We start from the raw sequence: 56,835 nt of genomic DNA, 5'->3' as shown, positions 1-56,835 counted from the left end.
GGGGTCGGCCATTTGGTTTTCCAGCTCGGCTTTTTGTTTCTCCAGCCGGGCGATGTCCTTTTCGGCCTGTTTGATGGCCTGGCGCAGGGGCGCGGTCTTGGCGCGGGCCTCGGCGGCGGCCCGGCGGGCGTCCTTGCGGGTGGTGCCCTGGGCCGGCTCGGCGGCGTCGGGCTTGTCGGCCTTGTCCTTGTCGCCGTCGAGCAGCAATTGGCGGTAGTCGGCCAGATCGCCGTCGAAGGGGGTGACGCATCCGCCGCCGACCAGCCACAGGCGGTCGGCCATCAGGCCGAGCAGGTGGAAATCGTGGCTGACCAGGACCACGGCGCCGCCATAGACATTGAGGGCGCGCACCAGTTCGGCCCGGGTGTCCATGTCGAGGTGGTTGGTCGGCTCGTCGAGGACCAGCAGGTGCGGCGCATCGAGGCTCATCAGGGCGATGGCGAGGCGCGCCTTCTCGCCGCCCGACAGGTTGGCGGCGATGACGTCGGCCCGCGCCTGGGCGAAGCCGAAGCGGCCCAGATGGGCCCGCACCTTGGGCGGGGTCAGGTTGGGCCGGGCCCGGGCGAGGTGCTGGAAGGCGGTTTCGCCGGCCCTCAGGTCGTCCAACTGGTGCTGGGCGAAATAGCCCACCCTCAGCCGGTTGCTGCGCCGCACCTCGCCGGCCATCGGCTGCAACGCCCCGACCAGCAGCTTGGCCAGGGTCGACTTGCCGTTGCCGTTGGCGCCCAGCAGGGCGATCCGGTCATCCTGGTCGATGCGCAGGTTGAGCCCGTCGAGGATCACCGTGTCGCCATAGCCCACCCGGCCGTTCTCGATGGCGATCAGCGGCGGGGCCAGCTCGTCCGGCTCGGGGAAGGCGAGGTCGGGCACCTGCTCTTCCACGATGGCCGCCGGCGGTGGCAGCTTTTCCAGCATCTTGAGGCGGCTCTGCGCCTGACGGGCCTTGGTTGCCTTGGCCCGGAAGCGGTCGACGAAGGCCTGCATGTGGGCCCGCCGCTCCTCCAGTTTGCGCTGGGTCTTGGCCTCGGCCTCCAGGCGCAGGCGGCGGGTTTCCTCGAAGCGGTCGAAGTTGCCGCCATAGAGGGTCAGCCGGCCGCCCTCCAGGTGTAGGATGTGGTTGCAGGCGCCGTTCAGAAGGTCGCGGTCGTGGCTGACGATGAGCAGGGTGCCGGGATAGCTGGCCAGATGGCGGGTCAGCCACAGGGTGGCTTCCAGGTCCAGATGGTTGGTCGGCTCGTCGAGCAACAGCAGGTCGGGCCGGGTGAACAGCGCCCCGGCCAGGGCGACGCGCATCCGCCAGCCGCCGGAGAAGTCGCCCACCGCGCGGCCGTGCTGGTCCGGCGCGAAGCCCAGCCCGACCAGGATGCGGGCGGCGCGGGCCGGGGCGGTGTGGGCGTCGATGGCCAGCAGGCGTTCGTGGATCTCGCCGACCGCCGGGCCGTCCGGCTCGGCGTCCAGGCGGGCCAGCAGGTCGGCCCGCTCGCGGTCGGCGGCGAGCACCGTGTCGAGCAGGCTGTCGGCGCCGTCCGGGGCTTCCTGGGCGACCCAGCCCAGACGGGCCCGGGGCGGCACCTCGACGGCGCCGCTCTCCGGGGCCAGATCGCCGCGAATCAGCGCCAGCAGGGTCGACTTGCCGGCCCCGTTGCGGCCCACCAGGCCGACCCGGTGGCCGGCCGGCAGGCGGGCCCGGGCGCCGTCGAGCAGCAGCCGGCCACCGATTCTGTAGGTCAAATCGCGGATGTCGAGCATGGCGCCTCAATACCCGCCCTTGCTCGTGCGATGCAACATGCCGACGGTTGCCAGGGCGATGGCGAGAAGTTATAAGGCGGCCCGCTTTTCCGCTTCCCCTTTTTTCGCTGCCCCTTTTTCGACCCTGGCCCCGGCCGGGGTTTTCCCGATCACGAAGGACACCCAACCGTCATGGCCATCGAACGCACCCTGTCGATCATCAAGCCGGATGCCACCCGGCGCAACCTGACCGGCAAAATCAACGCCCGCTTCGAGGACGCCGGCCTCAAGATCGTCGGCCAGCGCCGCATCCAGATGACCCGCGCCATGGCCGAGGCGTTCTATGACGTCCACCGCGAGCGCTCGTTCTTCGGCAGCCTGTGCGATTTCATGACCTCCGGTCCGGTGGTCGTCCAGGTGCTGGAAGGCGAGGACGCGGTGGCCAAGAACCGCCAGGTGATGGGCGCCACCAACCCGGCCAACGCCGACGAGGGCACCATCCGCCGCGACTTCGCCGAGTCGATCGAGGCCAACTCGGTGCACGGCTCGGACAGCCCGGAGAACGCGGCCCGCGAGATCGCCTTCTTCTTCGCCGAGATCGATCTGGTCGGCTGATCAAGCCGTCCAGGCTCCCGGGAGACTCTCCCGGGAAAAAACAATCCAGGTCCCGGGAGACTCTCCCGGGAAAAAAACGATCCAGGTCCCGGGAGAATCTCCCGGGACCAAGGGCTTGTGCCGGCCAACGGTTCGGGAAATGATGGAGCCTCGTTTCCGTTTCCCGCCCGCCGGACCGGCCCATGCCCCATACCCACTACCTGATTGACGTCCTCGTCCTGCTGGGCGCCGCGCTGGTCGCGGTGCCGCTGTTCCAGCGCCTGCGCCTGGGCGGGGTGCTGGGCTATCTGGTCGCCGGGCTGGTCGTCGGGCCGCACGCCCTGGCCCTGATCGAGGAAGTGGACGCGGCCCGCGCCCTGGCCGAACTGGGCGTCGTCTTCCTGCTCTTCGCCATCGGTCTTGAGCTGACCTGGGACCGCCTGAAGGCCATCGGTCTGCGCACCTACGGCCTGGGGCTGGCCCAGATCGGGGTCAGCGCGGTGGCCATCTTCGCCCTGGCCCGGCTGTTCGGGCTGTCCAACCCGGCGGCGCTGATCGTCGGCGGCGGGCTGGCCCTGAGCTCGACCGCCATCGTGATCCAGGTGCTGGGCGAGCGGGCCCAGACCAAGACCATCTTCGGCCGCACGGTGATCGCCATCCTGCTGTTGCAGGACCTCGCCGTCGGCCCCCTGCTGATCCTGCTCGAGGTGCTTGGCCGCGATGGCGGGGCCGGCCTGTGGACCGCCCTCGGACTGGCCGCCCTGAAGGCGGCCGCGGCGGTGACGGTGATCCTTTTGATCGGCAAGTACCTGCTGACCCCGGCCCTGCGCGTGGTCGCCGGGGCGCGCAGCCCCGAGCTGTTCGCCGCCGCCGCCCTGTTCATCGCGCTGGGCACCTCGTGGGTGACCGAACAGGCCGGGCTGTCGATGGCCTTCGGCGCCTTCCTGGCCGGCATGGTGCTCGGCGAGACCGAGTTCCACCCGCAGATCGAAGCCGACATCGCGCCCTTCCGGGGCATCCTCCTCGGCCTCTTCTTCATGACCGTGGGGATGACCATCGACCTTGGCGCGGCGGCCGACAACATCCTGCTGGTGCTCGGCCTGACCGTCGGCCTGCTGGCCCTCAAGGGGGTCATCCTGTTCGCCCTGGGACGGCTGTTCCGGCAAAGCCTGTGGCGCTCGCTGCGCCTCGCCGGGATGCTCAGCCAGGGCGGCGAGTTCGCCTTCGTGCTGTTCGGCATCGCCATGGCGGTCGGCGTGCTGCCCGACGCCAGCGGCCAGCCGCTGCTGGTCGCGGTCGCCCTGACCATGGCCGTGACGCCGCTTTACGTCACCTTCGGGCTGCGCTTCATCACCTTCCTGGAAAGCCGCGAGGCGGCCAGCCAAAGCGACCTGGAACGAGTCGCCGGGGCGCTGTCCGGGCACGCCATCATCATCGGCTTCGGCGAGGTGGGGCGCATCGTCGCCCGCCTGCAACGGGCCCACGGCCAGCCCTACGTGGTGCTCGACATGAGCCCGCGCCGGGTCATGGAAGGCCGCGCCGCCGGCGAACCCGCCTTCTATGGCGACGCCACCATGGCCTCGGTCCTGCACGCCGCCGGGGCCGAGCAGGCGCGCGCCCTGCTCATCGCCACCGCCCACCCGCCGACCGCCCGGCGCATCGTGGAAACCGCCCGCCAGCACTACCCGCACCTGATCCTGCTGGCCCGCGGCGGCGACGAAATCACCACCCGCGAGTTGCGCCAGGAAGGGGTGCGCGAGGTGGTCTGCGAAACCACCGAAAGCGCCCTGCGCCTGTCCGGCGCCCTGACCGAGGTGGTGAACGAACCTCAGCCGGAACCCTCCAGGTCCATCTCGTAACGCACCCACCCGGTGCGCCGCGCCAGCTTGTTGTAGAGCACCTGGGCCACCGCGTTGTCCCGGTCGGTCTGCCAGTACAGACCCGCGCAGCCAAGCGCCCGGGCCCGCGCCGCCACGGCGTCGATCAGGGCCCGACCCACCCCACCCAGACGCGCCTCCGGGTCGACATACAAATCCTCCAGATAACAGACCGGCGCCAACGACCAGGTGCCGGGATGGGTCACCCCGTGCGCCAACCCCACCAACTCTCCGCCCGAGTCCTCGGCCACCAGACCGAACATCGGCCAAGCCCCATCAAGCAGACGCCGAAACGTCCCAGAACTCACCTCGGACGCAATCTCCACCCCGTAAAACCCACAATACCCAGCCCACAACCGAGACCACGCCGCCCAGTCTCCATCCCCCAAATCCCGCACCAAAACCCCCATGCCGCACCTCCCGTCATCCGATGTCACATGCTTCGCAGCAAAGGGGCGCTGCCCCTTTGAACCCCGCCGGGGGGACCAGGGGCCCCCCCGGACCCCCGCCGTCACTTATCCCCGGCCAGAGGGGGGTGGTCAGGAGCGCGCGCGCTCCTGACCACCCCCCTCTGGCCGGGGACGAGTCATGGTGGGGTCTGGGGAGGCCTCCCGGCCTCCCCAGCGGGGGTCAAGGGGGCAGCGCCCCCTTGTTGCGAGGCATCTTACATCAGATGGCGGGAAGCACGGCATCGAGGGTTTCGGTGGGGACGGGGGTGATGTGGGGTCCGGCGGTCCACAGGATGGTGCAGGTCAGGGTGTGGGCTGGGTAGAGTTGTTTCAAAAGGCCGTGGTAGGCGGCCATTTGTTGCAGGTGGGCTTGGGGGATGTGTCGGGGGTCGGTGGGGGGTGGTCGGTTGGTTTTGAATTCGATCAGGTGGAGGGAGGTGGGGGTGATCAGCAGGCGGTCGATCTGGCCGCTGACCAGGCGGGTGGTGTCGCCGCTGCCCAGGCGGCCGCTGATCGGCACCTCGGTCAGGGCGCCGGGGCCGAACAGCGGGGCGAGGTCCGGGTGGTCGAGCACGGCCAGGGTTTCGGCGGCCAGGGCCTCGGCCTGATCGGGGGCCAGGTTGTGGGCCGGGCGGGTCAGGAAGCGGCGGGCGGCGGCGGGGCGTTGGGCGGCGGGCAGCTCGGGCAGCAGTTCGAGCAGGCGGTGGACCAGCCGGCCGCGCTGGCGGGCCGACTCGCCGCCCTTGGGGACCAGCGGCGAGGGGGCGGCCGGTTCGGGCAGCTCGGGGCGCGAGGGCATCAGCGGGCGGCCCGGGCGGGGTTCGGCCGGGGGTGGGGTGCCCAGCCAGTCGGGGGCCGGTGGGGGGGCGGCCGGTGGGGGTGTGGCCTGGGCGTGGACGGGGTCTTGCTGGGGGCAGGTCAGGGTCAGGATGTCGCCGTCCAGCCGGCCGTCGAGGCCGACTTCGGCGGGGTCGGTCAGCTCGGCCAGCGGGGCCAGGGCGTCGGCGATCAGGTCGTGCCAGTTGCCGTCCGGGGCGCGGTTCCTGGTTTCCCAGCCGGCGACGATCAGGTGGTCCTCGGCCCGGGTCAGGGCGACGTAGAGCAGGCGGCGGTACTCGGCCAGTTGGGCGGCGTGGGCGGCCTCGTGGGCGCGGCGGCTGACCGGGTCGCGCAGCTCGGCCCGGGGGGCCCACAGGGGCAGGTCGCCGTCCCACAGCAGGCCTTGCGGCGGCTGGGGGAGTTGGCGGGTATCGGGCAGGATGACCAGCGGCGCCTGCAGGCCCTTGGCGCCGTGGACGGTCATCACCCGGACGGCGTCGGCCCCCTGGTCGAGGTCGCGTTTCACCTCCACGTCGCCGCGCTCCAGCCAGTGCAGGAAGCTTTCCAGGGCCGGCGGGTGGCGGTGCTGGTGGGTCAGGGCGAGGCCGAGGAACTCGTCGAGGGCGTCTTCGGCGTCCGGCCCCAGGCGGGCGAGCAGCCGGCGCCGCCCGCCGAGATCGCCCAGCACATGGCAGAACAGCTCGAAGGGGGGCATCAGGTCGGCCCGGCCGCGCAACTCGGCGAGCCACTGGTGGGCGTCGGCGAAGGGGGCCTCGCCGGCCTCGGCCTGCTCGGCCAGGGCCTGCCACAGCGTGCAGCGGCCGCGTGGGTGGGCGAGGTCGAACAGCGCGTCCTCGGACAGCCCGAGCAGGGGGCCTTTGAGCACCGTGGCCAGGGTCAGGTCGTCCTCGGGCAGCAGCAGCACGCGGCCCAGGGCGATCAGGTCCATGACCGCCAGATGCTGGCCCAGCTTCAGGCGGTCGGCCCCGGCGACCGGCACCCCGCGCCGCTTCAGGGCCTTGACCAGATCATCGACGAAGGCGCCGCGCCGGCGGACCAGCACCATCACGTCGCCGGGGCGCAGGGGGCGGCCCCGGCTTTCCAGGATCTCGCCGCCGGCCAGCCGGTCGGCGATATGGTCGGCCAGCAGGTTGGCCAGCCGGGCCCGCGCGTTGTCGATGGACAGGCGCTCGACGGGCGGCTTCCAGGGCGGCGACTCGGGAGCCGGGGCGGGGGCCAGCGGCGGCCACACGCGCACCGAGCCGGCCGCCCCGGCGCGGAAGGCCAGATGGCCGGGCGGATCGTCGGGGTCGAGCACGCCGGCCCCGGCGTCCGGGGTGGCCAGGATGGCGTCCACCGCCTCCAGCACGGCGCGGCCGGAGCGGAAGGAGACGGCCAGCGGCACGGTGGCGAAGTCGCCGCCGGCCGCCTCGATGCGCGCCTTGAAGCGGGCCCGCATGGCCGAGAAGCCTTCCGGGTCGGCGCCCTGGAAGCTGTAGATGCTCTGCTTCCTGTCGCCGACCACGAACAGGCTGCGCCGGCCGGCGGCGTGCTGTCCCTCGCCGGCGAAGAACTCCTCGGCCAGGGTTTCGACGATGGCCCACTGGTCGGGGCTGGTGTCCTGGGCCTCGTCGATCAACAGGTGGTCGAGGCCGCCGTCCAGCTTGAACAGCACCCAGGCGGCGCGGCCGGGGGTTTCCAGCAGGCCCCGGGTGGCGGCGATGAGGTCCTCGAAGTCGAGCCGCCCGCGGGCCCGCTTGTGGGCCCGGTAGGCGTCGAGGATGGCGGCGCCGACGACCAGCAGGTCGGCGCTGGCCTGGGCGACCTGGACGGCCCGCCAGTGGTCGAGCACGGCCAGCAGGCGGTCGCGTTCGCGCTCCAGGGTGGCCACCACGTCGGGCCGGGCCTGCTGGATGGCCTTGGTGGCGGGCTTGGCGTAGGGCTCCTTCTTGGCGGTCAGGAAGCCCTTCAGATAGTCCTCGAACAGGGCCGGGCGGGCCGCCTCCCCGGTGGCCAGGAAGGTGGCGATGGCCTGGGCCTTGTCCTGGTCGCCCTTGGCCGTGCTGTCGGCCAGCGCCTGGGCCGCCTGGCGCAGGGCGGGGCCGTCCAGGGCGAGGTCCTGGCTGGCCCGGGCCAGCACCGCCTCAGGGGTTTCCCCCTCGGCCACGCCGAGACGGGCGGCGACGGCGCGGGCGGCCCCGGTTGGCCCGCCGTGGGTGGCGAACAGGCGGTCCAGCCGGCCGCGCCCGGCGATCACCTGATCGAGCAGCCCGGCCAGCCGGCTTTCGTGCAGGCGCCCGGCGAGGCGGGCCAGGGCGGCCGACCAGGGGGCGGTGTCCGGGCCGCCGGCCAGCACGGCGTCGCGGGCGCTGGCCAGGGCCTCGGCGCTGTCCGCCGCGTCGAGGACCTGGAAATGGGGCGGCACCCCGGCTTCCAGGGGAAAGCGGGCGAGCACCGACTGGCAGAAGGCGTGCAGGGTCTGGATGCGCAGGCCGCCGTCGAGGTCGAGCACGCCGGCGAACAGGCGCCGCGCGGTGGTGGTTTCCCCGGCCTCGGGCGCACGGTCGAGCAGGCGGGTCAGGTCGCCGGCCAACTCGGTCTCGGGCAGCACCGCCCAGCGGCCGAGCAGGGCGGCGACGCGGTTGGCCATCTCGGCGGCGGCGGCGGTGGTGTAGGTCAGGCACAGCAGGCGGCGCGGCTCGGCCCCGGCCAGCAGCAGGCGCAGCACGCGGTCGGTCAGCACCTTGGTCTTGCCGGTGCCGGCCGAGGCGGCGACCCAGCGCGAGCCGTGCGGCTCGGCGGCCCGGTGCTGGGCCCGGTTGGCGGTGTCGGCCAGGGTGGTTGGGTCGGGTGTGGTCGGGTCGGGGGGGCTCATTCGGCCTCTCCGTCGGCGTCGGCCCACTCGGCCACCCGGGCCAGATGCAGGTAGTCGGAATAGCGCGGCACGTGGCCCGGGTGGGGCCGGGCCTCGTAGGGGGTCTTGGGGTCGGCGAAGGCGGCGACCAGCCCCTTCAGGCCCGCGACGGCGGCCTCGGCCAGGCTGTCGGGGGTGGTGTCCTTGGCCGTCGCCGGGCGGATGGTGCCGCCGTCGGGGCCGCCGGAGAGCTTCCAGAAGGCCAACTCGGCGACCGGCCCGGCGGGCACGCCCGAAAAGCCGCCGGCCCGCGCGATGGCCGCCTCCAGCGGCAGTTGCGGGGCGAAGCCGGCGGCCACCTCCTTGGCGCTGGGCGGGGTGCCGGTCTTGTAGTCGATGACGGCGAGCCGCCCGTCGGCCAGCCGCTCCACCCGGTCGGCGGTGGCGCGGACCACGAAGCCGCCGACGTCCAGCTCGCCCTCGACCTCGCAGAAGGCGCGGGCCAGGGCCGGGCGGCGCTCGGTCTCGCGGGCGATCAGCCAGTCGATCAGGCCGAGGAAGCGCGGCCACCACAGGGCGTGCACGCCGGGCCGGGCGGTTTTCAGCGGGGCGAAGGCGCTGGCGCCCAGATCGTGCAGGCGCCGCGCCGCGTCGGCCGGCAGCGGGCCCGAGGGGTGGGCGGTAACGAAGGCTTCCAGGATGGCGTGGATCAAGGTGCCCTGCTCGGCTGGCCCGGGCTCGGCGTCCAGCGGGTCGAGCGCCTTCAGGCGCAGGACGTGGCGGGCGTAGCAGGCGTAGGGGTCGCGCATCCACTCCTCGATGCGGGTCACCGAGAGGCGTGTGGGGCGGGCCGCCAGCGGCGGAGCGGGGCGCGGCGGGGTGGCGGGCCGGAAGGCGTCGGGGCGATCCAGGGCGGCCGCCCAGGCCAGCCAGGTGGCCCGCGCCGAGGCCCGCTTGCGCTGCCACGGTTCGGCCAGACCGCCGGCGGCCAGTGCCGCGTCCAGACGCAGAAGCCAGCGCGAGGGCACGCTGGGGGTGCCGTCGACCCGTTCGGCCCGGGTCAGCCAGACCTCGCCGGCGGCCAGGCCCTGGGCCACGTCGTGGGCGGCCAGACCGACCCGGCGCTCGGCCGGGGGCAGCCCGAAGCGGGTTCGCATGGGGGCGCTCATCCACGGGTCGGGGGGGCTGTCGGCGGGCCAGGTGCCGGCGTTGAGGCCGCCCAGGATGAGCACGTCGACCTGTTGCAGGCGGGCCTCCAGGGGGCCCCAGATGAACAGCCGGGGGTGGTCGCCCCAGGCCGGGCGGACCACCCGCCCGGCGAGCAGCGCGTCGAGCAGGCCGGGCAGGTGACGCGGCGCCAGCGGGTCGAGCAGGCGGGCCGCCTCGCTGGCCTCGGCGGCGAAGGCCGCCGCCGCCTCGCCGTCGTCGCCCCGCCACAGGCGGGCCGGGCCGGGCAGCGCCGAGTCGGCGGCCAGCGCCTCGGCGCTGGCGAACAGGGCGTTGAGCAGCGCGTCCGGGGCGACCCGGGGGGTGGCCATCAACCCGGTGAGGGGGGCGAGGCGCGCCTGCAGGGCGTCCAGCCAGCCGGCCAGCCCCCGCGCCGCCCGCGCCTCGGCGCCGTCGAGCAGGGCCAATGCCGCCTGAAGGCCCCGGATGCCGGGGCCCGGACGGGGGCCGCGCAGCACCGCCCGTTCCAGCCGCCGGACCCGGGCCCGGAAGCGGCCCACCGGCTGCCCGCCGGCGGCCAGCGGGTGTTTCAGCAGGGCCAGCAGGGGCAGCGGGGCGAGGTCCTCGGCCGCCGCCTCGGCGAGCAGGCGCAGGAAGGCGCCGACCGGGGTGGCGGCCAACGGCCGGCCGGCCGAGTCGGCCACCTGCACGCCCCAGCGCCCCATCTCCGCCGCCACCCGGCGGGCCAGCCCGCGATCCGGGGTGACCAGGGCGCAGGTGGTGGCCTGGTCCACCTCTTCCAGGGCACGGCGCAGCAACAGGGCGATGGCCGCCGCCTCCTCGCGCGGGGTCGGGCAGTCGAGACGGGTCAGGCCGTCGAGCACCTGGGGGGCGAGCGGCGCCATGGCGTCCCAGCGGTCGGTGGTGGCGGCCGGGCGGAAGGTCTCGGCGATCAGGCGGGCGCGGTCGGGGGGCGGGCGGCGGCCTTGCGGCCCGCCGCCGGGCAGGGGGCTGGGGGCCGGCCAGTCGGCGACCGCCTCGCGCGGTGTTTCCAGCCGCTCGAGCAGGCGCTTCAGGCCGTATTGCGGGTGGCTGGGGGGCAGTTTCTCCCAGCTTTCCGGGTCCAGCGCGCGGTCCAGGCCGGGCAGCACCACGGCGCCTTCGGGCAGGCTGGCGATGGTGGCCAGAAGCTCGGCGGTGGCCGGTACCGAGCCGGTCGAGCCGGCGGCGACCACCGGGCCGGGCGGCGTTTCGGCCCAGCGGGCGGCCCGGGCCAGGGTGCGCTGGCGCGCCGCCTGGGCGGCGTCGATGGCGCCGAGGTCGGCCAGCAGGGCCGGCCAGCCCTTGGTCAGGATGGTCAGGAAATCCAGCGTCACCTGCCAGTGGGCGGCCAACTCGCCGGCCGGCACCAGTTCGGGCAGGCGGTCCCAGGACAGCCCCTCGGTGGCCACCTGATCGAGCAGGCGGCCCAACTCGGCGGCCAGCCCGAGGGCCTGTTCGAGCGGCAGATCGGCCCCCCCCGGGGCGGCGGCGATGAGGCGGGCGAGGCGTACCTGGCGCTCCAGCGGAGCCAGGGGCACCAACTCGTCGGCCGGGGCGTCCAGTTGGTCGAGGTCCTCGGCGTCGGCGCTGTCGCCCAGGGTGAGCAGGCGCGGCAGCAGCACCGGACGGCCGCCGCTCTGGCGCAGGAAGGCTTCCTTCAGGGCGCGGCCGGCGCGCCGCGTCGGCAGCAGCACGGTGGTCGCCGACAGCGCCGCCGGGTCCTCGGCCGGGGCCCGGGCGAGCAGTCCGGCGGCCAGATGATCGACGAACGACACTCCCGCCGCGATGGTGTAGACAGACGCCACGCGCCCTCCCGCTCTTACGCCTTTGCATCTCCACGGCCCATCAAGCGCCACCCGGCGGGCCGGATCAAGAGGGCAAGGACGTCCCGTGACGGGCGCGTCAGCCGGTTGACGGCGCCCCGGCGGGCCGTTATACACCGGCTCTTCTGTTTCATCGAAGGTGGCCCGGACAGGCGCCGGGGCCGGCGAAAGGCCCGGCCGGTGGCGCCGCCGCCCCTCTTTATCTGTCGGAGTTGGACCCGTGAAGCGCACCTATCAGCCGAGCAAGCTCATCCGCAAGCGCCGCCACGGCTTCCGCGCCCGCAAGGCGACGGTTGGCGGGCGTCGGGTGCTGGCCGCCCGTCGGGCCCGTGGCCGGGCCCGCCTGTCGGCCTGACGGCCCGGGCGGCCGGTTCGGCGCGGGGCCTGGGATGACCGACCCGGTGTCCGACCCGGTGTCCGACCCGTTGTCCGACATGGCGCCCAACATGCCGCCCCCCAGGCGGCCATCGCAGTCGGGAGACCCGACTCTGGAGCGCCCGGAGTCGGGCTGTCTGCGTCTGGAGCGTCTGAAGCTGCGCCGCCAGTTCCTGCGCGTCGCCAGCCGGGGCGAGAAGTGGGTGACGCCGGGCGTCATCATGCAGGCGGCGCCGCGCCCCACCCCCCAACCTGCCCAGGAAGCCGGCGTCGCGCCAGTTGACGGGCCAGTTGACGGGCCAGTCGAGGGACCGGTCGCCGGGCTGGGCTTCACCTGCTCGAAAAAGGTCGGCAACGCGGTGGCCCGCAACCGGGCCCGCCGGCGGCTGCGCGAGGCGGCCCGTCGGGTGCTGCCCGAGGCCGCCCTGCCGGGGCGCGACTATGTGCTGATCGGGCGCCCGGAAACCCTCGAGCGGCCCTTCGCCAAGCTGGTCTCGGACCTGCACATCGCGCTGGCCCGCCTGGGCGCCCACCGCGACCCGCCCGACCTGCCGCCGGCCCGGCATCGCCCCGCCAAGGCCGCCCCCCGGCGTGACGGTGGGCGTGCCGATGGGCGCGACGGTGGGCGCGGCGCGGGCGGGCGCATCAGGGGTGGACGCTGATGGGTCTTGCGAGTAGGGTCCTGCGCGGTCTGGTCCGTGGCTATCAGCTCTTCATCTCACCGCTGACTCCGCCCCACTGCCGCCATGTGCCCACCTGCTCGGTCTATGCCGATCAGGCGCTTCGGCGTTACGGGGCGTTGGGTGGGGTGTGGCTGGCCACGATCCGGGTCCTGCGCTGCCATCCCTTCGGCACCGCCGGCTATGACCCCGTGCCCGACGACTGGCGCCCGCCCTGGCGCCGCCGCCGGCGGCCGGGCGACCCGGCCGGGCCGTCCCGACCCTGACCTGAAGGGGCCCCTCGCGGCCCCGCCTCGCCTTCTCCCTCGCCTCGCGGACACCCCCCACGCCATGCTCGATCAGAAGAACCTGCTGCTGGCCGTCGTCATCTCGCTGATCATCCTGTTCGGCTACGAGTATTTCTTCGCGCCGCCGCCGCCGGCTCCCGGGCAGGGCGCCCAACAGACCGCCGGGCAGACCGCCGGGCAGACCGCCGGGCAACTGGCGCCGGGTCAGGCGCCGGCCGTGCCCGGCGCCGCGCCGGGGGCCACCGCCGCCGGCGCGCCGCCGGCCCCGACCAGCGCCGGCCAGCCGCCGGCCGCGGCGCAGACCGGGGCCGCCATCCTGCCCCGCGACGAGGTGCTGAAACTGGCCCCCCGGGTGCCCATCAACTCGCCCCGCCTGCATGGCTCGGTGTCACTCAAGGGGGGGCGCATCGACGATCTGACGCTGGCCGACTACCGGGTCAACCTTGAGCCCGATTCGCGCGAGATCGTGCTCGCCCTGCCGCCCGAGGGGGCCCAGCCTTGGCTCGCCGAATTCGGCTGGGTGCCGGCCGCCGCCGGCATCGCGGTGCCCGACGGCGACACCGTCTGGCAGGCCGAACAGACCACCCTCACCCCCGGGCAGCCGCTGACCCTGACCTGGGACAACGGCCAGGGCCTCAAGTTCGTGCGCACCATCGCGCTCGACGACCAGTACATGTTCCAGGTCAGCCAGCGGGTGGAAAACACCACCGACAGCCCGGTCACCCTGTACCCCTATGGCCTGATCCTGCGCACCGACCCGCCGCCGGGCTCGGGGCTCTACATCCTGCACGAGGGGCCGCTCGGGGTGTTCGACGAGACCCTGAAGGAGGTCGACTACGACGACCTGCGCGAGGACGGCCCGGTGACCAACACCACCACCGGCGGCTGGCTCGGCATCACCGACAAGTACTGGCTGATGGCGCTCGCCCCCGATCCGGCCCAGCAGGTGCAGACCTCGATGAAGGCCACCGCGATGGCCCCGCGCCCCGGCATGCCGGCCGAGTTCCTGGCCGAGGGCAAGGACGAGATGCTGAAAAGCTGGCGCTATCAGGTGGACTTCCTGGGCCAGCCGCAACAGATCGCCCCCGGCCAGAGCGTGGAGGTGAAAAGCCACCTGTTCGCCGGCGTCAAGAAGGCGAAGATGCTCGATGACTACGCCGAGAAGTACAACATCGACCGCTTCGACCTGGCCATCGACTTCGGCTGGTTCTATTTCCTGACCAAGCCCTTCTTCTATATCCTGACTTGGCTCAATGGCCTGATCGGCAACTTCGGGCTGGCCATCATCGCCTTCACCGTGTGTCTCAAGATCCTGCTCTTCCCGCTGGCCAACAAGTCCTACCGGGCGATGAGCAAGATGAAAAAGCTCGGCCCCGAGGTGAAGGCCATGCAGGAACGGTTCAAGGACGACAAGATGCGCCTGAACCAGGAGATGATGAACCTCTACAAGCGCGAGAAGGTCAGCCCGCTCTCCGGCTGCCTGCCCATCCTGGTGCAGATCCCCATCTTCTTCGCCCTCTACAAGGTGCTGTTCGTCTCCGTGGAAATGCGCCACGCGCCCTTCTTCGGCTGGATCAAGGACCTCTCGGCGCCCGATCCCACCTCGGTGTTCAACCTGTTCGGGCTGATCCCCTGGGACCCGCCGCAGCTCCTGACCATCGGCATCTGGCCGCTGATCATGGGCGCCTCGATGTTCCTGCAGCAGAAGATGAACCCCACCCCGCCCGATCCCACCCAGGCCAAGGTGATGATGATGCTGCCGGTCATCTTCACCTTCATGCTGGCCCACTTCCCGGCCGGGCTGGTCATCTACTGGACCTGCAACAACAGCCTGTCGATCGCCCAGCAGTGGGTCATCATGCGGCGCATGGGCGTGAAGATCGGCAACTAGGGTGAACGAGGCCGAGCCAAGCCCCGACGAAGACGCCGCCGCCCGACTGGAAGTCGGGCGGCGGCTGTTCGCCGCCCCCTGCACCTTCGTGCGCGGCGCCACCAAAAACGCCGACCTGCCCCCCGCCGGGCCGCCGGAAGTCGCCTTCATCGGGCGCTCCAACGTCGGCAAGTCGTCGCTCATCAACGCCCTCACCGGACACAACGGACTGGCCCGCACCTCGGTCACCCCGGGGCGCACCCAGCAGATCAACTTCTTCGACCTCGCCGGCCGGCTGACCCTGGTCGACCTGCCCGGCTACGGCTACGCCAAGGCCCCCAAGAAACTGGTCGAAAGCTGGAACGGCCTGATCCGAAACTACCTCAAGGGGCGCGCCCCCCTGCGCCGCACCCTGGTCCTGATCGACGCCCGCCACGGCCTGAAAGACTCCGATCACGCCATGATGGACCTGCTCGACAAGGCCGCCGTCAACTATCAGGCGGTGCTCACCAAGGCCGACAAGATCGGCCCGACCAGTCTCGCCACGCGCCTCAAGGATACCGCCCAGCAACTGGCCCGCCACCCCGCCGCCCACCCCGAGATCGCCGCCACCAGCGCCGAAAAAGGCACCGGCATCGCCGAGTTGCGGGCCACGCTCGCGACCCTCGCCAGCGAAGCGTGAGGCAAGGAAAAAAAAGGGGCGCTGCCCCTTTGACCCCGCCGGGGAGGTGGTCATTGGTCTTGCGCAAACCGTCGTCGGGAAGCTGCGCTTCCCTCGGGGTTTGCGCGGGCCTCCCCGGACCCCGCCAATTCGTTGGCGTGAAACGTTGGCGCCGAGCCGGGTTCGATTGGGGTTGGTTGCGGGCCAGCTTTGCTGGCCCGCGATAACAACAACCCTCACCGAGGGGCGCCGGCGTACGTCGCGCCAACTGCGCCCCCCTTGGTTCTGGTTGTTTCGCAGGCCAGCGAAGCTGGCCTGCAACCAAGAACCTTGATGCCCCACTCCGCGTCCCGAGCCTTTCACGCCAACGACATGGCGGGGTCCGGGGGGACCCGGTCCCCCCGGTGGGGGTTCAAGGGGGCGAAGCCCCCTTTTTTGCCATGCAAAGTTATGCTCGCGCCCCGGGGCCGGCGTTGACTTGACTGGGGTGACGGGGTAAACCCCGAGGGTCTTGTTGCACTGCCGCAACCCCAAATTAATTGGGGGTAAAGGGTATCGATCCTGGGTTTCCCGGGGGTCTCGTTGCCCTGTGTGGTGGTCTTTTCCTTGTCCGGTCAGGGATGCGAAGCCCGATGAGCGAGCCCAGGTTTTCCCCCCATCTTGCGCCGTACGACAACCAGCTTCGGCGGGGTCGGCCGCTGTCGCCGCATTTGCAGGTCTACAGGTTCGCGCTGACCATGTTCCTGTCGATCACCCACCGGGTGACCGGGGTGGGTGTGGTTCTGGGCACGGTGATGGTCATGGTGTGGCTGGGCACGGCCGCCGCCGGGCCGGAGACCTACGCCGCCGCGCAGGGCTTTTTCGGCTCCTGGGTCGGGGTGTTCCTGATCCTCGCCTGGTCGGCGGCGACGCTGTATCACCTGGCCAGCGGCATCCGTTTCCTGATGTGGGACATCGGCAAGGGCTTCGGTGTCGAGGGGGCGCGGCGCTCCGGGATCGTGCTGGCCGTTGTCTGGGCGGTGCTGACCGCCGTCGTCTGGGCGATCGGCTTCGCCGCCTGGTAGGCGTTTGGCCGACGTGTCATTTCAACAGCAAGAGTGCCTGACGTCATGGCTTTGAAGATGCAGTCCCCGCTCGGCCGGGCGCGCGGCCGGGGTGCCGCGAAGAGCGGCATCGCCCACCACTGGTTCATGGAGCGGCTGACGGCGGTCGCCCTGGTGCCGCTGATGCTGTGGTTCGTCGCCGCGGTGATCGCCAACTTCGGCGCCTCGCATGCCGAGATCAGCGCCTTCTTCGGCCAGCCGTGGAATGCGGCGCTGATGATCATGACCATCCTGTTCGGCCTCTATCACGGCATTTCCGGGCTGATGATCGTGCTCGGCGACTACATCCATGGTCCGGCCAAGCATCTGACGCTGGCCCTGGCGGTGCCGGCGCTGGCCGTGCTGGCCGGCATCTACCTCATCGTCTGCGTTCTTATCCTGGCCCTGGGAGGCTGATCGGGCATGCCCTCTGCTTACGAGATCATCGACCACGACTTTGACGTGGTGGTCGTCGGCGCCGGCGGGGCCGGCTTGCGCGCCACCTTCGGGATGGTCGCCGAGGGGCTGTCCACCGCCTGCGTGACCAAGGTCTTCCCGACCCGCAGCCACACCGTGGCGGCCCAGGGCGGCATCGGCGCGGCGCTCGGCAACATGGCCGAGGACAGTTGGCAGTGGCACATGTACGACACCGTCAAGGGGTCGGACTGGCTGGGCGACCAGGACGCCATTGAGTACATGTGCCGCGAGGCCATTCCCGCCGTCTACGAGCTGGAGCACTACGGCGTGCCCTTCTCGCGCACCGAGGACGGCAAGATCTATCAGCGCCCCTTCGGCGGCCACATGCGCAACTTCGGCGAGGCCCCGGTGCAGCGCGCCTGCGCGGCGGCCGACCGCACCGGCCATGCCATCCTGCACACGCTCTATCAGCAGAGCCTGAAGCACAACGCCCAGTTCTTCGTCGAGTATTTCGCGCTCGACCTGATCATGGACGCCGACGGCACCTGCCGGGGCGTGGTCGCCTGGAACCTGGACGACGGCACCATCCACCGCTTCAACGCCAAACTGACGGTGCTCGCCACCGGCGGCTACGGGCGGGCCTATTTCAGCTGCACCTCGGCCCACACCTGCACCGGCGACGGCAACGCCATGGCGGCGCGCGCCGGCCTGCCCCTGCAGGACATGGAGTTCGTGCAGTTCCACCCGACCGGCGTCTACGGCTCGGGCTGCCTGATCACCGAGGGGGCGCGCGGCGAGGGTGGCTATCTGACCAATTCCCAGGGCGAGCGCTTCATGGAGCGTTACGCGCCGACGGCCAAGGATCTGGCCAGCCGCGACGTGGTCAGCCGGGCCATGACCATGGAAATCCGCGAGGGCCGGGGTGTGGGCAAGGATGGCGACCACATCAACCTGCACCTGGAGCACCTGGGCGGCGAGGTGCTGCACCAGCGTCTGCCCGGCATCACCGAGACGGCGCGCGTCTTCGCCGGGGTCGATGCCAGCAAGGAGCCGATCCCGGTGCTGCCCACTGTGCACTACAACATGGGCGGCGTGCCGACCAACTACATGGGCGAGGTGCTGCGCCCCACCGCCGACGATCCCGATGCCGTCTGCCCCGGCCTGATGGCGATCGGCGAGGCGGCCTGCGTCTCGGTCCACGGGGCCAACCGGCTGGGCACCAACTCGCTGCTCGATCTGGTGGTCTTCGGCCGCGCCGCGGCCCACCGCGCCACCCAGATCATCAAGACCCCGGGGGCGGCCAACCCGCCGCTGCCGGCCGACGCCGCCGAGCCGGCGCTGAACCGTCTCGACCGCCTGCGCCACGCCGACGGCAGCCGGCTGACGGCCGAGGTCAGGCTCGACCTGCAGAAGGCCATGCAGAAGGACGCCGCCGTCTTCCGCACCGCCCAGACCCTGAAGGAAGGGGTGGAGAACGTGGCCGCCATCGCCGGCCAGATGGGCGACCTCAAGCTGGCCGACCGCTCGATGATCTTCAACACCGATCTGGTCGAGGCGCTGGAGCTGGACAACCTGATGCCCTGCGCGCTGACCACCATCGTCTCGGCCGAGGCGCGCCAGGAAAGCCGCGGCGCCCACGCCCACGAGGACTTCCAGGAGCGCGACGACGCCAACTGGATGAAGCACAGCCTCGCCTGGATGGAAGGCGAGACCAAGGTGCGCCTGGGCTACCGCCCGGTGCACACCTACACGCTCAGCGACGATGTCGCCTACATCGAGCCGCAGAAGCGGGTCTACTAGGCTTATCCAGGGAAAGAGCAGGCAGCCATGGTTCAGTTCACCCTCCCCGCCCATTCCCGGATCGCCAAGGGCCGCGACTGGCCGGCGCCGGCCGGGGCCAAGCGGCCCAAGACCTTCAGCATCTACCGCTTCGATCCGGACAGCGGCGACAATCCCCGGATGGATCGTTTCACGCTGGATCTGGACGACTGCGGGCCGATGGTCCTCGACGCCCTGATCAAGATCAAGAACGAGATCGACCCGACGCTGACCTTCCGCCGCTCCTGCCGCGAGGGCATCTGCGGGTCGTGCTCGATGAACATCGACGGGCTCAACACCCTGGCCTGCCTGAAGCCGATCGAGGAGGTGAAGGGCGAGGTGAAGATCCACCCGCTGCCCCACCTGCCGGTGGTCAAGGACCTGGTGCCCGACCTGACCCACCTCTATGCCCAGTATCAGTCGGTCGAGCCGTGGATGAAGACCGACACCCCGGCCCCGCCGGGCAAGGAACGCCCGCAGAGCCCCGAGGAGCGCGAGCGCCTGGACGGCCTGTGGGAGTGCGTGCTGTGCTTCTCCTGCTCGGCCAGTTGCCCCAGCTACTGGTGGAGCGGCTCGCGCTACCTGGGCCCGGCCATCCTGTTGCAGGCGGCGCGCTGGGTGTTCGACAGCCGCGACGAGGCCAAGCCGGAGCGGCTGGACGCCCTGGACGATCCGTTCAAGCTGTTCCGCTGCCACACCATCTTCAACTGCACCAACACCTGCCCCAAGGGCCTCGACCCGGCCAAGGCCATCGCCGATCTCAAGCGCGAGGTCTTCAAGCGGGCCGAGTAGGCCGGCTCAGGCCGGCGGGGGGCGCTCGCCCAGGGCCAACTGGATCGGCCCGTAGCGCCACAGGTAAAGCAGGAAGGCGGCGATCCAGGCGCCGCCCGAAACCAGCAGCAGCGGCAGGTAGAAGTCGCTGGTGAAGCCGGCCCATACCCGGCTGATGGCGGCCACCACCAGCAGGGCGAAGACCACCGCCGTGTCGGTCCCGGCGACCAGGGGCCGGCCGCTGTGGCCCAGGGTGGCCCGGGACATCACGGCGACCACGGTCAGGCCCACGGCGCCGGCGGTCAGGCCGTGCAGGGCGGGCACCTCGGGCACCACGTCGGGGCGGCCGGCGGCGCCGGCCAGCAGCAGCAGCCCCACCCCCAGCCACAGATAGCCCAGGTGCAGGCTCCACAGCAGCGGCTCGGAGAGGGTGGCGAGGCCGCGCCAGCGGGCCAGCCGCAGCAGGTTGAGAAGACCGGCCCCGGCCAGCAGCAGGGCGACCACCGGGCCGACGGCGAGCCCCGTCCAGGCGGCCAGGGCCAGCGTGGTCAGCCCCAGGGTGGCGGCGTCCAGGCGGTCCGGCGGGGCGGGCAGCCGGGTCGCCTGCCGGCGGTTCAGCCAGTTGCGGGTGAAGGCGGGCACCATGCGCCCGCCGATCAGGCAGGTCAGGCCGACCAGCGCCGCCACGCCGAGGCGCGACCCCAGGTCATCGTCGGCCAGCGGACCGGCCGCCTCCAGCCAGTCGATGGCGCTGGCCAGCCCGAGCAGCCCGATGCCCACCACCACCGGCAGATTGCGCCAGTTGCCGGCGGCCGCCACCTCGCGGCCGACCAGTCCGGCCAGGGCCAGCGGCAGCACCACGTCGACCGCCGCCGCCAGCTCCCACGGCACGGGGATGGCGCCGCCCAAGCGTCCCGCCGCCCAGGCCAGGACCAGCAGCAACAGCGGTTTTCCGCTCAGCGGCGGGCGGCCGGTCCAGTTGGCCACCGCGGTCAGCGCGAAGCCGGCCACCGCCGCCCCGGCGAAGCCGAACAGCATCTCGTGGGCGTGCCAGGAGATGGGATCCATGGGTCCGGGCAACGCCAGATGGCCGCGCAGAAACAGCAGCCACGCCGCCATCGCCACCACCGCATGGACGCCGGCCAGCAGGAAGAAGGGGCGGAAGCCCCGGTCGAGGAAGCGGGAGAAGGGCATGGGAACCTCACATGGTGTCGGCGGCCACTTCACCACGTCCCGCCGGCCTCTGGCAAACCGGTTATCACTGGAAGGTGACTGGCCTTGGGGCGCCCGCCGTGCCACCCTTCGATGGCCATGAACGAGCCCGACGCCGTCGCCCTGTCTCCTGCCCAGTCGCCGCGCCGCCGGCGCTGGCGCTGGCTGGTGGCCCTCGGGCTGGCGGCCGGGCTGCTGCTCGCCCTGATGGTGGGCCCGCCGGCGGCCCCCCTGCTCGACGGGCTGCGCCATGGGATCGGCCAGGCCGAGGCCCTGGCCAGCGCCCGGCCGGCCCTGGCCGTGGTTCTCTACCTCGCCGTCTACGTGCTGGCCATCGGCCTGTCGCTGCCCGTCGCCGCCTGGCTCAGCCTGGCCGGCGGCAGCCTGTTCGGACCGCTGCTCGGGGCCGGGCTGGCCAGCCTGGGCGGCGCCCTGGGGGCGATGCTGCTCTACCTGCTGGTCCGCCGGCTGGTCGGCGCCGGCCGGGGCGTCGAGGGGGCGCTGCGACGCCAGCCGACCCTGGCCCGGGCGGCCGAGGGCTTCGCCGCCGAGGGGTTCAGCTATCTGTTGGCCATCCGGCTGGTTCCCGTTTTCCCCTTCTGGGCGGTCAATCTGGCGGCGGCGCTGATCGGCGTGCGCTGGCGCGACTATGCCCTGGCCACCGGGCTGGGGGTGATTCCGGCGGCGGCGGTGTTCGCCGGGCTGGGCAGCGGCCTGGAAGGCCTGCTCGCCGAGGGTGGCCCCGGGCCCGGCGCCATCTATCGGCCGCAGTTGCTGCTGCCCCTGCTCGGGCTGGCGGTGCTGGTCCTGCTGCCCGCCCTGTGGCGCCGCCGGAGGCGCCGGACGACGCCCCATGCGCGGCCCTGAAGCGCGCCCCCGCTTCGGCCTGTCGCTGCGCCTGCTGGCGCTGACCCTGGTCTTCGTCCTGCTCGCCGAGGCGCTGGTCTTCCTGCCCGCCATCGGCCGGGCCCGCGTCGTCTACCTGGAACAGCGGCTGGCCGAGGCCCACCTCGCCCTGCTCGCCCTGGAAGCCACCGAGGACGGCATGGTCGACGGCGACCTGCAACGCCGCCTGCTCGGCCACGCCGGGGCGGTGGCCATGACCGCCTACCAGTCCGGCTTCTTCCGCCTGCGCCTGGGGCCCGACATGCCGCCCCGGGTCGATGCCGCCTACGACCTGCGCGAGGTCGGCCTGTGGCCCCCGGTGGGCGACGCCCTGATGGTGCTGACGCGCTCGCAACCGCGCCTCATCCGGGTGGCCGGCATCTCGCCCAAGGACCCCCGGGTGGCGGTCGAGGTGACCCTGCCCGAGGCCCCCCTGCGTCGCGACCTGATGCGCTTCGCCCGGCGCCTGCTGGGGCTGTCGCTGATCGTCTCGCTGATCGCCGGGGCGGTGGTCTACTTCAGCCTCGCCCGCCTGCTGCTGAAACCCCTGTCGCGGCTGGTCGCGGCGATGCGCCGCTTCGAGGCCGCCCCCGAGGACCCCGGCCGCCTGCACACCCCCTCCACCGCCCGCCACGAGGTGGGCGAGGCCGAACGCACCCTGGCCCGCATGCAGGCCCGGGTCCGCGAGGGCCTGATCGAACACGCCCGGCTGGCCGGGGTGGGCGCCGCGGTGGCCCGCATCAACCACGACCTGAAAGGCATCCTGACCACGGCCCGGCTGGAATCGGACCGCCTGGAAGCCCAGACCCGCGACCGCGACCCCGATCTGGCCCGCACCACCGAAGGCATCGCCCAGGCGCTGGATCGCGCCGTCGCCCTGTGCGCCGCCACCCTTTCCTACGCCGGCAGCGAACTGCCCAGCGCCCGGCCCAGACGCCTCGCCGCCCACCACGAGTTGACCCTGGCCGCCCAGCGCCTGCACCAGGCCCACCCGGAAATCGCCGTCAACCTCGACTGCGCGGTCGACACCACCCTGAGCGCCGATCCCGACCTGCTCGCCCGCAGCCTCGACAACCTGACCCACAACGCCGCCCAGGCCGGAGCCCGCCACCTCACCCTGGCCGCCCACACCAGCAACCACCAAACCACCCTGACCATCGCCGACGACGGCCCCGGGCTGCCCCAACGGGCCCGCGACAACCTGTTCCAACCCTTCGCCGGCTCGGCCCGCAACGGCGGCACCGGACTCGGCCTGCCCATCGCCCGCGAACTGACCCAGGCCATGAACGGCCACCTGAACCTGCACCAAACCACTCCCTCCGGCACCACCTTCCACCTCACCCTCCCCACCTGAGCGCCGGGGCCCAGGCCAAGGGGGCGCTGCCCCCTTGGAACCCCCGCCGGGGGGACCAGGGGCCCCCCCGGACCCCCGCCGTGACTTAAAACCCCACCGAGGGGGGCAAGCCCCCTCGGTGGGGTTTTGACTCATGGTGGGGTCTGGGGAGGCCCCCGGCCTCCCCAGCGGGGATTTCAAAGGGGCGGCGCCCCTTTGACGTGGGGCCTCGGCGCTCAGGCGTAGGGTTGGGCGAGGACGGCGAGGCAGTCGCCGGCCTGGGTCAGGCCGGGGTTGTGTCGGCAGACGATGGTTCCGTTGGTTTTGGCGTGGTGGGTGACGGGGGTTTGCAGGTGGGATTGGTGGAAGTGGATGCGGGCGATGGGTTGGTTTTTTTCCACCGTCTCGCCGAGTTCGGCCAGTGGTTCGAAGAGGCCGCTTTCGTGGCCCGAGACGAAGCATTCGGGGTCTGGGGTGTGCATCAGGCGGGTGGGTGGTCCGGGGGGTGGGGCGAGGGCGGGATCGAGCACCTGAAGGTGGGCCAGGAAGCGGCGGATGCCGTCCTCGGCGATCCTGAGGGTATTGGGGGTGAGGGTGCCGCCGCCGCCCAGTTCGGTGGACAGGAACAGCTTGCCGCGCCGTTCCACCTCGCCGTCGAGCATGCCGGCGTCGTCCAGCTCTTCCAGCACCAGGCCGAGGGGGGCGCCGAAGGCCTGAAGGGCGGCCAGGGAGTCGGCCATCAGCCTGGGGTCGGGCAACTGGTGGATGATCGCCGAGGGGGTGAAGTTGAGGGTCTTGCCGCCGGAGTGCAGGTCGAGCACGGCGTCGGCCAGGGGCAGCAGGCGGCTGGTCACGAAGTGGGCGATCATCTCGGTGACGGTGCCGTCGCGGCGGCCGGGGAAGGCGCGGTTCATGTTGCCGCCGTCGATCGGCGAGGTGCGCCGCCCGGCCTGGGCGGCAGGCAGGTTGAGGGCCGGGATGACGAGGACGCGCCCCCGGATGCTGGCCGGGTCCAACTGGCGGGCCAGCTTGAGCAGGGCCACCTGGCCTTCGTATTCGTCGCCGTGGTTGCCGCCGACCAGCAGCACGGTGGGGCCGGGGCCGTTCTGGATCTGGCTGATCGGCACCTGGACGGCGCCCCAGGCCGAGTCGTCGCGCGAGTGGGGGACGATCAGGTAGTCGTGGCTGACCCCGTCGCGCTCGAAATCCAGGCCGCAGGCGACCCGGCTGGCAGGGGGGGCGGCGGGCGTTTCGGGAGGTTGGGGCATGCGGTCGACTCGGCGGGAAAGGGGACAGAAAGGTTGGGGTTGAAAAGGGGACCGGCGTGGTCCCCTATAGTTGGCGTGGCGCCGTTTTGATGGGAAGGATCGACGTCATGAATCAGGTGATCGAGGCTTTGGCCTTCATTGGCACCGTCCTGCTGGCGGTCAGCCCCCTCATCCACTGAGGGCGGACACTTCAAGGGATCGGGCCGGCGGCGCCGGCCCTCCCTTTTCCGACATACCTAATTCGCCAAAAACCTATTGCCCAAAAACCTGGCGCAACAGGTCGGTGGTCTGCTTGGCCGGATTGTTGCGGATCGCGGCCTCTTCGCGGGCCAGCATCAGGAACAGGCCGTCCAGGGCCTTTTCCACCGCGTAGTCCGACAGGTTGGCCTTGACGTCCGGGACCATGGGGATCTGGCCGTACTGGCTCATCATGCGGTCGTAGCTGGCGATGGCGCCGGCCTGGGCCAACTCGTCCTGGACGATGGGCGAGAAGCGCTCGGTCAGGCCGGGGGTCATGTTTTTCTGGAAGAACCGGGTGGCGGCGTCGTCCGGGCCGTTGAGGATGTTCTTGGCGTCGTCGAAGGTCATGTTGCCGATCGCCTCGGCGAACAACTCGCGGGCTTCCGGGGCGGCGGCCTCGGCGGCCCGGTTCATGCGCACCTCGAGGTCGTCGGCCAGATCGGCCATGCCGACCATCTGGAGCGCCGACTGCACCCGTTGCAGCGACTTGGGCAGCGGGATGTGGATGTCGGCGTCATTAAGGTAGCCGCCGGCCGCCGAGACCACGTCGACCACCGTATCGGTGCCCACCCGAAGGGCCTCCTTGAGGCCGGCGGTGGCCTCGCTGGAGGTCACGCCGCTGGCCGGTCCGGCCTGGTCGGTCAGGCCCTTGAGCAGGCTGGAGGCGTTGTCCTGCCAGCCGGCGGCGGCGGCCGGGGGGACGGCCGGGGTGGCGGCCAGGGTGGCGGCCAGGGCGAGCAGGCTGGGCAGCAGGATGCGGGACATGGGGCGGGGGGCTCCTGGATGGGGCGGGGAGAATTCCGAGTAGCATAACCCCGAGCGGGGGGCTCCGGCAAAGGGGGCCGAACGGACACTGCCGGGGGCTGCTTCGGCGATGCGTATCGCGCCTTTCCGGGCGGCTCCGGTCGTCTTTGGATGGGCCGCCCACCTACCCAATGGTTGAGTGGCGTGCCCCTATCCGGAAGAATGACTCTACGTTTTATACTTGGAAAATTCCGGCGCATTTGCTTTAACTGGGCGACCGCCCGGACGGGTAGGCTGTTCGACCTTCCCCGATCCTGCCCGCCCTCGCGCCCGCCGATGCCCCGCCCGGCCGATCCGCCCGGGTGTGGGGTGATGGGCGTCTTCATCCCTTCCCGCGGGAGGCGACATGTCCCAAGCCGCAGCCGTTTCCGTCGATCAGGGGTCCGCCGAGCGGGCGGCCCGGGGTCGCAGCGACTCCCTTGCCTATGTGGACGGCCCGATCCGGCTGTTCGTGCTGGCCGCCCTGATGTGGGGCATCGTCGGTTTCCTGGCCGGCGACTTCATCGCTTGGCAGCTCGCCTATCCGGTGCTCAACCTCGACCTGCCGTGGACCACCTTCGGGCGTCTCAGGCCGGTGCACACCAGCGCGGTGATCTTCGCCTTCGGCGGCAACGTGCTGCTGGGCACCTCGCTGTTCGTGGTCCAGCGCACCTGTCGGGCCAGCCTGTACGGCGGCGCGGGGATGGGCTGGTTCCTGTTCTGGGGCTATCAGCTTTTCATCGTCTTCGCCGCGGTGAGCTACGTGCTGGGCTACACCCAGGGCCGCGAGTACGCCGAGCCCGAGTGGTGGATCGACCTGTGGCTGACCGTGGTCTGGGTGGCCTATCTGACCGCCTTCGTGGGCACCCTGGTCAAGCGCCGCGAGCCGCACATCTACGTCGCCAACTGGTTCTATCTGGCCTTCATCGTCACCATCGCGCTGCTCCACCTGGGCAACAACATGGCGGTGCCGGTGTCGTTCCTGGGCATGAAGAGCTATTCGCTGCTCTCGGGCGTGCAGGATGCCATGACCCAGTGGTGGTACGGCCACAACGCGGTCGGCTTCTTCCTGACCGCCGGCTTCCTGGGCCTGATGTACTACTTCATCCCCAAGCGGGCGGAGCGGCCGGTGTATTCCTACCGGCTGTCGATCGTCCACTTCTGGGCCCTGATCTTCCTCTACATCTGGGCCGGGCCGCATCATCTGCACTACACCGCGCTGCCCGACTGGGCGCAGACCCTGGGCATGGTCTTCTCGATCATGCTGTGGATGCCGTCCTGGGGCGGCATGATCAACGGCATCATGACCCTGTCCGGGGCCTGGGAGAAGCTGCGCACCGACCCGGTGATCCGCTTCCTGGTCACCGCCGTGGCCTTCTACGGGATGTCCACCTTCGAGGGGCCGATGATGTCCATCAAGGCGGTCAACTCGCTGTCGCACTACACCGACTGGACGGTCGGGCACGTCCATTCCGGGGCCCTGGGCTGGGTCGCCTTCGTCAGCTTCGGGGCGCTCTATTATCTGGTCCCGGTGCTGTGGCGGCGCCGTCAGCTCTATTCGCTGAGGCTGGTCGACTACCACTTCTGGATCGCCACCATCGGCATCGTTCTCTACATCACCTCGATGTGGATCAGCGGCATCATGCAGGGCCTGATGTGGCGCGATACCGATCAGTTCGGCTTCCTGCAGTACGCCTTCATCGAGACCGTCGAGGCCATGCACCCCTACTACGTGATCCGGGCCACCGGAGGCCTGCTGTTCATCATCGGGGCGCTGATCATGGCCTACAACGTGTGGCGCACCATCAAGGGTGACGTGCGCTACGAGGCGCCGATGGGCGAGCCGGCCCTGGCCCGCTGACGCTTAGTAGAGAAACCCCTACCCCATAAAGGCCGGGAGCCGCCCGCCATGTCGCTGATCAAGCATCACGCCAAGATCGAGACCAACGTCCTGCTGTTGACGGTGGGCATCCTGCTGACCGTCATCGCCGGCGGGCTGGTCGAGATCGTGCCCCTGTTCACCATCAAGAGCACCATCGAGCGGGTCGAGGGGGTGCGCCCCTACAGCCCGCTGGAGTTGGCCGGGCGCAACATCTACCTGCGCGAGGGCTGCTACAACTGCCACAGCCAGATGATCCGACCTTTCCGCGACGAGGTGGAACGCTACGGCCACTACAGCCTGGCCGCCGAGAGCATCTACGATCATCCCTTCCAGTGGGGCTCGAAGCGCACCGGGCCCGATCTGGCCCGGGTCGGCGGCAAGTACTCCGACGAGTGGCACGCCCGCCATCTGATCGACCCGCGCTCGGTGGTCGCCGAGTCGATCATGCCCGGCTATCCCCATCTGGCGCGCCGCGATCTGGCCTTCGACGACGCGGCCGATCACCTGAAGACCCTGCGCGTGGTCGGCGTGCCCTACAGCGACGCCCAGATCGCGCAGGCCGGCGAGCATCTGGCCGCCCAGGCCGACCCGTGGGGCGACCACGACGCCCTGACCGAGGCCTACCCCGGCGCCAAGGTGGGCGACTTCGACGGCGATCCCGAGCGGCTGACCGAGATGGACGCCCTGATCGCCTACCTTCAGGTGCTCGGCACCATGGTCGATTTCTCCGACTTCGATCCGGCCCGGGCCGGCGCCCTGAGGTAGCCGCCATGCAGGACGTTTCCGAGCTTCTGTCCCAGTTCTGGGGCCTGTGGTTGCTGATCCTGTTCGTGGGCATCATCGTCTGGGTGTTCAAGCCGGGCAACAAGGACCGGCTGGAATCCCAGGCCATGATCCCGCTCAACGACGATGACGAGGAGCACGATGATGGCGGGCGGTCCTGAACGCGATGCGGTGTCCGGCCGGCACACCACCGGGCACGAGTGGGACGGCATCACCGAGCTGAACACCCCGCTGCCCAAGTGGTGGGTCTATGTGTTCTTCGCCTGTGTCGCCTGGGCCCTGGGCTATGTGATCCTCTTTCCCTCGGTGCCCATGCCCGGCAAGGCGGCCTCCGGGGTGCTCGGCTACTCCAGCCGCGCCGCGCTGGCCGAGAACCTGGCCGCCGCCGAGGCCCGCATGGGCGAGCAGTTGGCCGGGCTGCGCCAGCTTTCGCTGGAGGAGATCGCCGCCGATCCCGAACTGGCCACCTTCGCCCGCCAGGGCGGCGAGGTGATGTTCAAGGAAAACTGCGTGCCCTGCCACCAGAGCGGCGGGGCGGGGGCTTACGGCTATCCCACCCTGGCCGACGACGAGTGGATCTGGGGCGGCAGCATGGAGGCCATCGCCACCACCATCCGCCACGGGGTGCGCCACGACGAGGACCCGGAAAGCCGCTTCAACATCATGCCCTCGTTCGGCGCCGACGAATTGCTGAGCGAGGCGGACATCGATCAGGTGGCCGACTACGTGCTGGCCCTGTCCAAGGGCGAGGCGTCGCAGGAGGGCCCGGGGCGGGAGATTTTCGAGACCCAGTGCGCGGTCTGCCATTCGTCGAACGGCGAGGGGGCCGACGGCGCCGGCTACCGCGACTTCGGCGGCCCCGCCCTGAACAACCGCATCTGGCTCTATGGCGGCGAGAAGGAGGACATCGTCGCCCAGATCAACCAACCCCGGCACGGGGTGATGCCGGCCTGGGGGGAGCGGCTGGGTGAAACCACCATCAAGCAGTTGACCCTTTACGTTCACGGCCTGGGGGGTGGCGAGTAGGACCCGGTCGATCGACCCCACCGGTCCCGCCCCGCCCCCCGGCCCCCAAACCGGGACCGCGCTGCCCATGTCTCAACTCTCCGCCTCCGCGCCAGCGCCCCAGCCGGCGTCCGACCCCGGCGGCCCGAAAAAGACCGTCTCGCTGTACGCCGATCATCAGAAGGTGCAGCCGCGGCGCATCAGCGGCACCTTCCGGCGCCTGAAGACGCGCCTCGACTGGTTGTTCCTGGGGCTCTACTTCATCGGCCCGTGGATCCCCTGGCCGCGCTCCGGCAGCGCGCCGGATCAGGCCTTCCTGCTCGATATCGCCGACCGCAAGGGCTACATCCTGGGCCTCGAGATCTGGCCGCAGGAGGTCTACTACCTGACCGGGGTGCTGGTCCTCGGGGCCATCGGGCTGTTTTTCGTCACCGCCCTGTTCGGCCGCGTGTGGTGCGGTTTTGCCTGCATCCAGACGGTGTGGACCGACTGGTTCGTCGCCGTCGAGCGGCTGATCGAGGGCGACCGCCCGGCCCGCATCCGCCTCGACGCCGCCCCCCTGGGGGTGAAAAAGCTGGCCAGGAAGAGCCTCAAGATCACCCTGTGGGGGCTGATCGCCCTGCTCACCGGGGCGACCTTCATCCTCTACTTCAACCCGGCGGTGGAGACCGCGCTGGCCATGCTGAGCGGGCAGGCGTCGTGGGGCATCTACGGCTTCGCCCTGCTGTTCGCCGGCACCACCTTCCTGCTCGCCGGTTTCGCGCGTGAGCAGGTGTGCATCTACATGTGTCCGTGGCCGCGCTTCCAGTCGGCCATGTTCGACGAGCACTCGCTGATCATCACCTACGAGGCGTGGCGCGGCGAGCCCCGGGGCGGGGCCCGCAAGGGCCAGGACTTCACCGGGCGCGGCGACTGCGTGGACTGCGGGCTGTGCGTGCAGGTCTGCCCGACCGGCATCGACATCCGCGACGGCAACCAGTTGGCCTGCATCGGCTGCGGCCTGTGCATCGACGCCTGCAACCAGATCATGGAACGCTTCGGCCGGCCGCCCAACCTGATCGCCTACGACAGCACCGCCAACCAGGCCGCCCGCGCCGTCGGGCAGACCCGGCGCCCGCGCCTGTGGCGGCCGCGCACCCTCGCCTACACGGTGCTCCTGGCGCTGGTCGCCGGGGTGATGACCTTCGGGCTGACCACCCGCTCGGACCTCGAGGTGAACCTGCTGCACGAGCGCAGCCCGCTGTTCGTGCGCCTGTCCGATGGGGCGATCCGCAACGGCTATACGCTGAAGGTGCTGAACATGGCCGAGACCCCGCGCACCTACGCGCTGAGCCTGGACGGCATCCCCGAGGCGCGCCTGACCGTGGTCGGCTTCGCCGACGCTCCCACGCGGTCGGTGGATCTGCCGGTGAAGGCCGACAGCGTGGGCACCTTCCGGGTCTACGTGACGGTGCCCGAGGACGCCCTGACCGAGGCCCGCATGGATCTGGCCTTCGTGCTGGACAACACCGCCAGCCAGCAGAGGACCGAGCATGACACGCTCTTCGCCACCCCCCTCCGTTAACCCCGCCCGCCGCCGCCGCCCGGACGGCTGGTGGTATCCGTGGATCTTCGTCGCCGGGTTCGCCGTGGTCATCGCCGTCAACGGGGCGCTGTTCTACTTCGCCACCGGCACCTTCAACGGCCTGGAGACGGCCCGCCCGTGGCAGGAGATGAACAACTTCAACCAGCGGCTGGCCAGCTTCCGCACCGATCGGGAGCGCGGCTGGACGGTCGATCTGGCCACCGAGCGCCACGACGCGACCCTCGATCTGGCCCTCACCGTCACCGACCGTTACGGCCAGCCGGTGCGCGGTCTGGCCGTCGAGGGGGTGCTGTGGCGGCCGACCCGGGCCGGGCTCGACATCCCGCTCAGGCTGGCCGAGGCCGCCCCCGGGCGCTATCGCGCGGTGGCCGAGCTGCCGGCCCCGGGGCAGTGGGAGGTGCGGGCCGAGGCGCGCCAGGGCGACACCCTGCTGCGCCTGCGCGAGCGGCTGGACCTGCGCTGAAGGGGGATCGGCCATGGCTCCGGCGGAGGCCGCCGCCGACCCCTTGCCGTCCGGCGCGCCGGCCGCCGTGTGCCGCCACTGTGGCGCGCCGGCGCCGGCCGGGGCGGCCTTCTGCTGCCCAGGTTGCGCGGCGGCGCATGAGCTGATCCAGGGGCTGGGGCTTGATGCCTACTACGACCGGCGCTGCCTCGACCCGGCGGTGGCCCCGCTGATTCCCGACCCCGAGGAGATCGAGGCCGACCTCTCGGCCCTGGTCCGCCCCGATGGCACGGAGCCCGATGGCACCGCGCGCTGGCGCCTCGACCTGATGGTGGAGGGGATCAGCTGTGCCGCCTGCGTCTGGCTGATCGAGCGCCTGCTGGCCCGCCATCCGGCGGTGCGCCAGGGCCGGGTGAACATGACCACGCGGCGCCTCGCCGTGGTCTGGGTCGGCCGGGCCGAGGACGCCGCGGCCATCCTCGCGCCGCTGCGCCGGGTCGGCTATCGGCTGGCGCCCTACGATCCGGGGCGTCTCGGCGCCGCCACCCGGGCCCACGAGAAGACGTTGCTGAAAGCCATGGCGGTGGCCGGCTTCGCCGCCGCCAACATCATGCTGTTCTCGGTTTCGGTGTGGTTCGGGGTGGACATGGACCCGGCCACCCGCGACCTGATGCACTGGGTCTCGGCCCTCATCGCCGTGCCGGCGGTGGGCTATGCCATCCGTCCCTTCGCCGGCCCCGCCGTGGCCGGCCTGAAGGGCGGGCGGATGACCATGGACCTGCCGATCACCCTGGCCGTGCTGCTGGCCACCGCGATGAGCCTGTGGGAGCTGGCCACCCACGGCGCCCATGTCTATTTCGACAGCGCGGTCAGCCTGCTCTTCTTCCTGCTCATTGGTCGCTTCCTGGACAGTCGGGCGCGCGGCCGGGCCCGCGCCACGGCCGAACAACTGCTGACCCTCAACGCCGGCACGGTGACCGTGCTGGCCGAGGACGGCAGCCGCCGCCAACTGCTGCCCGAGCGGGTGACGCCGGGGATGACGGTGCTGCTGGCCGCCGGCCAGCGGGCCGGGGTGGACGGCCGGGTGGTCGCCGGCCGGGCCCACCTGGACGACAGCCTGATCAGCGGCGAGACGGTGCCCCGCCCGGTCGGCCCGGGCGACGCGGTGCACGCCGGCACCCTGGCCCTGGACGGCGCCCTGACCCTGTCGGTGGCGGCGGCCGGCGAGGACACCCTGCTGGCCGAGATCGTCCGCCTGATGGAAACCGCCGAGCAGGGCCGGGCCCGCTACGTGGCGCTGGCCGACCGGGTGGCCCGCCTTTATGCCCCGGTGGTCCATCTGTTGGGGCTTCTGACCTTTCTCGGCTGGTGGGGCCTGGGCGGGCTGGGCTGGCAGCCGGCCTTGTTGAACGGCATCGCGGTGCTCATCGTCACCTGTCCCTGTGCCCTGGGGCTGGCCGTGCCGGCGGTCCAGGTGATGGCCAGCGGGCGGCTGCTCAAGGGCGGGGTGCTGCTGAAGTCGGCCACCGCCCTGGAACGTCTGGCCACCGTCGACACGGTGGTGCTGGACAAGACCGGCACCCTGACCCTGGGCCGCCCGACCCTGCGCGAGGACGGAGTCGATCCCGGGGTGGTGGCGCGCGCCGCCGCCCTGGCGGCGGCCAGCCGTCATCCCCTGGCCCGCGCCCTGGCCGCCGCCCGGCCCCAGGTCGCCCCGGCCCCCGAGGTGCGCGAGGTGCCCGGGGCGGGACTGGTCGCCGGGCAGGGCGCCGGCGGTCCCGGCGGCGAGCGCCGCCTGGGCAGCCGGGCGCATGTGGGGGTGGCAGACGCCCGCCCGGCCGAGGGGCCCGAGTTGTGGTTCGCCGAGCCGGGGTGGCCGGCCGTCCGCTTCACCTTCACCGACCCCCTGCGACCCGACGCCCCGGCCGTCATCGCCGGCCTGAAGGCGCGGGGCCTGGCGGTCGAGATGCTTTCCGGCGACCGCCCGGAGACGGTCGCCCGGATCGCCGCCGAGGCCGGCATCGAGGTCTTCCAGGGCGGCCTGACCCCGGCCGGCAAGACCGCCCGGCTGGCCGAGCTGGCGGCCCGGGGGCACCGCGTGCTGATGGTCGGCGACGGCCTCAACGACGCCCCGGCGCTGGCCGCCGCCCACGTTTCCCTGTCGCCGACCAGCGCCGCCGACCTCAGCCAGACGGCCGCCGACGCGGTCTTCCAGGGGCGGCGGCTGGCCCCGGTGCTGGAGGCCCTGGCGGTGGCCCGGCGGGCCGACCGGCTGGTCCGCCAGAACATCGGCCTGTCGTTCACCTACAACGCGCTGACCGTGCCCCTGGCGGTGGCCGGGCTGGTCACCCCGCTGGTTGCCGCGCTGGCCATGAGCGCCTCGTCGGTGGTGGTCATTCTCAACGCCCTGCGCCTGGGGCGAACCCGACGGCTTGACCCCGGCCCGGGGGCGGGGTAGGCCAGACGGCGAGATGAGCACCCCCAAGGCTTTCCTGAAGGATCACAAGGCCGCCGGTCGCCGCCCCCTCAACCGGGCGGTGGGCTGGTCGCTGGCCGCCGGGGTGTTGCTGATTGCCCAGGCCTGGCTGCTGGCCGACGTGCTGGCCTCGGTGGCCCTGTTCGGGGCCAGCCTGGACGAGGTGGTGCGGCCGCTGGTCGCCCTGCCGCTGCTCATGCTGGCCCGGGCCGGCGCCCTGTGGCTGGCCGATCTCGAGGCACTGGCCGCCGCCCGACGCATCAAGGGCGGGATGCGGGCCGAACTGGGGCGGCGACTGGCCGGCCTCGGCCCGGTCCGCCTGGGCCGCCCGCCCAGTGCCGAATTCGGCCTCGGGCTGGTCGAGGGCATCGAGGCCCTGGGCCCCTACTACGCCGGCTACCTGCCGGGCATGGCCCTGGCCGCCGTGCTGCCGCTGGCGATCATCGGCGTGGTCCTGCCCATCGACTGGATCTCGGCCCTGGTGCTGGCCGTCACGGCGCCCTTGATCCCGCTGGCCATGATCCTCATCGGCAAGGGCACGGAGCGCCTCAACCAGGCCCAGTGGGCGGCCATGGCCCGCCTGGGGGCGCGCTTCCTGGAGAGTCTCCAGGGCCTGACCACCCTCAAGCTGTTCGCCGTCGGCCGGCGCGAGGCCGCGTTGGTGGCCCGGCTGTCCGACGACTACCGCAAGACCACCATGAAGGTGCTCCGGGTCGCCTTCCTGTCCTCGCTGGCGCTGGAATTCCTGGCCTCGGTGAGCATCGCCGTGGTCGCCGTGTTCATCGGCTTCCGCCTGCTGTGGGGCGAGATCGATCTGGCCCGGGGGCTGTTCGTGCTGCTGCTGGCGCCGGAGTTCTATCTGCCCCTGCGCCGCCTGGGCACCCACTATCACGCCCGCCTCGACGCGGTGGCCGCCGCCGAGCGCCTGCTACCCCTGTTCGAGGCGCCCGAACCCGAGGCCCCGCCGGCGGTCCCGGCCGGCGCGCGCGATCCCAGGGGGGCGCATGTGGTGTTCGAGGACGCCGTGGTCGATTTCGGCGACGGCCGGCGCGGCCTGGACGGGCTGAGCCTCAAGGTTCCCCCGGGCACCACCCTGGCCCTGGTCGGCCCCTCCGGCGCCGGCAAGAGCACGGCGATGAACCTTCTGCTCGGCTTTCTCGCCCCCGACGGCGGGCGGGTGCTGATCGACGGCGCCCCGGCCGGGGATCGCTCTCATCTGGCCTGGGTGCCGCAGAGCCCCTACCTGATCCGCGGCTCCTTGCGCGACAACCTGCGCCTGGGCGCGCCCCAGGCCGACGACGCGGCCCTGCTGGCCGCCCTCGAGGCGGCCTCGGCGGCGCATCTGGTGGACCTGCTGCCGGGCGGCCTCGATGCCCCGCTGGCCGAGCACGGGCGCGACCTCTCCGGCGGCGAGATGCGCCGCGTCGCCCTGGCCCGGGCCCTGGTCCGCCAACCCCGCCTGCTGCTGCTCGACGAGCCGACGGCCGGCCTCGACGCGGCCTCGGAACAGGCCATCTCGGCGGCCCTCAAGGCGCGGCGGGGGACGGCCACGGTGATCCTCATCGCTCATCGCCCGCAGACCCTGCGCCACACCCTGGCCGCCGACGACGCGGTGGCGGTGCTTGAGGCCGGGCGTCTCGCCGCCCTGACCACGGCCGCCGCCCTCGATGACCCGGCCGGTCCGCTGGCCGCCCTGTTCAGCCAGGCGGGGGCGGCATGAGCGTGCCCGCCCGCCGGCGTCTGAAGCGACTGTTCGCCCTGACCCGGGGTCGCTGGGTCTGGCTGTTGCTGGGCATCGTGCTGTCGCTGGCCACCCTGGCCGGCAGCGTCGCCCTGATGGCCACCTCCGGCTGGTTCATCACCGCCATGGCAATGGCCGGGGCGGCCGGGGCGACCAGCTTCAACTACTTCACCCCGGCGGCGATCATCCGCGCCGCGGCGATCGGGCGCACCCTGGGCCGCTACGGCGAACGTCTGGTCACCCACGAGGCGGTGCTGCGCCTGCTGGCCGGGCTGCGCGGCCGCCTGTTCGCGACCATCGAGCCGGCCGCCCCGGCCATCCTCGACGGCCTGCACGGGGCCGACGCGGCGGGGCGTCTGCAGGCCGACGTGGACCGCCTGCAAGGGGCCTATCTGACCGTGCTGGTGCCAAGCGCGGTGTTCCTGGTGGTGCTGATCGCCGCGCCGCTTGGCTTGGGCTGGCTCGATCCGGGGTTGGGTTTCCTGGCCCTGGGCGGCCTGCTGCTCGGCGGGGTGGCCCTGCCGCTGACCCTGTGGGCCGGGGACCGCAAGGGCGGCGGCCCGGCGGCCGAGGAGGCGGCCTGTCTGGACGCCCTGCGCGGCGGCGCCGTCGATCTGGTCCAGGGCCTGCCCGATCTGCTCGCCTGTCAGGCTGAAGGGGCCTGGATCGCCGCCCTGGAAGAGGAAGGGCGCAGGCTCGACGCCGCCCAGCGCCGCCGGGTCGGCCGCGAGGCCCTGGGCAGTGCCGGCGGCGGCCTGATCGCCGGCCTCTCCCTGTGGGGCGCCCTTCTGGTGGGCATTCCGCTGGTCGGCGCCGGGGCCCTGACGGCGCCCCAACTGACCCTGGTCGCCCTGCTGCTGATGGCCGTCTTCGAGGCCGCCCAGGCGATGCCGGCGGTGGCCCAGGCGCTGCCCGGGGTGGGCCGCGCCCTGGCCCGCATCGACGACCTGATGAGCGCCGCCGAGGCCCAGCCGGCGCCCGGCACGGCGCCGCCGCCGGCGGCCAGTGATCTTGCCCTCAAGGGCGTCACCTTCGCCTATCCGCGCGCCCTCAGGCCGGTGCTCAAGGACCTCTCGCTGGACCTGCCGGCGGGCGGTCGGCTGCTGGTCAAGGGGCCCTCCGGGGCCGGCAAGAGCAGCCTGATCGCCCTCATCACCGGCCTCAGGCGGCCCGACGCCGGGCGCCTCACCCTGGGCGGGGTGGACCTCGCCGAGCTCGATCCGGAGGCCCTGCGCCGCCGGCTGGCGGTGGCCGAGCAGCGGGTCTGCCTGTTCAGCGGCAGCCTGCGCGACAACCTGCTGCTGGGCCGCCCCGGCGCGCCGCCCGAGGCCCTCCGGCGGGCCCTCGCCCTGTCCGGCTTCGGGCCGGTGCTGGAGGCCCTGCCGGACGGCCTCGACACCCAGATCGGCGAGGGCGGGCGGGGCCTCTCCGGGGGCGAGGCGCGGCGCCTGGGGTTGGCCCGGGCGCTGGTCATGGAAGCCCCGCTGCTGATCCTCGACGAGCCGCTGGAGGGGCTGGCCCCGGACCAGGGGCGGGCCATCCTTTCCGGCCTCGCCGAGGCGCTTCAGGGGCGGACCCTGATCGTCATTTCCCATCTTGCGGTGCCGACCGGACTGTTCGATCGCACCCTGGATCTGAGTGGCCCGGATCTGGGCGGTGCGGTCATTGATCCGTCCATTGGCGGCGTCGGTTGAACGCGCTAAGGTGCGGCCCGGCCGGGGACTGTCGCCCGGCCCTGGGTTGGAGCAAATCCCGGGCGATACAAACCGGATCGCGACGACGGTTTGCTCAATATCTAAGGTCTTGGATGGCCGTGCGGGATTCACGCATCACGCACACCCATCCAATAGTGGTCAAGGGATGCCGCGATGTGGGCCGAGGAGTATTTCCGTCACAAGCTGTGGCTGAACGAGAAAGGCATCATCTTCGCCTTCACCGGCTACCTGTCGGAGGAGTTGCTGTTCTCCCTGGGCGACGCCCTGCGCAAGAAGATGGCGCTTGAGGAAACCGACGCCAACGTGGCCAAGCGGGTCTTCTCGGTGTTTGTCGAGCAGGCTCAGAACGTCATCCGTTATTCGGCCGACCGGGTCGAGGGGGAGACGGCGCAGTCGGCCCTGTCCGGCCAGCGGGTCGAGTTTTCCTCCGGGCTGGTCGCCGTGGCCAATTCCGAGAACGGGTTTTCGGTGGTCTGCGGCAACGTCATCGACGCCGCCCACGTGGAGCGCCTGCGCACCCGGCTGGACCAGTTGGCGGCCATGGACAAAAACGAGATTCGTTCCTACTACAAGGAAAAGCTCCGCGCCGGTCCGGACGAGGACAGCAAGGGCGCCTCGCTGGGGCTGATCGAGATCGCGCGCCGCTCGACCCGCCCGATCCGCTACGATTTCATCGAGGCGGCCCCGGGCCAGGCGTTCTATTGCCTGGAAGCCTATGTCTGAATGTGAGGTGACCGCCCCGGGACAGGGTTATCCGGCGGCGGTGTCGATGAGGAAGGACCTGTCCATGCCGGTGATCAGTCAACAGGCCACCGAACGTTCGCCCGAGGTGGAGTTCGATCCCTCGGGCGGCCGGCTGTCGCTGCGCGGTGAGTCCTATCCGGAGGATGCCGCCGGTTTTTTCGGCCCGCTGCTCGGGGCCCTGCGCGAGCACCTGGACGGCACCGACCCGGAAAACCGGATCGAGGTCGACATCGAGCTCAGCTACTTCAACTCCTCCAGCGCCAAGGCGCTGATGAACATGTTCCAGTTGCTGGAAGAGGCGGCCGCCGCCGGGCGTTCGGTGCACATCGCCTGGCGCTATCATGCCGATGATGACACCATGGCCGAGTTCGGCGAGGATTTCTCCGAGGATTTCGAGCACGCCGCCTTTACCCTGTGTCCCAGCGAGGACTAGGAGCACCGATGTCCGACAGCGCCAACAGCCCGGCCCAGGCGGTCGATTCGGCAAGGGACGACGGCGATTCGTTCAGCCTGTTCGACGCCGAGCGCGAGGTGCTGCGCGAGGCCGACGTCATGGTCGGCAAGCTGGAGGACGTGGGCCAGGGGGTGCGCCGTCTGGCCGAGGCCTACCGTCGCAGCTTCCGCGAGTTGCAGCGCATGGTCCGCCTGTCCGACCGCATGCAGCTCGAGCTGCATCAGGCCAACAAGCGTCTGGCCGAGCAGGCCGACCACCTGACCGAGCTGAACCACGCCCTGGAAAACGAGATCGCCGCCCGCACCCGGCTGACCGAGGAGCTGGAGCATCTGGTCCGCCACGATGCCCTGACCGGCGCCTTCTCGCGGGCCCACCTTTTGGAACTGGCCGAGCGCGAACGGGTGCGCGCCGCCCGCGCCGGCACGCCGCTGGCCTGCATCCTGATGGATCTCGACCACTTCAAGCAGATCAACGACACCTACGGCCATGCCAGCGGCGATGTGGTGCTGCGCCGCTTCGTCAGGCTGTGTCGCGAGTCGCTGCGCGAGGTCGATGTCTTCGGCCGGCTCGGCGGCGAGGAGTTCGCCGCCTTCCTGCCCGACACCGACGCCGCCGGGGCGCGCGAGGTGGCCGAGCGCATTCGCGAACGGCTGGCCGGCGAGACCATCGAAACACCCGATGGCCGTCCGATGAAGGCCACCGTCACCCTCGGTCTGTCCATCGACACCGGCCGGCAGACCGGCATCGAGCAGTTGCTGTCGCGCGCCGACAATCGGCTGTACGAGGCCAAGAACGCCGGCCGCAATCGGATCGCCGGGCCGGACTGAACGGCCACCCGCCGGGGGGAGGAGGGCACATGCGGGGGAGACGACGACTGGGCGGCGTGGTCCTCGGCCTTGTGCTGCTGGTCGCCGGGGCCACGGCGGGGCGGGCCGAGGCCTATACCGTCGGCGTGGAAAACCTGGACTACCTGCCGGCCTACGGGGTCAGGGACGGGGCCTACGCGGGCTATGCCCGCGATCTGCTCGACGCCTTCGCCGCCGCCGAGGGCATCGACTTCGACTACCGCCCGCTGCCGGTCCCCCGGCTCTACGCCACCTTCCTGGCCGGGCAGCTCGACTTCAAGTTTCCCGACAACGCCAACTGGGCGGCGGCCCGGCGCGAGGGGCTGAGCATCGCCTACAGCGCCCCGCTGGCGCGCTACGTGGACGCCACCCTGGTCCGCCCCGAGCGGCGCGGCCAGCCGGTGGCCACCCTGGGCACGGTCAGCGGCTTCACTCCGTGGGCCTGGATGGCGCGCATCCAGTCCGGGCAGGTGCGGGTGCTGGAGAACGCCAACTTCACCGCCCTGGTGCGTCAGGCCCTGGCCGGGCGGATCGATGCCGCCTATGCCAACGTGTCGGTGGTCAACCGTCAGCTCGATCAGGTGCTGGGCGATCCCGGCGGTCTCGTCCTCGACCCCGGCCAGCCCCACGACGCCTCGGCCTACCACCTGTCCACCCTCCACCACCCGGAGGTGGTGGGTCGCCTCGATACCTGGATGCTGGCCAACGCCGACTGGGTGGCCCAACTGAAACAGCGCCATGCCGTGGAGAAGGGGTTCGATGACCTCGACTGATCCGTCCTCCGCCGCCCCCCGGCGGCCGTCCCGCCAACGCTTCGGGCTGACCGCCCGTCAGGCCCTGGCCACCCTGCTGGTGGCGGTCGTCGTCGGCCTGCTCGGCGGGGCGGTGGAGTTGCTGCTCGACCTCAGCCGGCTGCGCGGCGAAACCCGCGACCAGATGGCGGCCACCCTGGAACTGGTCCGCCCCTCGGCCACCGAGGCCGCCTTCCAGCTCAATCCGGCGCTGGCCGAGCAGGTGGTCAGCGGCCTGATCGCCAACCCGACCATCGCCGGGGTGCGCGTTTCCGACAACTTCGGCAACGTGCTGGCGCGGCGCGACAGCCCCACCGGCACCCGTCCGGGGCCGCTGGCCCGACGCCTGTTCGGCGACCTCAGGCACCAGGAGGTCGACCTCACCTACACCGCCCCCGGAAGCACCCGGCCCGAGCCGGTGGGGCAACTCGAGGTCGATCTGGCATTGCCCCAGCTGACCGCTCGGGTGACCGACCGGGCGACCACCAGCCTGATCGCCAACCTGGGCCGCGCCCTGTTGATCAGCCTGGTTCTGGTTGCCCTGTTCCACCTGCTGGTCACGGCGCCGCTGCTGCGCCTTGCCGGGGCCATCGGGCGCATCGAGCCGGACCGCCCGGGGGCCCATCCGGTGCCCGCCCTCAAGGGCCACGGCGGCGACGAGCTGGGCCGCGTGGTGACCTCGCTGAACGACCTGCTGGGGGCCTCGCAGAAGGGCCTGGACGAACGCGACCGGGCGCGCGCCGACCTGGAGGCGCTGACCCGCGACCTGGAAGCCCGGGTCGCCGCGCGGACCGCCGATCTGGCCCGCGAGAAGGCGGAAACCGAACGCGCCTTCGAACGGCTCGACGCGGCCCACCGCGAACTCGACAAGACCAACCGCCTGATGATGGAAAGCATCGCCTACGCGCGGCGCATCCAGACCTCGTGGCTGCCCGACCCGGCCGCCCTGGGCGACGCGGTGGCCGACATCGCGGTGCGCTGGAAGCCCCTGCATCTGGTCGGCGGCGACTACTACTGGCTGGAGCGGCTGCCCGACGGGCGGGCCCTGCTGGCCGTCATCGACTGCACCGGCCACGGCGTGCCGGGGGCCTTCATGACCATGGTCGCCGCCTCGGCGCTGGATCGCATCCTGCACGAACAGGGCCTCACCCGGCCGGCCCAGGTGCTGGAGGAGATGGACCGCATGGTGCGCGCCCGGCTGCGCCAGGACCGCCCGGAAGCGGAATCCGACGACGGCCTGGAAGCCGCCGTCTGCCTGTGGGATCCGCGCGCCGGCACCCTGGTCTTCGCCGGCGTCGGCCTGCCCCTGCTGTACATGGAGGGCGGCGAGATGCTCGACATCCGCGGCGCTCGTGGCGCCTTGGGCTACCGCAGCCTGCCGGCCCCGGACCGCGTGCGCGAGCATCTGCTGAGCCCGGCCCCCGGACAGCCGGTGTTCCTGTTCACCGATGGCCTGCCCGACCAGATGGGCGACGAAAGCCGCCGCCTGCTCGGCCGGCGCCGGCTGGGCGGCATCCTGGCCCGGCTGGTCAACGACAACCCGGGCAAGCCGATGGCCGACCTTTTGGCCGGGCTGGAAGACGAACTGGCCGCCTGGCGCGGCGTCGAACCGCTGCGCGACGACCTGACGGTGATCGCCCTGGTGCCCCGGGATGACGACTCGGCCGGTTGAACCTTTCGGCAAGGCGCGCTAGCTTCAATACCGCGAAAAGGCGCCACCAAGGCGCCCTCGCCCGAGGGGGAAGAAACAGGTTTCCGCGCGGCTGTCGGGCGACGGCCGGTCTGGCCCTTTGGGTTGGTGCCCGGGGTCGCGGAACGCGAAGGGGATTCGCCACCGCCATGCTCACCCATCCCGCCAGCCGGACCGGCGTCGATCTCGACCGCCTGGCCGCCGCCTGCGCCGATCTCGACCCCCACGACGGGCCCGAGGCGCTGATCGCCTGCCTTCAGGCGTCGCTGCCCGGGCTGACCTTCCGCCTTGCCCTGACCGATCCCGACTGGTACCGCCTGGGCGGCCTGCTCGACGCCGAGGGGCGGCGTCTGGCGCGCAGCCTGGAAGACTGGGTCGAGGCCGAGTCGGGGGGCGACGTGATGACCCTGCTCGCCCGCCATGGCGGCAGCGGCCTGCTCGCCACCTCGCTGACCGGCAAGACCCGCTTTTTGATCGCCGATACCGGCGAGGGCAGCCTCGACTTCGCCCAGGTCGAGGTCGAGGAGGTGCAGGAAAAGGTCGACCGCGAGCTGCTGCCCGCCGGCTGGATGCCGGAAACCATCGAGGACGTGCTCGACCCGATGAGCTACACCCCGCTGGCCGACAACCCCTTGGCCGATAATCCCTTGGGACCGCCGCACTACATCTTCAAGGACCTGACCTTCTTCTCCGAGGTCGGCGGCGAGTTGATCTCCGACTACACCGGCGACCAGCGCTTCCGCCGCTTCCTGGAGGAGTGGGAAGGCAGCTCGGCCGGGCGCACCATCCCCCTGCGCGAGCGCTGGGTGATCACCCGCGCCCCGGCGCTGGACTGCCAGGGCACCCACCACAGGGAAGTGCGCCCCCTGTCGACCCGCCCCGAACTGGCCCGGCGGATGACCGAGTTGGCCCGCACCGCCCAGGCCGAGGGGACGGGCATCGCCCTGCCAACCAGCCTCGCCAACCAGCTTCAGGCCATCGACCGCGACGCCGGGCACCATCTGGCCTGGTACTTCCTGGCCGTCGCCACCGGGCAGGTGCCGGACCCCTTGATGGAGGCCCTCTGCCGGGCCCACGTGGCGGCCAGCCGCGACGGGGCGCCCGGCTTCCTGGCCGAGACCGACCGCGCCGTGCTCGAGCGCTGGATCGAGGAGCCCTACCATTTCTGAGCCCTCCGCCACGCCCTCGGACGAGCTGATCGAGGGCCGGGCCCGGGTCGTCGCCCTCGACCCGAGCGACCCCGCCAACGCCCGCCTGGAAGCCGAGCGCCGCCCGGCCTGTGGCGCCTGCGCCGCCCGCGCCAGTTGCGCCAGCCGCACCTTCGGCGGCTGGCTGGGGCGCCGGCCGTTGGCCTTCTCGGCTCGCCTGCCCTTCGCCGCCCGGCCGGGGCAGGAGGTGGTGGTCGGCCTGTCCAGCCGCGCCGTCCTCAAGGCCGCCGGGCTGGCCTACATGCTGCCCCTGCTGATCCTGGTGCTGAGCGCCGCGACGGCCAGCGCGCTGGGCCTGCACGACCTGTGGGTGGCCGCCATCGGCGGCCTTGGCCTGCTCGCCGGGCTGGCCCTGGCCGGGCGGCTGGCCCGCCGCCTCACCGTGCCGGCGCTCAGCGTGCTCGGCCCGGCGCCGGACGACGAGGCCTGCCCGCGATGAGCCCGCTCTCCCGGGGTCGCGCCCTGCTCGCCACGGCGCTGGTCACGCTGGTCCTGGTCGCCACCCTGCTGGTCGCCCGGGGTGCCGCCCCGCAGCGCCAGGAAGCCACCCTTTACGTCTTCGGCACCCTGGTCGAAATCACCCTGGAGGGAACCTCGAAAGCCGAGGCCGACGCGGCGGTGGGCGAGTTGGCCCAGACCTTCCAGCGGATGCACCGCGAATGGCACGCCTGGCGGCCGGAAGGCGAGTTGTTCCGCATCAACCAGGCCATCGCGCTGGGTGAACGCATCCCGGTCAGCCCCTTCGTGCGGCCGCTGATCGAACAGGCCCAGGCCTTCCAGGCGATGAGCGGCGGCCTGTTCGACCCGGCCATCGGGCGCCTGATCGGGCTGTGGGGTTTCCACGCCGACGAGTTGCCGGAAGGCCGCCTGCCCGACCCGGCCGACATCGAGTATCTGGTCAACGCCAACCCGTCGATGGACGACCTGACCCTGGACGGCGACCAACTGACCTCGACCAACCCCTTGGTGCGCCTCGACTTCGGCGGCTTCGCCAAGGGCGTCGCCCTGGACCGCGCCATCGACATCCTGCGCGCCCGCGGCGTGCCGGCGGCCATCGTCAACGCCGGCGGCGACCTCAACACCCTGGGCCAGCCGGCCGGCCGGCCGTGGTCCATGGGCATCCTCGATCCCACCCACTGGGGCGTCATCGCCAAGGTCACCCTGGAAGCCGACGAGGTGCTCTACACCTCCGGCAACTACCGCCGCTTCCGCATCGACGAAGGCATCCGGCGTGGCCACATCATCGACCCCCGCGACGGCTGGCCGGTCGATCACATCGTCTCGGCCAGCGTGCTGCACACCAACGGCGCCCTGGCCGACGCCGCCGCCACCGCCCTCTCGGTGGCCGGACCAGAGGGCTGGGTGAAGGTCGCCCACGACATGAACACCCCCATGGTCCTGCTGGTCGACGCCAACGGCGCCATCTACACCACCCCCGCCATGCTGGAACGCACCACCCTTACCGAAGACCCGCCCCACCTGACCGTGATCGACCCGATGGGGCCGTAGAGGGAGACACGGGGGCCTTGCCCCCAACCCGCCGCCATCAGATCGGGGGCCTTGCCCCCGACCCCCCAACCGGGGGACCGAAGGCGGTCCCCCGGACCCCCGCCATTTCGGGGGAGTGAAACGCCAGGGCGGAGTGGAACGCGGATGGGGGTTGGTTGCGGGCCAGCTTCGCTGGCCCGCGAAAACAAAAACCGATCCGGGTTCGTTCGTGGCTGATTGGCGTCTGGTTGGGGTTGTTTCGCAGGCCAGCGAAGCTGGCCTGCACCCAAACACCCTTTGTTTTCGACGCGGATGCCGGCGTTCCGCTCCAACGAATTGGCGGGGGTCCGGGGGACACCCGGTGTCCCCCGGTGGGGGTACGGGGGCAACGCCCCCGATTTGATGAAGGTGGGGGTTCGGGAGCAGCGGCCCCGAGAAAAAGCCCCTTTCAATCCTGTGCCTGCTGGCGCCGTGCTGTCACTTGACCGGCCTCGAACCCGGGCGCAGGCTTTTGGTCATGCGAGGCGTGGGGCTGCGAAGACTGGCTGTCCTGGTGGCGGCTGTGGTGGGGGTGGCGTCTTTGGGGCGTCCGGCCGGGGCCGACTCGGTGCCTGATCTGTTGCCGCAATCGGCTCCGGCGCGGGCGGCGATCGTGGTGTCGGCCGAGGATGGTCGGGTGTTGGGGGCGCGGGCGCCGACGGCGTTGGCCTATCCGGCCTCGCTGGCCAAGATGATGACTTTGTATCTGCTTTTCGAGGCTGTCGAGTCGGGCCGGCTTGGGCTGTCCGACCGTCTGACCGTGAGTCGTGCCGCCGCCGCCCAGCCGCCGACCAAGCTGGGTTTGAAGGCGGGGGCGAAGCTGCCGGTTAAGACGGCGATCCAGGCCATTGCCAGTCTTTCGGCCAATGACGTGGCGGTGGCGGTGGCGGATCGTCTGGCCGGCTCGGAGGCGGCCTTTGCCGAGTTGATGACGGCCACGGCGCGCGAGCTGGGGATGGCTCGGACGCGCTTCACCAACGCCACCGGCCTGCCCGATCCGGAGATGGTGACCACGGCGCGTGATCTGGCGCTGCTGGCCCGGGCCCTGGTGCGCGACCATCCGGGGCTGTACCGGCTGGTCGGCGGCAAGGGGTTTTCGCTGGGCGGGCGCTGGCGCCAGGGGCACAACGGCTTTCTTGGCCGGCTGCCGGGCAGTGACGGCATCAAGAGCGGCTTCACCTGTGCCGCCGGGTATACGCTGGCGGCCTCGGCGGTGCGCGATGGGCGGCGGCTGATCGGCGTGGTGCTGGGCAACCCGACCCGTCAAGACCGTGATCGGGGCATGGCGCGGCTGCTGGATGGCGGCTTCCGGCGGCTTGATGGCGGCGGGCCGACGCTGGCCGCCCTGGCCGACGATCCGGCGGTGCGGGTGGCCAGCCTGTCCAACGACTGGATCGCCGAGCGCTGCTTCGGCACCGACCGGGCGCCGGAGATCGAGGTGGACAGCGCCGCGTGGGCCGTGCAGGTGGGGGTGGAGTTGACCCCCGAGAAGGCCCTGAAGACGGCCCGCGCGGCCGAGCGGGCGTTGCGCAAGCGCTTGGGGCGGGGGCATCCCTTTGCCCTGGTCTGGCCGGGCCGGGCGCCGGTGCGCTATCGGGCCCTGATCACCAACCTGGAGGAGGCCGAGGCGGTGCCCACCTGCCTGGATCTGCGCGAGCGGGAGGACCACACCGCCTGTCTGGTCCTCAACCCGGCGACCCTGGCCGCCAGCCTGGAGGCAGCCGAGCGCTTCGAGCGCCTGCAGGCCGCCGCCGGGGATCAGTAGGCCCCCTTGGCCTATTCCCCGATCAGATGCGCCACCACCTGCCGGGTGTGGGGGCGGGCGCGGTGTTCGGCCACGTAGATGCCCTGCCAGGTGCCCAGCGCCAGCCGCCCGCCGAGCAGCGGGATGGACAGCGAAACGTCGCTCAGGGTGCTCTTGATGTGGGCCGGCATGTCGTCCGGGCCTTCCTCCTGGTGGGCGTAGAGGCGATGATCCTCCGGGGCCAGCCGGTCGAAGGCGGCGACCAGATCGCGCCGCACGTCGGGGTCGGCGTTCTCCTGGATGATCAGGCTGGCCGAGGTGTGGCGGATGAACAGGGTGAGCAGGCCCTCCCCGAAACCAGCCTCGCCCACCCAGCCGGCCACCCGGTCGGTGATCTCGTGCAGGCCCCGGCCCCGGGTGGCCACCTTAAACACCGTGCTGGCCTGGCGCAGTCCCGCCATCAGGCCGGCTCGCCATCGGGCAGGATCACCGCCTTGCCGACAATGCGCCGGGCGGCCAGCTCATTGAGCGCCGTCCCCGCCTCGGCCAGCGGGAAGGTGGCGGCGATGCGGGGGTGCAGCCGGCCGGCCCGGTACCAGTCGAACAACTGGCGGAAGGAGGCGGCCAGCCGCGCCGGGTCGAGCCGCCGGTAGGCGCCCCAGTAGACCCCGGTGACGGTCAGGTTCTTGACCAGCAGATAGTTGGCCGCCACCTTCGGCACCTCGCCCGAGGCGAAGCCGATGGTCAGCAGTCGCCCGTCCGGGGCCATCGAGCGCAGCGAGGCCTCGAACAGCGGCCCGCCCACCGGGTCGAACACCACGTCGGCGCCGCGCCCGCCGGTCAGGGCGCGCACCCGCTCGCGCACGTCCTCCTCGCGGGCGTCGATCACATGGTCGGCGCCGTGCTCCAGGGCCGCCGCCAGCTTGTCGGGGCCGCCGGCGGTGGCGATCACCTCGGCCCCCAGGGCCTTGCCGCACTCCACCGCGCACAGCCCCACGCCGCCCGCCGCGCCATGCACCACCAGTACCTCGCCGGCGGCCAGCCGGCCGCGGTCGGCCAGGGCCAGATGGGCCGTGCCATAGGCGATGGGAAAGCCGGCGGCGGTGACGAAGTCCATGCCCTCGGGCAGCACCTGCACGTCATCGGCCGCCGCCACCGCCTGCTCGGCATAGCCGCCCCGGTCGAGCACCGCCAGCACCCGCCGACCCGGCGTCAGCTCGGGGCGCCGGGCGGCCACCCCGGGGGCCACCTCGAGCACCGTGCCGGCGACCTCGAACCCGGGCACGAACGGCGGCTCGGCCTTTTCCTGGTACTTACCCCGGCACAGCAGGCCATCGGCGAAGTTCACTCCCGCCGCCTTGACCGCGAGGCGCACCCCCGTCTCGCCCAGTGGCGGCGGTGGCAGATCGCGCACCGCCAGAACCTCGCCCGGATCGCCCAGTGCCTGACAGACCGCCGCCCGCATTGCCGTCCTCCCCGCCTTAAACCCAGGCCAAGGCTTGATTGCCCAAAACCTCTGGTCAAGATAGGAAGATCGCCCACAGCCCGCCACACTTGCCTTCCCCGACCAGGAGTCTCCCCCCGTCCATGCGCGGTTATTTCGGCATCGGTATCGAAAGCGTCAGCAAGCAATACAACGTCGGCGCCCTGTTCCGCTCGGCCCACGCCTTCGGGGCCGCCTTCGTGTTCACCGTCTCGGCCCAGTACGAACGCGACCAGGGCCACCGCACCGATACCTCGGACGCCCTCGGCCACCTGCCCTTCTATCAGTTCCCCACCGTCGAACAGATGATCCTGCCCGACGGCTGCAAACTGGTCGGCGTGGAACTGACCGAGAAGTCGATCCCCCTGCCCAGCTTCCAACACCCCCTGCACGCCGCCTACATCATGGGACCGGAACGCGGCAGCCTGTCCGCCGACATGCACCAAGCCTGCGACTTCATCGTGCAAATCCCCAGCCGCTTCTGCCTCAACGTCGGCGCCGCCGGCCTGATCGTCATGTACGACCGCATGATCAGCCGAGGCCGCTTCGCCCCCCGCCCCCTCAAACCCGGCGGCCCCAGCGAAGACCTGCCCCCCCATACCCACGGCGCCCCCCTGATGCGTACCCCGGAACGCCAAGCCGCCCTGGAACGCCACCGCCAACCCCCACCACCCTGGGAAGCGTGACCGGCCCGGGGCAGCCAACAGCAAAGGGGCTCCGCCCCCTTGACCCCCGCTGGGGAGGCCGGGAGGCCTCCCCAGACCCCACCATGAATCAAAACCCCACCCAGGGGGGCTTGCCCCCCTGGGTGGGGTTTTAAGTCACGGCGGGGGTCCGGGGGGGCCCCTGGTCCCCCCGGCGGGGGTCAAGGGGGCAGCGCCCCCTTGCTTTCGGTCGCCCCGGGCCGGGCACGTTCCAGGGTGGTGTGGAGGTTGGGGGCGAGTTTCAGGGTGTGGTCGTCGGGGTGGATGGCCAGTCGCCAGGGTCGGTTGGTGATTCTGGCCCAGTTCAGTTGCAGGCTGTTGAGGGTTTTGAGGGTGAGGGCGCGCAGTGGGGTATCGGCTTCGAAGCCGATCACCGGGCTGGGGGTCAGGTGGCCGCAGGTGGTGTCGATCACCCCGGCCAGCACCTCGACCCGTTGGAACGGGGTTTCGTTCAGGCGGTGTCGGGGCAGGGGGCCGAGGGCCCAGGCGGGGGGCACGTAGAGGTCGGGCGGGGCGAGGTCGTGGGCGGCGAACCAGCCGTGGCAGCGGTTCATCAGCTCGATGATGCCGTCGGCGTCCAGGGCCAGGTGTTCGGCCACGTCGCGCGAGACGAGGAGGCTGTGCAGGCGGTGGTAGGGGCGTTTGATGTGGCGGGCCTTGTGGGTCCAGCCGTGGCCGGCCAGGCGGTGGCCGGCCTGTTGCCAGCCTTTCAGGGTGGCGATGTGGGGGGGCTGCCAGTCGAGGCCCGGCACCACCAAGAGGTCGACCGGGCCGAGCGGTGCCGTCAGCCCCAGCAGGTGGCCGACCCGCTCCAGGGTGTGGGGCATCACGTCGTGGATGGAGACGATCGGCCCGCCGGCCCGGGGGTTATCCGGCGGCGGGGGGGCCGACATGGTCTTCCAGCACCTTGAGCCAGCCTTCGATGGCCCAGGCGTTCATCTCGCGGGCCCCTTCGGCGCCCAGGGTGGCCTTGCGGTGGCGCAGGGTGGCATCGACGTCGAGGGCGCGGCCCAGGGCCTGGGCCACCGTTTCGCCGTCGCCGATGCGGAACAGGGCGCGGTCGAGCATCGGCCATTCGGTGATTCCACAGTGGGTCGAGACCAGCACGTTGCGTCCCCGGGCCAGGGCCTCGAGCGCGATGGTGCCCAGCGATTCCACGTGCGATGGCAGGATCAGCAGGTGGTGCCGGTCGATCAGGGCGGGCAACTCGGCGCGCGGCACCCAGCCGACCAGCGAGAGGTTGGGCAACTCGGCGGCGCGGGCTTCCAGGCTGGCCCTCAAGGGGCCGTCGCCGGCGATGGTGAAGGCGATGTGGGGATGAGCGGCGGCCGCCTCGACCACCGCCTCGACGTTCTTTTCCGGGGCCAGCCGGCCGGCGAAAAGGACCTTTTCGATGTGTTCGGGCAGGGGCGGCGGCGGGGTGTCGACGAAGGCGCGCGGGATCGGCGTGCCCATCAGGTCGACCTGGGGGGCGCCCAGGCCGCGCGCCACCTCGGCCATGGCGTGGGAGTTGGCCAGCACCATGCGGCCGCGCTTGAACAGGTAGCGGCTGACCCAGCGCATGTAGGTGCGCGGGATCAGCCCCAGGCGCGGGTTCCAGTAAAGGTGGGTGAGCTGTTCGAAATGGGTGTGGAAACCGACGATCAGCGCCGCCCCGACGCCGCTGCCCAGGCGCGCCCCGAGCAGCCCCCACGGCCCCGGGGTGGGCAGGATGACGGCGTGCGGTTTCAGCGCCCTCAGGCGTCGGCGCACGGCCATCACGTTGGGCATCCACAGGGTCTGGGTGGAGTCGCCCGGCATGGGCATGGACAGGCTGCCATAGGCGTTGTCGCCGCCCGGCGAGATGATCGCCAGCTCGGCCACGTGCTCGCCGAGGTGGGCCGCCAGATCGGCGTAGTAGGCGCCGACGCCGTTGCGCTCCAACTCGGCGTCGGAGACCACGGCGATGCGCAACTCGTGGCGGGCCGGGGTGGGCGCGGTGGGGTCCGTCCTGCCGCCGGAGGCCGTCGGCTCGGGCATGGTCAGGCTTCCTTCGGTCGCGGGGGGACGGCCAGCAGGCCGGCGGCGTCGAGCCTTTGGTAGACGGGCGCAAAGCGGGCGTCAATGGACTCGGGGTCGAGGGCCGGGCCGGGCGGCCGGTAGGCGTGGCGCGAGCGGTAGGCCCGGGCGGCGGCGGCTTCCTCGTCAAGGGCGGCGGCGAAGGCGTCCTCGAGGGGCAGGCCGAGGTCGCGATAGGCGCCCTTGAGGGTACCGGCGAGGTCGTTTTTCAGGGCCTCCATGGCGAACACCCGGTGGCGCGGCCCGCCCTCGGGCGGCAGGGCGGCCAGCAGGGCGTGGTAGTAGTCGGCCAGCAGCTCGGGCATGCGGGCCGGGAAGAGGGTTTCGTCGGGGTCGCCGGCGAACAGCCGCACCCCGTCGGCGATGGCCGACAGTTGCGAGGGCACCACCTTGTCGGGCCGGCGCAGGCAGACCAGGAAGCGGGCCTCGGGGAAGGTTTCCTTCAGGGTGGCGGCGCTGCCGGCGAAGGCGGCGTTTTTCGACAAAAGCCGCTTGTCCGGCCCGTGGACGAAAAGGTGGCGCTGCAACAGGCGCCGATAGAACGCCATCAGCCGGCGCCGCTGGCCTTCCGGCAGGTCGCGGTCGGCCCGGGCCAAGCGCCACAGGGGCTCGGCGGTGGGGAAGGGGACGACCAGGATGAAGCAGGCCAGCACCGGCAGCAGGGCCAGGTAGTCCTCTTCCGGGGCCGAGAGGTCCATGGCGTGGACATCGTCCAGGCGGGCGAACAGGTGGCCCTCGACCCAGGCCAGAAGGCGGCCCAGCGGGCGGCCCAGGCGGGCGTCCAGGCGGCCCAGGGCGAACACCGCCCGGCGCTGGATGATCGACGGCGCGAGCAGGCATTCCCAGGTCGAGAAGGTGGTCAGATTGGGGTCGCGGGCCAGCGCGCGGTGGACCATGGTGGTGCCGCTGCGCGGCACGCCCAGCACGATCAGCGGATCGTTCACCTTGACCTTGCGGTAGGCCGGGAACAGCACCTCGTCGAGCAGCAGGCACAGCCCGTGCACCGCCTGCACCAGCAGGAAGGCCGGCAGGAAGACGGCCATGGTGACCACCCGGCGGACCGATGGGCGGCGCCGCCCCGGCGGGGCCCGGAAGGCTGCTCCGACCAGGGCCGCGCCGCGCCCCACCACATCGCCCATCACTGCCAGCACGTCCCCGCTCTCCCTTCCAACGGATACGGCACCCGACACCACCAGCCGGCCCGCGTCAACCCCCGCCGCCAGGATGCCCTCTGGCGCCGACCCCCCTCTGTGCCTAAGTCACCGTCGGCGGCGGGGGAGTCGGGATAGGGTCGCCGCATCTCAACGGACCAAGGACCCACCTTCGATGACCGAGCACAAGCCCGTCTCCCGCGCCCTGGCGGTACCCAGTGGCCGTTTCAACCGGGTCGCCCGCTTCGGCGGTCTGGCCACCGGCCTGGCCGGCCGGGCGGCCCTCGGCGGGGCGCGCCAGATCGCCCGGGGCCAGCGCCCCAAGGCGCGCGACCTTCTTTTGACCCCGGAGAACGCCCGCCGGGTGGCCGACCAGCTGGCCCACATGCGCGGCGCGGCGATGAAGGTCGGCCAGTTGATCTCCATGGACGCCGGCGACATGCTGCCGCCCGAGCTGGCCGAGATCATGGGCCGCCTGCGCGCCGACGCCCACTACATGCCGCGCGGCCAGTTGAAGCGGGTGTTGGCCCGCCACTGGGGCGACGACTGGAAGAGCCGCTTCACCGAGTTCGACATGCAGCCCATCGCCGCCGCCTCGATCGGTCAGGTGCACCGGGCGCCCACCGTCGACGGCCGCGATCTGGCGATCAAGGTGCAGTATCCCGGGGTGCGGCGCAGCATCGACAGCGACGTGGACAACGTCGCCACCCTGATGCGCCTGTCCGGCGCCATGCCGCGCGAGCTCGACATCACCCCCATGCTGGCCGAGGCCAAGCGCCAGTTGCACGAGGAAGCCGACTACGAGCGCGAGGGCCACTACCTGAGCCGCTTCGCCGAGCTTCTGAAGGATCATCCCGAGTTCGTGGTGCCACGCCTGCACGCCGACCTGACGACCACCGACGTGCTGGCCATGGATTATGTGGACGGGGTGCCGGTGGAAAGTCTGGTCGACGCTCCCCAGGCGACGCGCGACGAGGTGATGCGCCGCCTGATCGGTCTGGTCTTCCGCGAGCTGTTCCAGTTCGGCCTGATGCAGACCGATCCCAACTTCGCCAATTACCGCTACCAGCCGGACAGCGGCCGGGTGGTGCTGCTCGACTTCGGCGCCTCGCGCGAGTTGGGGCCGCACATGGCGCCCCAGTTCCGCCGCCTGATGCACGCCGGGCTGGCCGGCGACCGCGCGGCCATCCGGGCCGCCATCCTCGACATCGGCTTCTTCGCCGAAAACACCCCGGAGCGCCACAAGCGGCTGATGGTCGAGATGTTCGAGTTGTCCATGGAGCCGATGCGCCGCCCCGGCGCCTTCGACTTCGCCGGCAGCGATCTGGCGCCGCGGATGCGCGACATCGGCATGGAACTGGGCTCGGGGCGCGACTTCTGGCACATCCCGCCCATGGACACCCTGTTCATGCAGCGCAAGTTCGGCGGTTTCTACTTCCTGGCCACCCGGCTGAAGGCCCGGGTCGACCTGTCGGCCATCATCGAGCCGTATCTTTAAGAGGCCGGCCCGCTCCTTGGCCGGCCCGCCTCAGGGCACCGCCTGGATGACGCTCAGCCCGTCGTCCTTCAGCCACAGGGCGCTCAAGGGGCCATCGTAGGCGGCGCCGGTGTCGATGCCCAGGCGGTTGGCGCACAGTTGCGGCCCCTGGGCCGGGGTGTGGCCGTGGACGGCGATCACGCCGCCCTCGAAGGGCGCCCGGCGGTTGAGGAAGGGTTCGCGGATCCAGGCCCAGTGGCGCGGCTCCACCTCGTCCCAGGGGCGGGCCAGATGCGCCGCCAGCCGGCGGGCCGGGTCGATGCCGGCGTGGACGCACAGGTAGTCGCCGACCCGGTGGTGGCTTTTCAGGGTGTCCTCGAGCAGCCGGCGGCGCGGCCCGTGAAGGGCCCGGGCCATGGCTGCCAGCGCCGCCTGGGGGGTCGCCGCGTCGGCGCCCAGCGACCGCGCCGTGGCCAGCCCGCCGTTGCCCAGGAACATCTCCCAGGCCCCGGGGCGATGCTCCAGGGCGCGGCGCAGCATCTGTTCGTGGTTGCCCATCAGGGCGTGGACGCGGGCCGGGCCCAGGCCGTGGCGGGTGGCCGCCGCCACCCGGTCGAGCACCCCGGCGCTGTCCGGGCCGCGATCAACCAGATCGCCCAGAAAAACCACCTCGACGCTGCCCTCGGCGTGCCCGGCCAGCCGCTGCAGTAGGCCATCGAGCAGGCAGTCGAGCAGGGCCCGTTGGCCGTGCACGTCGCCGATGGCGATCACCTCGCGGCCGGGCGGCAGGCGGCCCGGAGCGGGCTGGCGTGGGCCGCTCTCAAGGTGGGGTGTCATGGCGCCATCGGGGCCGGCGTTTCGGTTGCCTCACATGTGGTGCCGGCGGTGGCGTTTTCCACCCGGCTGGCCGGGAAGATCAGCCCGGCCCGGGTGCCCTGGCCGGGCGCGGTGTCGAGCCGCAACGTGCCGCCGTGCAACTCGATCAGGGCACGGGTCAGGGGCAGGCCGAGGCCGGTGCCCTCGTGGCGCCGCGACAGCTTGTTGTCGACCTGGCCGAAGGGCTCCAGGGCCCGGGCCAGACCGTCGGCATCCATGCCGATGCCCTGGTCCTCGATGGCGATGCACAGGGCGCCGTCCGCCTCGCGCCCGAGGGTGACGCGCACCGCGCCCTCCGGCGGGCTGAACTTGATGGCGTTGGACATCAGGTTGATCAGCATCTGGCGCAGGCGGCGGCGGTCGGCGTTCAGGCGCGGCGATGCGGCCGGCAGGTCGGGGACCAGCCTGACCTGGGCCCGCCGGGCGGCCGCCGCCACCATGCGCAGGGCGGCGCGGATCTCGGCCCCGGGATCGAGGCTTTCCGGATCGATGTCGATCTTGCCGGCCTCGGCCTTGGACATGTCCAGGATGTCGTTGATCAGATCGAGAAGGTGGCTGGCGCTGCTCAGGATGTCGCCGGCGTAGGTCTGGTAGGCGCGGGCGCCCAGGGGGCCGAACAGCTCGCTGGCCAGAACCTCGGAAAAGCCGATGATGGCGTTCAGCGGGGTGCGCAGTTCGTGGCTGACGTTGGCCAGGAAGATGGCCTTGGCCTGGTTGGCCCGCTCGGCCGCCTCCTTGGCCTCGCGTTCCTGGGCCTCGGCCCGTTTCAGCACGGTGATGTCGACATAGGTGGTGAGCAGCCCGCCATCGGCCAGCCGGACCCGCTCGACGCGCAGGGTGGGGCCGTCCGGCACCGTCCATTCGCTGGGCTCGGGCAGCGGGCCCTCAAGGGCCGCCAGTTCGGCCTCGACGCAGGCTTGCGGGTCGCCGTCCCAGGGCGTCGGATCGAGCACCCGGCGGGCGACCAGATCATCCAGCACCGCCCGGTAGCTGGCCCCCGCCCGGGCCAGCCCGGAGGGCAGCCCGAGCAGGCTGGCGAACGGCCCGTTGGCGGCCACCAGATGACCCGACGGGGCGACCACCGCGATGCCCTGGGGCAGGGCGTCGATGATCTCCTTGAGGCGGGCCGAGGTGGCGGCCACCTCGGCCTCGCGGCGCTTGAGGTCGGTGATCTCGGTGCGCAGGGCGACCCGGCCGCCCTCGCGGGTCACCGACTCGGTGACGCGCCAGATGGTGCCGTCGGTGAAGACCTGTTCGAAGGGCGGTCCCGGGTGGCGGTGGCGGGCCAGCCGTTCCACCTTCCAGGTCTCGACCCGGCCGTGGGCCTCGGACAGGAAGCCGGCCTCGGCCGCCAGCTCGACCACCCGCGCGAAGGGGATGCCCGGCCTGATTTCCCTGGCCCGGTCGGCGAACGGCTCGATGAAGCGGCGGTTGGCCAGCACCAGACGGTCGTCGGCGTCGTACAGGCTGAAGCTTTCGGGCAGGCTTTCCACGGCGTCGAGGAAGCGCATCTCAAGCTGCCGCGTCTCGCCCCGGGCCACCTCGGCAAGGCGCTGCCGGCGGCCCAGCACCAGCAGCATGAGGACCGCCGCCAGCAGCGCGGTCAGACCGGTGTGGCCGGCCGCCAGCAGGGTCATCCAGGCCGGCTGGCCGAACAGCAGCGGGGCCACGGCGTCAAGCAGGCCGAGGCCGACCAACAGGGCGGCCACCGGGCGGCCGTCCAGCAACTGGTGCGCCGGGCCGATCAGGAACAGGGCGGCGGCGGCCCACTGGGCCAGTCCGGCCAGGACCAGCAACGGGCCGCTGGCCAGCAGGTGCGGCACCGGGCCCAGCCACAGCTCGATGCCCAGCGGCCAGGCCAGCACCACCAGCGAGGTGGCGACCAGGGTCCACACGGGGGCCGGCGGGCGCTCCAGCCGGGCCCGCGCGCCCAGGTAGATCATCAGGGTGCTCAGCACATGCGGCACTTCGATCAGCGCCGGCAGGGGCAGTCGCGGGCCGCCGCCCAGATCGACGAACAGCAGGGTCGAGGCCACGCCCTCGGTCAGGAAGGCCGCGGCCCACCAGCCCAGGGTCCGGCGCGCCCCCGGCGACAGGTCGAGGCTGGTCCGCGCCATTCGCCCCAAGGCCACGGCCATGACGACTCCCACCATCGCCGCCGCAAGCAGGACGCCGGGCAGGGCCGAGGCAAGCAGGCTGGGCGGGGCGCTGGGCATCACATGGGCCGACTCCGGTGTCGGGACCGGGGCGGCCGCCGGGAGGGCGACCCTGACCGCCGCCCCCTGGCGAACCGAGGATCAGGACGCATACTGGACGACGGTGTGGAACGGAACGTCCAGGCGGTCGCGCCCGTTGAGGAAGGTCAACTCGATGATGCAGGCCACGGCGACCACCTCGCCCCCCATGCGGTGGGCCAACTCGCAGACCGCCGCGGCGGTGCCGCCGGTGGCCATCAGGTCGTCCAGCACCACCACCCGCTGGCCGGGGGCGATCATGTCCTTCTGGATCTCGACCACGTCCGAGCCGTATTCGAGCTGGTATTCATAGCGCTCCGTCGCCCCGGGCAGCTTGCCGCTCTTGCGGGCCATGACGAAGCCGCAGCCCAGCTTCAGGGCCAGCGGCGCGGCGACCAGAAAGCCCCGCGATTCAACACCGACCAGAACGTCCGGGGCGTAGGGGCCGACCACCTTGGCCATGCGGCCCATGGTCACCTGCCAGGCGTCGGGCTCGGCGAGCAGGGTGGAGATGTCATAGAAATTGATCCCCGGCTTGGGGAAGTCGGGGATGGAACGGATGTGATCGCGGATGTCCATGGTCTGCCTTTAACCCTTTATCCCGGAAAGCCACTGGGGACATGGTACCCCAGACGCTGGTGAAGGCAAACTGACTAAGGCCAACTGGCCAAAGCAAACTGGCGAAAGCAAACTGGCGTGCCGGGCCAGGAGCCGACGGCAGGTTCGACAAGAGACTCGACAGGAACGGGGGCGAGTCATTCGTTTTCGGCGTTTGCACCGGATGACACAACCGTGTCATCATCGGCGGCTGATGTGACGCCGCCCGGCGTTTCCCATGCCGGCCAAGCCGCCCCTGGGGGGCCTTTCGATGATCGCCGATCCGCAGACCAGCGCCCTGCCCGAGGCAACCGCCACGCCCGAGGCGTCCGAACTGGCGCCCAACCTGACGTCCGAACTGGCGCCGGCCGAGGATGCCGCCAGTGCCCTTGGCGAGCGGCTGCGTCAGCGCCGCGACGAGCTCAGCCCGCAGTTGCGCAAGGCGGCCCACTACCTGCTGGCCCACCCCGAGGAGGTCGCCCTGACCTCGATGCGCGGGCTGGCCGCGCAGGCCGGGGTGAAGGCCTCGACCATGGTCCGGCTGGCCCGCGCCCTGGGCTACGACGGCTTCGAGGCGTTGCGCGAACC

48 protein-coding genes and 1 pseudogene (2 of these 49 running past the window's edge) are annotated in these 56,835 nt (G+C 71.7%); 34 read left to right on the top strand and 15 right to left on the bottom strand.

Annotated features, from left to right (window positions below):
• Positions 1-1,749 carry the 5' portion of an ABC-F family ATP-binding cassette domain-containing protein gene (locus BLR95_RS04520; RefSeq protein ID WP_092616089.1) on the bottom strand. 132 nt of this gene lie to the left of the window's left edge, so only the first 1,749 of its 1,881 coding nucleotides appear in the window; the start codon lies at positions 1,747-1,749; the stop codon falls past the left edge of the window.
• Positions 1,750-1,920: 171 nt separating this feature from the next.
• Here BLR95_RS04520 and ndk point away from each other — a divergent pair, with 171 nt between their 5' ends.
• A complete protein-coding gene (ndk, locus tag BLR95_RS04515; RefSeq protein WP_092616087.1) occupies positions 1,921-2,343 on the top strand; it encodes a nucleoside-diphosphate kinase in 423 nt (140 codons plus the stop codon).
• A 182-nt stretch (positions 2,344-2,525) separates the two neighbouring features.
• Positions 2,526-4,181 carry a monovalent cation:proton antiporter-2 (CPA2) family protein gene (locus BLR95_RS04510; protein ID WP_092616084.1) on the top strand — a complete coding sequence of 552 codons (1,656 nt, stop codon included), beginning with the start codon at positions 2,526-2,528 and terminating at the stop codon, positions 4,179-4,181.
• Here BLR95_RS04510 and BLR95_RS04505 read toward each other — a convergent pair.
• From BLR95_RS04505 to addB, 3 genes are all read right to left on the bottom strand, one after another.
• Entirely contained in the window at positions 4,151-4,462 is a 312-nt protein-coding gene (locus BLR95_RS04505; protein ID WP_245689238.1) for a GNAT family N-acetyltransferase, read from the bottom strand. The genes BLR95_RS04510 and BLR95_RS04505 overlap by 31 nt on opposite strands.
• 406 nt (positions 4,463-4,868) lie before the next feature.
• The gene (gene addA / locus BLR95_RS04500) at positions 4,869-8,342 is read right to left on the bottom strand and encodes a double-strand break repair helicase AddA (protein ID WP_092616078.1); all 3,474 of its coding nucleotides are present in this window, start codon (positions 8,340-8,342) and stop codon (positions 4,869-4,871) included.
• The gene (gene addB / locus BLR95_RS04495; protein ID WP_092616075.1) at positions 8,339-11,335 is read right to left on the bottom strand and encodes a double-strand break repair protein AddB; all 2,997 of its coding nucleotides are present in this window, start codon (positions 11,333-11,335) and stop codon (positions 8,339-8,341) included. The genes addA and addB overlap by 4 nt, the downstream gene beginning before the upstream one ends.
• Before the next feature lie 238 nt (positions 11,336-11,573).
• Here addB and rpmH point away from each other — a divergent pair, with 238 nt between their 5' ends.
• The 9 genes from rpmH (at position 11,574) to BLR95_RS04450 (ending at position 19,335) form a co-directional block, all read left to right on the top strand.
• Positions 11,574-11,708 carry a 50S ribosomal protein L34 gene (gene rpmH / locus BLR95_RS04490; protein ID WP_092616072.1) on the top strand — a complete coding sequence of 45 codons (135 nt, stop codon included), beginning with the start codon at positions 11,574-11,576 and terminating at the stop codon, positions 11,706-11,708.
• A gap of 34 nt (positions 11,709-11,742) precedes the next feature.
• Positions 11,743-12,390, top strand: coding sequence for a ribonuclease P protein component (rnpA, locus tag BLR95_RS04485; RefSeq protein WP_245689236.1), 648 nt, complete (start codon positions 11,743-11,745; stop codon positions 12,388-12,390).
• Positions 12,390-12,674 (top strand): membrane protein insertion efficiency factor YidD, encoded by a 285-nt coding sequence (gene yidD, locus BLR95_RS04480; protein ID WP_092616069.1) that lies wholly within the window; start codon positions 12,390-12,392, stop codon positions 12,672-12,674. The genes rnpA and yidD overlap by 1 nt, the downstream gene beginning before the upstream one ends.
• A gap of 64 nt (positions 12,675-12,738) precedes the next feature.
• On the top strand, positions 12,739-14,586 hold the full coding sequence (gene yidC, locus BLR95_RS04475; RefSeq protein WP_092616066.1) for a membrane protein insertase YidC: 1,848 nt from the start codon (positions 12,739-12,741) through the stop codon (positions 14,584-14,586).
• A gap of 1 nt (position 14,587) precedes the next feature.
• A complete protein-coding gene (gene yihA, locus BLR95_RS04470) occupies positions 14,588-15,247 on the top strand; it encodes a ribosome biogenesis GTP-binding protein YihA/YsxC (RefSeq protein ID WP_092616063.1) in 660 nt (219 codons plus the stop codon).
• A 611-nt stretch (positions 15,248-15,858) separates the two neighbouring features.
• On the top strand, positions 15,859-16,290 hold the full coding sequence (sdhC, locus tag BLR95_RS04465; RefSeq protein WP_092616060.1) for a succinate dehydrogenase, cytochrome b556 subunit: 432 nt from the start codon (positions 15,859-15,861) through the stop codon (positions 16,288-16,290).
• Between the two features lie 45 nt (positions 16,291-16,335).
• Entirely contained in the window at positions 16,336-16,725 is a 390-nt protein-coding gene (gene sdhD, locus BLR95_RS04460) for a succinate dehydrogenase, hydrophobic membrane anchor protein (RefSeq protein ID WP_092616057.1), read from the top strand.
• Positions 16,726-16,731: 6 nt separating this feature from the next.
• Entirely contained in the window at positions 16,732-18,525 is a 1,794-nt protein-coding gene (sdhA, locus tag BLR95_RS04455; RefSeq protein ID WP_092616054.1) for a succinate dehydrogenase flavoprotein subunit, read from the top strand.
• Positions 18,526-18,552: 27 nt separating this feature from the next.
• Positions 18,553-19,335 (top strand): succinate dehydrogenase iron-sulfur subunit, encoded by a 783-nt coding sequence (locus tag BLR95_RS04450; RefSeq protein ID WP_092616050.1) that lies wholly within the window; start codon positions 18,553-18,555, stop codon positions 19,333-19,335.
• 6 nt (positions 19,336-19,341) lie between these two features.
• Here the strand turns inward: BLR95_RS04450 and BLR95_RS04445 are convergent, their stop codons facing one another.
• A complete protein-coding gene (locus tag BLR95_RS04445; protein WP_092616047.1) occupies positions 19,342-20,508 on the bottom strand; it encodes an NnrS family protein in 1,167 nt (388 codons plus the stop codon).
• Positions 20,509-20,625: 117 nt separating this feature from the next.
• Between BLR95_RS04445 and BLR95_RS04440 the strand changes: the two genes are divergently transcribed.
• On the top strand, positions 20,626-21,393 hold the full coding sequence (locus BLR95_RS04440; protein ID WP_143130932.1) for a TVP38/TMEM64 family protein: 768 nt from the start codon (positions 20,626-20,628) through the stop codon (positions 21,391-21,393).
• Positions 21,380-22,765, top strand: coding sequence for a sensor histidine kinase (locus BLR95_RS04435; RefSeq protein WP_092616041.1), 1,386 nt, complete (start codon positions 21,380-21,382; stop codon positions 22,763-22,765). Before BLR95_RS04440 ends, BLR95_RS04435 begins: the two co-directional genes overlap by 14 nt.
• A gap of 215 nt (positions 22,766-22,980) precedes the next feature.
• On the opposite strand, the gene BLR95_RS04430 is transcribed toward BLR95_RS04435, so the two are convergent.
• Positions 22,981-24,012 carry a succinylglutamate desuccinylase/aspartoacylase domain-containing protein gene (locus BLR95_RS04430; RefSeq protein WP_092616038.1) on the bottom strand — a complete coding sequence of 344 codons (1,032 nt, stop codon included), beginning with the start codon at positions 24,010-24,012 and terminating at the stop codon, positions 22,981-22,983.
• Between the two features lie 252 nt (positions 24,013-24,264).
• A pseudogene (locus tag BLR95_RS04425) lies at positions 24,265-24,879 on the bottom strand (DUF4197 domain-containing protein); the annotation flags it as partial.
• Positions 24,880-25,402: 523 nt separating this feature from the next.
• Here BLR95_RS04425 and ccoN point away from each other — a divergent pair.
• The 18 genes from ccoN (at position 25,403) to BLR95_RS16200 (ending at position 45,688) form a co-directional block, all read left to right on the top strand.
• A complete protein-coding gene (gene ccoN / locus BLR95_RS04420; protein ID WP_092616032.1) occupies positions 25,403-26,896 on the top strand; it encodes a cytochrome-c oxidase, cbb3-type subunit I in 1,494 nt (497 codons plus the stop codon).
• 48 nt (positions 26,897-26,944) lie between these two features.
• The gene (gene ccoO / locus BLR95_RS04415; RefSeq protein ID WP_092616029.1) at positions 26,945-27,682 is read left to right on the top strand and encodes a cytochrome-c oxidase, cbb3-type subunit II; all 738 of its coding nucleotides are present in this window, start codon (positions 26,945-26,947) and stop codon (positions 27,680-27,682) included.
• Between the two features lie 5 nt (positions 27,683-27,687).
• A complete protein-coding gene (locus tag BLR95_RS04410; RefSeq protein ID WP_092616026.1) occupies positions 27,688-27,861 on the top strand; it encodes a cbb3-type cytochrome oxidase subunit 3 in 174 nt (57 codons plus the stop codon).
• Positions 27,845-28,726, top strand: a complete 882-nt coding sequence (gene ccoP, locus BLR95_RS04405; RefSeq protein WP_092616023.1) for a cytochrome-c oxidase, cbb3-type subunit III — start codon at positions 27,845-27,847, stop codon at positions 28,724-28,726. Before BLR95_RS04410 ends, ccoP begins: the two co-directional genes overlap by 17 nt.
• A 67-nt stretch (positions 28,727-28,793) precedes the next feature.
• The gene (gene ccoG, locus BLR95_RS04400) at positions 28,794-30,269 is read left to right on the top strand and encodes a cytochrome c oxidase accessory protein CcoG (RefSeq protein WP_092616020.1); all 1,476 of its coding nucleotides are present in this window, start codon (positions 28,794-28,796) and stop codon (positions 30,267-30,269) included.
• Positions 30,238-30,753: a FixH family protein gene (locus tag BLR95_RS04395; RefSeq protein ID WP_092616018.1), complete on the top strand. Its 516-nt coding sequence runs from the start codon at positions 30,238-30,240 to the stop codon at positions 30,751-30,753. The genes ccoG and BLR95_RS04395 overlap by 32 nt, the downstream gene beginning before the upstream one ends.
• A 13-nt stretch (positions 30,754-30,766) precedes the next feature.
• Positions 30,767-33,190: a heavy metal translocating P-type ATPase gene (locus BLR95_RS04390; protein WP_092616013.1), complete on the top strand. Its 2,424-nt coding sequence runs from the start codon at positions 30,767-30,769 to the stop codon at positions 33,188-33,190.
• Positions 33,191-33,203: 13 nt separating this feature from the next.
• Complete coding sequence (cydD, locus tag BLR95_RS04385; RefSeq protein ID WP_092616010.1) at positions 33,204-34,928, top strand: thiol reductant ABC exporter subunit CydD; 1,725 nt, start codon at positions 33,204-33,206, stop codon at positions 34,926-34,928.
• Positions 34,925-36,643, top strand: a complete 1,719-nt coding sequence (gene cydC, locus BLR95_RS04380; protein ID WP_092615988.1) for a thiol reductant ABC exporter subunit CydC — start codon at positions 34,925-34,927, stop codon at positions 36,641-36,643. Before cydD ends, cydC begins: the two co-directional genes overlap by 4 nt.
• A 174-nt stretch (positions 36,644-36,817) precedes the next feature.
• A complete protein-coding gene (locus BLR95_RS04375) occupies positions 36,818-37,387 on the top strand; it encodes a SiaB family protein kinase (RefSeq protein WP_092615985.1) in 570 nt (189 codons plus the stop codon).
• Between the two features lie 64 nt (positions 37,388-37,451).
• Entirely contained in the window at positions 37,452-37,841 is a 390-nt protein-coding gene (locus BLR95_RS04370; protein WP_092615982.1) for a DUF1987 domain-containing protein, read from the top strand.
• 8 nt (positions 37,842-37,849) lie between these two features.
• On the top strand, positions 37,850-38,689 hold the full coding sequence (locus tag BLR95_RS04365) for a GGDEF domain-containing protein (RefSeq protein ID WP_092615979.1): 840 nt from the start codon (positions 37,850-37,852) through the stop codon (positions 38,687-38,689).
• Between the two features lie 29 nt (positions 38,690-38,718).
• The gene (locus BLR95_RS04360; RefSeq protein WP_092615976.1) at positions 38,719-39,480 is read left to right on the top strand and encodes a substrate-binding periplasmic protein; all 762 of its coding nucleotides are present in this window, start codon (positions 38,719-38,721) and stop codon (positions 39,478-39,480) included.
• Positions 39,467-41,170, top strand: coding sequence for a SpoIIE family protein phosphatase (locus BLR95_RS04355; protein ID WP_092615973.1), 1,704 nt, complete (start codon positions 39,467-39,469; stop codon positions 41,168-41,170). Before BLR95_RS04360 ends, BLR95_RS04355 begins: the two co-directional genes overlap by 14 nt.
• Positions 41,171-41,337: 167 nt before the next feature.
• Entirely contained in the window at positions 41,338-42,357 is a 1,020-nt protein-coding gene (locus BLR95_RS04350; RefSeq protein WP_092615970.1) for a hypothetical protein, read from the top strand.
• A complete protein-coding gene (locus BLR95_RS04345) occupies positions 42,350-42,835 on the top strand; it encodes a SoxR reducing system RseC family protein (protein WP_092615967.1) in 486 nt (161 codons plus the stop codon). Before BLR95_RS04350 ends, BLR95_RS04345 begins: the two co-directional genes overlap by 8 nt.
• A complete protein-coding gene (locus BLR95_RS04340; protein ID WP_092615964.1) occupies positions 42,832-43,905 on the top strand; it encodes an FAD:protein FMN transferase in 1,074 nt (357 codons plus the stop codon). The genes BLR95_RS04345 and BLR95_RS04340 overlap by 4 nt, the downstream gene beginning before the upstream one ends.
• 586 nt (positions 43,906-44,491) lie before the next feature.
• The gene (locus BLR95_RS16200; RefSeq protein WP_176787609.1) at positions 44,492-45,688 is read left to right on the top strand and encodes a D-alanyl-D-alanine carboxypeptidase family protein; all 1,197 of its coding nucleotides are present in this window, start codon (positions 44,492-44,494) and stop codon (positions 45,686-45,688) included.
• An 11-nt stretch (positions 45,689-45,699) separates the two neighbouring features.
• Here BLR95_RS16200 and BLR95_RS04330 read toward each other — a convergent pair whose 3' ends face one another.
• Together BLR95_RS04330 and BLR95_RS04325 are read right to left on the bottom strand one after the other, a co-directional pair.
• The gene (locus BLR95_RS04330; protein WP_218119482.1) at positions 45,700-46,128 is read right to left on the bottom strand and encodes a secondary thiamine-phosphate synthase enzyme YjbQ; all 429 of its coding nucleotides are present in this window, start codon (positions 46,126-46,128) and stop codon (positions 45,700-45,702) included.
• Positions 46,128-47,132 carry an NADPH:quinone oxidoreductase family protein gene (locus BLR95_RS04325; protein ID WP_092615958.1) on the bottom strand — a complete coding sequence of 335 codons (1,005 nt, stop codon included), beginning with the start codon at positions 47,130-47,132 and terminating at the stop codon, positions 46,128-46,130. Before BLR95_RS04325 ends, BLR95_RS04330 begins: the two co-directional genes overlap by 1 nt.
• Positions 47,133-47,254: 122 nt before the next feature.
• On the opposite strand from BLR95_RS04325, the gene BLR95_RS04320 reads away from it, so the two are divergent.
• The gene (locus BLR95_RS04320; protein WP_092615955.1) at positions 47,255-47,836 is read left to right on the top strand and encodes an RNA methyltransferase; all 582 of its coding nucleotides are present in this window, start codon (positions 47,255-47,257) and stop codon (positions 47,834-47,836) included.
• Positions 47,837-48,015: 179 nt separating this feature from the next.
• Here BLR95_RS04320 and BLR95_RS04315 read toward each other — a convergent pair whose 3' ends face one another.
• From BLR95_RS04315 to BLR95_RS04305, 3 genes are read right to left on the bottom strand one after another with little or no spacing between them, the layout of a single operon-like run.
• Positions 48,016-48,747, bottom strand: coding sequence for a polysaccharide deacetylase family protein (locus BLR95_RS04315; RefSeq protein ID WP_092615953.1), 732 nt, complete (start codon positions 48,745-48,747; stop codon positions 48,016-48,018).
• The gene (locus BLR95_RS04310) at positions 48,722-49,873 is read right to left on the bottom strand and encodes a glycosyltransferase (protein ID WP_092615950.1); all 1,152 of its coding nucleotides are present in this window, start codon (positions 49,871-49,873) and stop codon (positions 48,722-48,724) included. Before BLR95_RS04310 ends, BLR95_RS04315 begins: the two co-directional genes overlap by 26 nt.
• A gap of 2 nt (positions 49,874-49,875) precedes the next feature.
• The gene (locus BLR95_RS04305; RefSeq protein WP_143130931.1) at positions 49,876-51,063 is read right to left on the bottom strand and encodes a sulfotransferase; all 1,188 of its coding nucleotides are present in this window, start codon (positions 51,061-51,063) and stop codon (positions 49,876-49,878) included.
• 175 nt (positions 51,064-51,238) lie between these two features.
• On the opposite strand from BLR95_RS04305, the gene BLR95_RS04300 reads away from it, so the two are divergent.
• Complete coding sequence (locus BLR95_RS04300; RefSeq protein WP_092615944.1) at positions 51,239-52,561, top strand: ABC1 kinase family protein; 1,323 nt, start codon at positions 51,239-51,241, stop codon at positions 52,559-52,561.
• A gap of 30 nt (positions 52,562-52,591) precedes the next feature.
• Here the strand turns inward: BLR95_RS04300 and BLR95_RS04295 are convergent, their stop codons facing one another.
• The 3 genes from BLR95_RS04295 to BLR95_RS04285 form a co-directional block, all read right to left on the bottom strand.
• The gene (locus BLR95_RS04295) at positions 52,592-53,377 is read right to left on the bottom strand and encodes a metallophosphoesterase (RefSeq protein WP_092615941.1); all 786 of its coding nucleotides are present in this window, start codon (positions 53,375-53,377) and stop codon (positions 52,592-52,594) included.
• Positions 53,374-55,632 (bottom strand): sensor histidine kinase, encoded by a 2,259-nt coding sequence (locus tag BLR95_RS04290; protein ID WP_092615938.1) that lies wholly within the window; start codon positions 55,630-55,632, stop codon positions 53,374-53,376. Before BLR95_RS04290 ends, BLR95_RS04295 begins: the two co-directional genes overlap by 4 nt.
• An 81-nt stretch (positions 55,633-55,713) precedes the next feature.
• Positions 55,714-56,229: an adenine phosphoribosyltransferase gene (locus tag BLR95_RS04285; protein ID WP_092615935.1), complete on the bottom strand. Its 516-nt coding sequence runs from the start codon at positions 56,227-56,229 to the stop codon at positions 55,714-55,716.
• Positions 56,230-56,518: 289 nt separating this feature from the next.
• On the opposite strand from BLR95_RS04285, the gene BLR95_RS04280 reads away from it, so the two are divergent.
• Positions 56,519-56,835, top strand: partial view of a MurR/RpiR family transcriptional regulator gene (locus BLR95_RS04280; protein ID WP_176787607.1) — the 5' end (the start) only. It continues 700 nt past the right edge of the window; 317 of the gene's 1,017 nt are visible here — the first part of the coding sequence; it begins with the start codon at positions 56,519-56,521; its stop codon lies beyond the right edge, outside the window.

This window comes from Roseospirillum parvum (genome assembly GCF_900100455.1).
Classification (GTDB): domain Bacteria; phylum Pseudomonadota; class Alphaproteobacteria; order Rhodospirillales; family Rhodospirillaceae; genus Roseospirillum; species Roseospirillum parvum.
The sequence above is the reverse complement of the archived record's forward strand: the minus strand, read 5'-3'. Positions and strand labels throughout refer to the sequence as shown.

Bases quoted from the DNA above. Each gene is read 5' to 3' on its own strand.
- BLR95_RS04505 (WP_245689238.1), bottom strand. From the start codon at position 4,462: ATGTTCGGTCTGGTGGCCGAGGACTCGGGCGGAGAGTTGGTGGGGTTG.
- sdhD (WP_092616057.1), top strand. From the start codon at position 16,336: ATGGCTTTGAAGATGCAGTCCCCGCTCGGCCGGGCGCGCGGCCGGGGT.
- addA (WP_092616078.1), bottom strand. From the start codon at position 8,342: ATGAGCCCCCCCGACCCGACCACACCCGACCCAACCACCCTGGCCGAC.
- yidD (WP_092616069.1), top strand. From the start codon at position 12,390: ATGGGTCTTGCGAGTAGGGTCCTGCGCGGTCTGGTCCGTGGCTATCAG.
- BLR95_RS04325 (WP_092615958.1), bottom strand. From the start codon at position 47,132: ATGCGGGCGGCGGTCTGTCAGGCACTGGGCGATCCGGGCGAGGTTCTG.
- BLR95_RS04430 (WP_092616038.1), bottom strand. From the start codon at position 24,012: ATGCCCCAACCTCCCGAAACGCCCGCCGCCCCCCCTGCCAGCCGGGTC.
- BLR95_RS04440 (WP_143130932.1), top strand. From the start codon at position 20,626: ATGAACGAGCCCGACGCCGTCGCCCTGTCTCCTGCCCAGTCGCCGCGC.
- BLR95_RS04445 (WP_092616047.1), bottom strand. From the start codon at position 20,508: ATGCCCTTCTCCCGCTTCCTCGACCGGGGCTTCCGCCCCTTCTTCCTG.
- BLR95_RS04435 (WP_092616041.1), top strand. From the start codon at position 21,380: ATGCGCGGCCCTGAAGCGCGCCCCCGCTTCGGCCTGTCGCTGCGCCTG.
- ccoO (WP_092616029.1), top strand. From the start codon at position 26,945: ATGTCGCTGATCAAGCATCACGCCAAGATCGAGACCAACGTCCTGCTG.
- BLR95_RS04355 (WP_092615973.1), top strand. From the start codon at position 39,467: ATGACCTCGACTGATCCGTCCTCCGCCGCCCCCCGGCGGCCGTCCCGC.
- ccoG (WP_092616020.1), top strand. From the start codon at position 28,794: ATGTCTCAACTCTCCGCCTCCGCGCCAGCGCCCCAGCCGGCGTCCGAC.
- BLR95_RS04285 (WP_092615935.1), bottom strand. From the start codon at position 56,229: ATGGACATCCGCGATCACATCCGTTCCATCCCCGACTTCCCCAAGCCG.
- BLR95_RS04450 (WP_092616050.1), top strand. From the start codon at position 18,553: ATGGTTCAGTTCACCCTCCCCGCCCATTCCCGGATCGCCAAGGGCCGC.
- cydD (WP_092616010.1), top strand. From the start codon at position 33,204: ATGAGCACCCCCAAGGCTTTCCTGAAGGATCACAAGGCCGCCGGTCGC.
- cydC (WP_092615988.1), top strand. From the start codon at position 34,925: ATGAGCGTGCCCGCCCGCCGGCGTCTGAAGCGACTGTTCGCCCTGACC.
- BLR95_RS04365 (WP_092615979.1), top strand. From the start codon at position 37,850: ATGTCCGACAGCGCCAACAGCCCGGCCCAGGCGGTCGATTCGGCAAGG.
- sdhA (WP_092616054.1), top strand. From the start codon at position 16,732: ATGCCCTCTGCTTACGAGATCATCGACCACGACTTTGACGTGGTGGTC.
- ccoN (WP_092616032.1), top strand. From the start codon at position 25,403: ATGTCCCAAGCCGCAGCCGTTTCCGTCGATCAGGGGTCCGCCGAGCGG.
- BLR95_RS04315 (WP_092615953.1), bottom strand. From the start codon at position 48,747: ATGTCGGCCCCCCCGCCGCCGGATAACCCCCGGGCCGGCGGGCCGATC.
- BLR95_RS04310 (WP_092615950.1), bottom strand. From the start codon at position 49,873: ATGCCCGAGCCGACGGCCTCCGGCGGCAGGACGGACCCCACCGCGCCC.
- BLR95_RS04410 (WP_092616026.1), top strand. From the start codon at position 27,688: ATGCAGGACGTTTCCGAGCTTCTGTCCCAGTTCTGGGGCCTGTGGTTG.
- BLR95_RS04295 (WP_092615941.1), bottom strand. From the start codon at position 53,377: ATGACACCCCACCTTGAGAGCGGCCCACGCCAGCCCGCTCCGGGCCGC.
- BLR95_RS04290 (WP_092615938.1), bottom strand. From the start codon at position 55,632: ATGCCCAGCGCCCCGCCCAGCCTGCTTGCCTCGGCCCTGCCCGGCGTC.
- ndk (WP_092616087.1), top strand. From the start codon at position 1,921: ATGGCCATCGAACGCACCCTGTCGATCATCAAGCCGGATGCCACCCGG.
- BLR95_RS04350 (WP_092615970.1), top strand. From the start codon at position 41,338: ATGCTCACCCATCCCGCCAGCCGGACCGGCGTCGATCTCGACCGCCTG.
- BLR95_RS04330 (WP_218119482.1), bottom strand. From the start codon at position 46,128: ATGGCGGGACTGCGCCAGGCCAGCACGGTGTTTAAGGTGGCCACCCGG.
- sdhC (WP_092616060.1), top strand. From the start codon at position 15,859: ATGAGCGAGCCCAGGTTTTCCCCCCATCTTGCGCCGTACGACAACCAG.
- yidC (WP_092616066.1), top strand. From the start codon at position 12,739: ATGCTCGATCAGAAGAACCTGCTGCTGGCCGTCGTCATCTCGCTGATC.
- BLR95_RS04360 (WP_092615976.1), top strand. From the start codon at position 38,719: ATGCGGGGGAGACGACGACTGGGCGGCGTGGTCCTCGGCCTTGTGCTG.
- BLR95_RS04375 (WP_092615985.1), top strand. From the start codon at position 36,818: ATGTGGGCCGAGGAGTATTTCCGTCACAAGCTGTGGCTGAACGAGAAA.
- BLR95_RS04320 (WP_092615955.1), top strand. From the start codon at position 47,255: ATGCGCGGTTATTTCGGCATCGGTATCGAAAGCGTCAGCAAGCAATAC.
- ccoP (WP_092616023.1), top strand. From the start codon at position 27,845: ATGGCGGGCGGTCCTGAACGCGATGCGGTGTCCGGCCGGCACACCACC.
- BLR95_RS04370 (WP_092615982.1), top strand. From the start codon at position 37,452: ATGCCGGTGATCAGTCAACAGGCCACCGAACGTTCGCCCGAGGTGGAG.
- BLR95_RS04300 (WP_092615944.1), top strand. From the start codon at position 51,239: ATGACCGAGCACAAGCCCGTCTCCCGCGCCCTGGCGGTACCCAGTGGC.
- BLR95_RS04390 (WP_092616013.1), top strand. From the start codon at position 30,767: ATGGCTCCGGCGGAGGCCGCCGCCGACCCCTTGCCGTCCGGCGCGCCG.
- BLR95_RS04510 (WP_092616084.1), top strand. From the start codon at position 2,526: ATGCCCCATACCCACTACCTGATTGACGTCCTCGTCCTGCTGGGCGCC.
- BLR95_RS04395 (WP_092616018.1), top strand. From the start codon at position 30,238: ATGACACGCTCTTCGCCACCCCCCTCCGTTAACCCCGCCCGCCGCCGC.
- BLR95_RS04340 (WP_092615964.1), top strand. From the start codon at position 42,832: ATGAGCCCGCTCTCCCGGGGTCGCGCCCTGCTCGCCACGGCGCTGGTC.
- rnpA (WP_245689236.1), top strand. From the start codon at position 11,743: ATGACCGACCCGGTGTCCGACCCGGTGTCCGACCCGTTGTCCGACATG.